The following is a 42,744-nucleotide window of genomic DNA, read 5'->3' as shown; positions in this document are numbered from 1 at the left end:
AAGCATGTGAGACGACCAAAACAACCAGGATGTTGGCTTAGAAGCAGCCATCATTTAAAGAAAGCGTAATAGCTCACTGGTCTAGACAAGTTGTCTTGCGGCGAAGATGTAACGGGGCTCAAGCCATGAGCCGAAGCTGAGGATATGCACGCATGTGCATGTGGTAGCGGAGCGTTCTGTATGCGGTGAAGGATGTGGGTGACCTAATCTGGAGCGTACAGAAGTGAGAATGTTGACATGAGTAGCGATAAACAGGGTGAGAGACCCTGTCGCCGAAAGTCCAAGGGTTCCTGCTTAAAGCTAATCTGAGCAGGGTAAGCCGACCCCTAAGGCGAGGCCGAAAGGCGTAGTCGATGGGAACCAGGTTAATATTCCTGGGCCAGGAGATGGTGACGGATCGAAAGCGTAGTTATCCCTTAACGGATTGGGGTGGCTGCCGGACGGTTCCTGGAAATAGCCCTCCGTAAGATCGTACCCTAAACCGACACAGGTGGACTGGTAGAGCATACCAAGGCGCTTGAGAGAACTGCGTTGAAGGAACTCGGCAAAATGCCTCCGTAACTTCGGGAGAAGGAGGCCCCGTCTTTGGGCAACCAGAGGCGGGGGGCACAGACTAGGGGGTAGCGACTGTTTACTAAAAACACAGGGCTCTGCGAAGTGGCAACACGACGTATAGGGTCCGACGCCTGCCCGGTGCTGGAAGGTTAAAAGGAGAGGTGCAAGCTTTGAATTGAAGCCCCAGTAAACGGCGGCCGTAACTATAACGGTCCTAAGGTAGCGAAATTCCTTGTCGGGTAAGTTCCGACCTGCACGAATGGCGTAACGATTTCCCCGCTGTCTCCAACGCAGACTCAGCGAAATTGAATTCCCCGTGAAGATGCGGGGTTCCCGCGGTCAGACGGAAAGACCCCGTGCACCTTTACTACAGCTTCACACTGGCATCAGGTCAGAGATGTGCAGGATAGGTGGTAGGCTTTGAAGCAGGAACGCCAGTTTCTGTGGAGCCACCCTTGAGATACCACCCTTCGCTTATCTGATGTCTAACCGCGGTCCGTTATCCGGATCCGGGACCCTGTGTGGCGGGTAGTTTGACTGGGGCGGTCGCCTCCTAAAGAGTAACGGAGGCGCGCGATGGTGGGCTCAGGTTGGTCGGAAATCAACCGTAGAGTGCAATGGCAGAAGCCCGCCTGACTGCAAGACTGACAAGTCGAGCAGAGTCGAAAGACGGCCATAGTGATCCGGTGGTCCCACGTGGGTGGGCCATCGCTCAACGGATAAAAGGTACGCCGGGGATAACAGGCTGATACTGCCCAAGAGTCCATATCGACGGCAGTGTTTGGCACCTCGATGTCGGCTCATCTCATCCTGGGGCTGGAGCAGGTCCCAAGGGTATGGCTGTTCGCCATTTAAAGAGGTACGTGAGCTGGGTTTAGAACGTCGTGAGACAGTTCGGTCCCTATCTGCCGTGGGTGTAGGAGATTTGAGGAGAGTTGCCCCTAGTACGAGAGGACCGGGGTGAACGTTCCACTGGTGGACCAGTTATCCTGCCAAGGGTAGTGCTGGGTAGCTATGAACGGACAGGATAACCGCTGAAGGCATCTAAGCGGGAAGCCCCCTCCAAAACAAGATCTCCCTGAGAGCCGAGGAAGACCACCTCGTCGATAGGCCGGAGATGTAAGTGCAGCAATGCATTCAGTTGACCGGTACTAATCGCTCGATAGGCTTGATTTGATCCAGTAAACGATGAATTCTACTTCAGAATTCTGCGCAGACCTGAATACAATGAAAGTCATTCGCACCTAACTACATAACGTGAAACGCGTTATCGGTATACTTAGACATGGCGCATTGCACTTTGGAAATGCGATAAGCAAAAGCATTTCCAGCAAAACTGGGAACCGGTTTTGCGGTTCGGAAATGCGATGAACATAAAGACAAATCTCGTGTTGCTGTTCTTTCCTGGTTTGGTGGTCACAGCGTGAGCGAAACACCCGATCCCATCCCGAACTCGGCCGTTAAGCGCCACCGCGCCAATGGTACTGCGACTTAAGTCGTGGGAGAGTAGGTCACCGCCAAACCTGACAAGAACAGCCCATAGCACCAGGCTTCGATTGCTCTCAATACGATCTCATAAACCCCCAATCCTAAACCCATTGGGGCCAAACCGGGCGCGGCCAAACCGGGCGCAACCCCGACGCCGCCACGGATGAAACGGCCAAACACGCGCCCAAATGCGCAACCATCGCGGGGTGGAGCAGCCCGGTAGCTCGTCAGGCTCATAACCTGAAGGTCGTAGGTTCAAATCCTACCCCCGCAACCAAACAAACATAACAATATCAGATACTTACACGCCACCCTCCGGGGCGGCGTTTGCGTTTGAGCCACCCGTGGAAGCACTGTGGAAGCAAGAGGGGCCGAAGTCCTTCGTGCTTCCGGATGAGCCGCTGAGCTGCTGAGCTCAGCGTTCCTCGATGAAAACACTGCACTCCTTCGAGTGGGACATGAGATTGTCGATCCCCGCGGTCACGTCCCATCTCAAGTTGACTCTGGCCCCGTCGTCGACGGTCTGGATGGTTACGACGCGATCATGGAAATGACGGTCGCGTCCGGAGCGGTGATGGAGTTCGGGCGTAACCGAGACTCCGGAAGATCGCAGCTCAGCGCGCACCGCGTTCGACTGGGCTTGCGGCGTGTCCGGCTCTCCATGATCGGGATTCCACACGACCGCGAGCCGCTCTATGCCGACGCCCGCTGCGCCGACCGCAGCGACGAAGCTTGCGAGACGACGACGGTTGTGCGGGCGAACGCCGCACCAGGGATCCTCGATTTCGAGCGCTACACGGCGTCCCGCCACACCTTGGAAAAGCGGCGTGAGTGCACGGGCTGTTCCCGGCCGGAAGCGGAAGACGCGCAAGCGCTCGGTGAGACCAGCCAACGGCCCCGGCAGCGTTCGGACGCTGTCTTGAACAGAGGCGAGCCAGCTCTCGCCTGCTGAACATGAATACAGATGGCTCACCCCCATGAGGGGGCCGTCAAGAGCAGCCGCCGCTTCCTGCTCTGCGTAGAAGGCATCCACGGAAGCCTCAGAACCGCGCCCCTTCAGAACGGACAGGCGAGGCGAATGCAACAAGGCGGACCTATCCAGCGTGCCGAAGCGAATCTGACCGGATCGCTCGTACTGTGCCAAAGCATAGGCAATCTCGCGATCAAGGCCTGTTGGTGTGCCCGCTTCGACTGCTCCCGGAGGAAGGAGGAAGAGCGCATGACGGTTCGCTGCTTCATCGAGCCAGTTTCTCAGTGCCCGGGCGCTTGTGATCGCTTCGGATCGATCTTCGGCGCCCCATAGGGTTGGCGAAGAGACGGCTACAAGCCCGGCTCCTTCCAGACGCACCCGCAGCGTAGCCGCCGCGGTCTGCGCTACCGGGACTGCCGCCTCGGGAGCATGAGAGGGGCGCCGTGTCGACTCCGCAAGCAGGCCGCGCAGCCAATTCAGCACCGGATGTCGATCAAACTGATCCCAATGAACCTGGTTGGAATAATCATTCAGGCACCGCGAACAGCTCGTCTCGCACGCTGAACCTCGGGGGCAATCCAGGACCGCGATTGCTCGACCGAGCAGCACGCGTGCCGAGAAGCGAGAATCGTCGAGCAGTCGGCGGCAATAGCCGGCACCGCCTGGGACCGAGTCCGAGAGGATCACCAGCGGGGCGGCACCGAGCAGCTCGACGGTCGCACGCAGGTCTCTCGGATCGGTTTCAAGGATGTCGGCTGCTGCGAGCCTCAATGCCTCTGCCAACGTTCTCAGAAAGCCATCACGAGCTGCCCGCCGTTCGGTGTCGGTCGGGCGATCGGAAAAGTTGGGGACCGGTTGATCGATGCGGATGCCGCGTAGATCCGTCTCGAAAACGTGCGCCAGGTCCACTGGCCAACGAAGGGACTCGACCCGACACCGGTCGCCGGTACGGGGGTTCTCATGCACTGCCCGGATCTCGGCCCCTCCAAGAGCCTCCTGGGGTGCCGGCCGCGCATGCTCGCAGGCCGGACACCAAAGATAGCCCGCACCCAGCGGTCCGCGGTTTAGGACGAGCATGCGTCCAGGCTGACTTCCCTCCGGAGCAATAGCCGGCGCGAAGAAATGAGTGACGCGTGCGAGGTCCGAAACCTGAAAGTTCTCAGGGCGGGCTCGCGTAAGGAGGCGAGCCTCGTCGACGGGTCGAACCCGCAAGCGAGTCGCGCCGGGATCTCTGCCCTGACGGTCGGTATATGATGTCAGGAACCCGACTGGTTCCACGAAGGCACGGCGCGGGCCACTGGCCCGGGCGCCGCATTGAGGGCAGTTCTCCCCGAAGTCATCCCGGTCGTGATGTGTTTCTGCGTGCTGGCACGTTGGACAAACGCGATGGAATCCACGTTCCATCCAGGCGTCGCCGGTGCCAACTGTGGCTCTCCGTGCAATGCCAGCGGACGTCCATATTCGGCCGCCGGCCACGACTTCGGCGCCCGGCGCATATTCAGCGATCGCCATTGCTGCGTCTCGATCGAGCTGCAGCGCTCGGTCATCTGAGGCAGTGCGAGCGCCGCGCTCAGTGACTATTTCGAGATGAATTGAATGCACGGGGAAGCTGTAGGTTGGGATCACAGCTGCACGCGACAGAGCCTCGACGAGGAAACGATCAAGATATCGACGCATGTCGCCCAAGCGGCCGTTCATTCGACCGGCAGCGCGGCTGCGCGCCTGCTCATTTGCCTCCGGATCATCGAGCGCGGCCCGTGCCGTTTCGTAGGCTTCATTCAACTCACGCCAGCGAGCGGACGTAGCCCTGATCCAGCGGGTGATCTCTGCGCGCGCGTGTTCAGTCAGTTCCCCCGCGGCGAGGCCCACATGATCGAGCCTTGCCGGGAGTGTGGATGCCATTCCTTCGGCGACTGCGCGTGCGGCGACTCCTGCGTCCGAGGCGAACCATGTCGCAAGGTCGGCCAACAGAGCGGCCTCCGCCGACACGTCCAAGCGTTCGCCTAGCACATCGCGCAGACGCGGGGCGCCCGTACGCTCATGGCCTGCAAGGCGACGATCCAGCCAGCCTGCAAGAAGGCATGAGACTTGATGCCGCCGGAAAAAACTGGGGTTGTCCAACGTCAGGTAGGGAGCTGGCGGCAATGCCTCGAGGTAGCCGCGCAGATCGTTGAACTGTGCCTGATCGTACCTGCCGGACCTCGCCATCATCAACGCAACGGGAGCGGCCTGCGCGCGGCGACCAGCGCGGCCCGCGCGCTGTTGATAATTCGCGATGCCGGGTGGAACATTCCGGCAGAAAACCGCTTCCAGCTCACCCAGATCGACGCCCATTTCCATCGTCGTTGTGCAACTGAGCAGATTTACTTCGCCCTGCCGGAATCGCTCTTCGATCTCGGAGCGCTCCGTGGTCGAAATTGCCGCAGTGTGCTCCCGCGCGATCCCGCTGAGTGGCTGTCCTTCATAACGAACAAGGTAGTGGTTGCGCCGACGCATCTCTGCCCGCTCCTCGGCAGATATGGGAACGGTGCGCCCAGTGCAGCGCCACGCCGTGCAGGCGCCGCCAAGATCGATCTGGCTGGACGCGCCGCAGCTTTCGCAGCGGCGCAGTTCTCCTTCCGCGGTCGCTGCGAATCTCATGGCGGCCAAGTTCAAGACATGACCATGCCCCCCGGCTAGCAAGAGGCGGTGCCTAGGGCGCGTCGCCTCCTCCCAGAAAGCAGAGAGAAGGTCTCTTGCTTGATCTTCCGGAATTCCGAGCTGATCGACGAGCACCCAAAGCGGTCGATTGGGACGTCCCGGTTCTGAGAGCAGCGTTCGCAGTCGGCGACTTTGGTGTGTTCGTGTCAGTGACCACGATATGTCGGCGCTTGCCAGCCCTTCTCCCCAAACCGACTCGTCCGTGAGGTCGATATTCTCTAACGTGTTGATTGCTCTCGTTTGCCGGATGAGATCGAGGAGAAAACGGACAAGAGTCGGCACCATACCTCGATACTCGGGCTGGACCCGTTCTGCCAGTCGCTGCGCGATCCTTGCGCTGCCCTCGTAATGGACAGTGATCAGGCCGAGCGATTCAAGCGATAGCCGGAGAGGGCCACCGCAGAGCTCGGCCGCGATCAGGGCCATCAGGCGGTCTTTCGCGGCGCTGCTGCTCAACGGTTCCGGATTGCGGCGGTCATAGAGCTTGAAGCCGGATCGCCGTAGCGACGTCCAAACACCATCCCGCAACCCCATGAGGTCCAGCGCTTCGTTGGACTCTCTGCGCAGCGCTTGGACCATAGCCGCGCGAAGCGCCTGATCCCGAGCGGTACGCTCGAAGAATGGGGCGAAAAACGCCGCGTCCTGCCGGTTGTCGGCAAAGACGAGAAGATTCCGACCCTGCATCGGTGCTTCGGATGACCGCGCCTGCGGCGGCGGCAGAGCCTCGAGCAGCGCCTGGGCCGTTACCGACGCGAGCGCATCGTCGCCAGGATGGATCGGAGTAACTGGCTCGGCGAAGCGTCCGCCGGTGGCTCCGCAGGAGAGGCATTTTCGGACATAGCTGCGACGCTCCTCGGCATCGTCTCGCATCGGCGCTTCGGCAAGGGAGAGGACGCCTTCCTCGGGGCCGTCGGCCAACTCGCCAGTGTCGGCGAAGAACTCGAAAGGGGGTTCGTCCTCGGATCCCTCGTCTTGTTCGTCAGAGTCAACTTCTGTCGCGGCCTCTCCCGCTCTGATCAACCTTAGAACCCGGCGCCTTGATCCAGGACTGATTTCGGGGCGCGGATGGAGCATAGTTCCATCATCCCATCCCTCGACATAGGGTTCGCCGCAGTTGCGGCAAACGAGAAGGGGATAGGCCGGGGCCTCAGCTATATGCATGCCATTGCGAGAAAGCCGGAAGTCCGACCAATTCTCGGCGTCGCTCGCAGACAGCCTCAGGGCCACGCCCTCGACGCCCGAGGCGGCGAGATGAAAACGTGCTGGAAGAAGTGGAAACGCGCCGGGTACAGAAGGGCGAGCCAGAACACCAAGCGAGATCAGAGCCGTCAGAGCTGTCTGCGCCGTCTCTCCAGATTCCGATGGAAATACTCGCGCTGCCAGATCGGCGAAGGGCAGAGCTCGCTCCTTGAGCGCACTGGCCACCGCACGAACCTCTGCAATGCCGGCGAGCCGTGCAATGAGCCCTTCGCCGAATGGTTGTATAGGGTTCAGGACCAGCGCATCGAGGTCGGCCTCCCGCATCGCCTCGTTCCAGTCCTCGGTCAGATAGTCGGCATTGTCAGCCGCGAGGCATCCTTGCTCTCGCAACTCCGAGAGTACCCGTCCTGCTTCGACCCAGGCGGACGCGGACAGAGCTTCTGGTTCGGCACCGTCGACCAATGCTGGATGGAGTCGTCTTTCGGCGGTGATTACCGAACCGTCACCGCTCGGGAAGGGCTCCCCGAACAGGTCCTCCGCGAATCGCGCGAGTTCTTCTCGCCTCGCTGGGTCAAGGCTCGCGGACGTCCCCACACACCGAATCTGCCCTTGGGGTATGCCAAGACGCGCTTTCAGCTTTCGCAGGAGGAAAGCGACTTCGATTGCTTGGGCGCCGGTATATGTATGGACTTCGTCGAGCACGAGCCAACGGACGTCCGCCCCGGCCAGCAATGCGCGGTTACGCGGCAAGAGCAGGATGTGCTCGAGCATGGCGTAGTTTGTGACGAGAATGTGCGGTGGGTTCGCCAACATTTCGCCCCTGGCTAGAAGCCAGTTCCGGGGAGCATGGCGCGCGTCGGGGAAATCGGCCTGAAAAGTGGGCGTGGCCGTCAGTCGTACTTCCTCGTCCGACCTTGTCGCATCTGAGCGCACCTGCCCGGTGAAGCGCCCGAGTGTGATGCCGGGATCACCGAGATTTCGAAACAAGAGCCGTGCGATACGGTGCATCTGGTCGTTTGCGAGGGCGTTGAGCGGATAGACAAGGATCGTCCGAACGCCGGGCCGCTCCAGTTCCCCTTGACGCAAAAGATCATCGATCAGGGGGAATAGAAAGGACTCCGTTTTGCCGGAGCCGGTGCCTGTGGCGACGAGATAGTTTTCGTCGCGCCCGATGGCTGCAGACTGGTGCAGGTGAAGCCGCCTGCGCCACAGGGATCGCCCTTCTTCGCTTTCGGAAAGCGCTGACCAAGCACCGTGCAATGCACCGGTAGCAACGAGTTCCTCGATGCTTCCGCCCTTCTCGAAGTCTGGCAAACTTTCGACGAACGGGCCGCGCACCAATGCCGAGCGCGCGCATGCGTCAGCGACGGCGCGTGAAAGTCGCGGCGCCCGTGCAGAAGAGACAGCGGCGGCTGTTGAGATGTAGCGCGCCAGCGTCGCGCCGAGGTCGTCCCTGAAACGGATTGGGTCGAGTTCGGTCATGGGCGTTCCTTGGCGATTTGCCAGAGCAATAGATGGAAGGCGAAAAGCTCTGGAGCGAGGCGCAACATAAAGGCGATGCTGGTCAGGGCTTGCCTTGGCGACATGTCCGCCCGCGTGGAAAGGCTTTCAACGTACTCGGACACCTCATTCAGGCGGCTTGCCCGGGCAAAGCCGGAAAGGAGCGCCGAGCCCCACAAATCGACCTGAGCCGGCTCCTCCGACTCCTGGTTGCGATGCGGAGCAGGTGGGCGAAGCTTCTCTGGCGCCAAGATCCAGGCTGCGTGCATCAAGCGCTGCAAGGATGCCTGACGCCGGCTGTTCGGCCCTTCTTCGGCCGTGTCCTCGACGAATAGACCGGCGGCGTCGAGCCGCTCGACAAGGCGCAGATGTGCTGCACGCCAATGGTCGGGCCCGAGCAATGGCGTACCACGCCAGAACCATCCCGCTGATGGATCGCCGTCGACCAGCGGCAGGTTTCTGAATAAGCGTGCTGGGTCGAACCCCTCCAACCGCGTTCCCTTGTCGCGCGCCGCCTGCAGGTTCCGGAACGCGAGGTAGACCGTGGGATGAAGATGAGACAGCTCGCGAAGGCGCGCCGTGTCGAGTGTGGCGAGCGCTGCCATTTCGGCAACGCCGGGATCAATGGACGCCGCCAGTGAGGCGAATGCCTGCGGCGCTGCAGCGTATAGATCCGGAGCGAATTGCAAAGGGTGAAGGATTGGTACCCAGCCGGGGGCCGCGTGGTCGGGAGGCGGCAAGCAGGCCGCTCGCATCACCGCTCCGTCGCCGCCGTGAAGTTCTCGCAGCCGATGACCGAGTTCCTGCCAGCGCGGCACCAATGTGCGATCCAGCGTTGGCCAGCACTCTGCTGCATAGCAATCCGACAGCCAGTGACTGAGGGCTTCGAACCGACGCTGAAGCTCTCCGTCCTGCACGAAGTCGTTCGCCGCCGGGTTGATAATAGCGATTGCGAAACAGTCGCCTCGCGAATTGCGCAGCGGTCGCCAGCCATCGCGACCTTCGGGGCGGATCAGGAGCCGGGCCAAGCGGGGGCCGTCATCGAGCCAATCGGCGTCAAGCGTCAGTTCGAGGCCGTGCGCGTCGTTGTCGCTCACCTCGGCATGAAACCATTCCGGCCGACGGGTGGCCACCGGTCGATGCCGCAGCGCAGCTTCGGCGAGAACCACTGCTCCGGTTTCATCCTCAACCTCGACGGCCACTGCGTCCACCGGCTCTCCGAATTTTAGCTGCAGCCGGATCGCGCTACGAGCGGGAAGAAAGTTTATCCCCTGGGGGGCAAGTGCTGCGACCAGTTCGAACAACAGGACTTCCGAACCGTTTCCACGCCGCAGTAGCACACGTTCATCGGACGCAGGTGTCAGAAGATCACGAACAGCTAAACTACGGGTCAACCCGCCAAGGAACGGACGCTCTTCCCGCCTTCCGCGGATGACCAGTTGCGCCTTCTGATCAGGGCACCGGATGCTGATCGTATCGAAGCGATCATCTTCACCAACCGAGAGCCGCGTGCCAATCGGGAGTGGGGCAAGGCTGCCTTCTGCACGGCGCCTGGTTACGGAAACATCGGGCCAAGGCAGATCGAATGGAACATGAACGCCTTCGATCTCGAATACGGCTCGCGCAACGCTGTATCCGCCGCCGGGATCAAGACAAAGACGCCCTTGGTCGTCACGGCCGACATGGAGGCATTCGTCCTGTACGAGGTTACGGACCGGGCGGTCGCTATGGAACACAATCCCGTCAGACTCCCGAAATCCGGGCCATACCCAGGCGGAAAGTCCGATCCCGGAGCCATGAACAGTGGCACCATCAGCACTAGGTGCCATCAGTTCCATCCGAAGACGCACCGGGTCTGCTGCCTCAGCCTCTGCGAAGCCCGCTAGGACCTCTTCCATCCCGACATCGCCAAAACCGTCATCTGAGATCAGTACCTCGATAAGCCGCGACTGCATGCCGAGCGCGACCCGTACCGCACGGGTTTCGGATCGTCCCAATCCAGTTTCGATCCGAAGGCGTGCAGACCTCCCGTGAAGCACGCCCCGTGGACCGCTCGCGATTTCGGCGCCCGCCAGGGAAAGGCGTCTTCGTGGACGGGCCCTGAGGCCTGTTTGAACGCCGTCGAGGTTGAGCGCCACGGGGCGGGGCCCAAGCATCGCAAAGCCGACATAACTCTCGGTTTCTGGTTCAAGAGCGGGTTCGCCTGCTACGGAGAACTGCGCACGTGCCAAGATCGCAATGTCCGTTGAGTCCAGTTCGATCTCTACAGCCCCTCGTGGGATCTCGCGCAGGTAGTGGCCGGTGATCCTGTCGAACGCGGCACATCCTCCGTGCGCGAGGAGTTCGAGCTGGCCGCTCTGGCCAGAAATTTCCCAACGTATCTCGCGCGGCCAGGGCTGCGGAAGTGTCCAGTCTTCGCCTCCACGCAAACGCAGCGGTCGTTGCGCTCCATCGAGCCACAGGCGAATACGTCCCTCGCTTCGAGGCAGTCGCAAGACAAGCCCCCCAGACTGCCAATGGAGCCGGGGCCGTGGTGCAAGTGCCTCGCTTCCTCCACGACTTGATGTCGGCCGCGTTTCCTTCAGCCTCTGGTCAAAGACTTCCTTGAAACACCTCTCGAACTCGATCGCAGGGACGAAGGCCTCTGGATCTTGGCGTATCCGTGCAAACAGGGCGGCATGCCAGGCAGTCTCGTCCCAGAGGATCGCACGGCGAGGCACGATGACCGCGGGTGGAAGGAAATACAGGGCATCGTCTTCCCAGCGGTTGAGTAGCACGGTCGTTTCGACAGGCGGCGGACCAAATGCTGCTTCCTGTCTCAGAAACGCGTCGATCAAATGGGGAAGCTGCGCTTGGCTTACTCCGGCATGAAGAAGGTAGATGTCGACATCGCGATCGAACCCTCGAGTAGGCAACCCGAACCGGTCGCAGACGCCACAGAATGAGCTGAACAGCACCTTGCGATGCTGCTGGTTATCAAGCGGAACGCTAAGAGTATCAGCAATATGCGGGTACACCGCATGGCCGGTGTCTCCATATCCTTCGCTAAGAGAGTGAGTGACGAGCCATGCTGCGAGGCTTGGAAACTGGCGGAACAACACTTTCAGCCTGTCCGGCCGGCCGTCCAAAAACTGTCGCGTGCGCTCAATGGCTCGCACTCGCGCGGCTTCGTCTAGCGGGATAAGGCCAATGAAGGGCGGCGCCCCCGCTTCTTGGCGGCGTCTGTTGATCAAGAAGTCTGCGGTCCTGCAACCCAAAGCACACCCTTCCGTCTACAGTGCCCGCTAGCCGCGAGTCCGCTTCGTTGTTGATACTCTTGGGGATAAGGCGTAACAGTTCGCATATCCGCGAACAAGCGGATTGACAGGGAGAGCAAGCGATGAACCGGCCATGTCCGCCGACGGTGTGACCTTCGGCCAGGCGATTTCGAAGGCCCGCAAGGCACTCGGTCTCAGCCAGAAGGAACTCGCAGCGCGCGTGATGAAGGAAGTGGGCGGCGGGTCGATATCCCCGCAGTATCTCAACGACATCGAGCACGATCGACGCAGCCCCAGCTCGGGGCACCTGATCCGCCAGTTCTCCGGCATCCTGAACATCCCGGAGGACTACCTGTACGCACTCGCTGGCCGGCTACCGGATGATCTTCGGCCGGATGCGTCCACCCCGGACAAGGTCGTCGAGGCCTTTGCCAATTTCAGGAAGACGTTGAAGGAGTAAGGAGGTTCGCATGGTGAAGATGATCCGTGACAACACGGGCCGCTTTGCCGAGCGGCCCTTCTACGCGGCGCGGGATCTCGACAATGAATGCGAGCGGCTGATCCGCGATCTTCTGATGAAGCGCAAGAAGAAGGTCGAGTATCCGGTCTCGACCGAGGATCTGACTGTGCTGATCGCGATGTACGACGCGGATCTCGACCCGTACGCCGACCTGTCCGCGTACGGCGCCGATGTGGAAGGGGTCACCGAGTTCTTCCCAAACCGGGGGCCCAAGGTCTCAATCTCCGAACGGATCGCGGTTGACGAACGGCGCGAGAACCGATTCCGCACCACGCTCACCCATGAGTTCGGGCACGTGAAGTTCCACGGGCCGCTCTGGGCGCGGAAGTTCGCCAACGGCGACCTGCTCGAGCGCGGAATGAATGCCAACAAGGAGATCTCCAAGCGCGACAACATCCTGGACGCCCCGCAGTCCGACTGGATGGAATGGCAGGCCGGTTACATCAGCGGCGCACCGCTGATGCCGGCCACGCCTGTCCGTCGCCTCGTTTCCGACTACTGCGGCCCGCGTGAGCTGCATGGCGATATCCACGTTTCGACGGAGCATGCCGCGCATCTGATCCAAGTGGTCATGGAGCAGTTCGCGGTCTCCGAAGAGGCCGCGCGCATCCGGCTGTTGAAGCTGAGCCTGATCACTTCGACGCACGGGCAGCCCTCGCTCTTCGGCCACTGATCGCGAATCCGCGGAAGTGCGTATTTTTTCGATTGACTCCCCTCTGGCACTAAATACGCTGATTAGTAGATCAGCCGATACATGGAATCACCAGAAAGGAGATCACGGTGACTGCACTGTCCGCCTTCCTTCGCAAGACGCCCGGCGAGGCGCTGCGCGAATACTTCGACCGGCCGGAAATCGGCCTGCCGACCGAGTTCGACTGGAGCGTGCCGGAGGCCGAGCTGTCGAGGCCGCTTCTCGGCGCCATCGAGAAGATGTCCCGCGTTCAGCGTGACCGCATCTCGAACGACGACGAGCGCGTCCATGCGCTGTCCGAGGAGCCGGGGCAGGCCGCGATCTACAGCGTCGCGGACGATCCCGCGTTCCTCGACGGCCTCGCGAACCCGCATGCGCGCTCGCTCTGGATGTTCCTGAATGCGCAGGACCGGTTCCGCCGTGCCGAGGAAGTTCGCTTCACCTAGGACCGCAGGCGCGGCCGGATGTGGGCGGGCTAAATGACCGACGCGGGCTGCGTTGTGCAGCGCGATGCATCGGCCCGTCACGCCTTCATCTCCGCGATCAAGGAGTTCTCGGGCGCCGCCCATGCCCATGTCGACATCTTCGACCGGGTGAGAACGACCCATGAGGGCGACGAATGCGACCTCGTGCAGGCGACGATCTACCGTGAGGGACGGCCCGACGATTTGCTGCGCTTCGACGACAAGGGGTCTCTCGTGCGGCAGGCCTATCGTCCCGTCTTCGAGGCCGCGGTGACCTACGAGCCCGCGACCGGCGGCATCGAAGTGATCGCCAACGACAAGGCGACGCGGGGCGAGATCGTGAAGGCGACGGTCACGCACCTCCTCGGCATTGCGTTCAAGGAGAACCGTCTGCCGCTTCGGTGCTACGACCTTTCCGTGCTGCTGACGCCGTACGACTTCCCGGTCGACCCGGAGGACGGGATCGAAGGTGTCGAGGTGCGCGAGCTGCGCCTCATGCCGATCGACGACAGCAGCCGAAGGGTCACACTGGAGAACATGGCCCGCGCGGACGGTACCATCTGGTCTATGGCGGACGAGATGTTCAAGGAGCGCACGCCTTTGCGCGACGGTTTCGTAATCACGCGAGCCAAACTGGCGGTAAAGCTTGCCAAGCGCCCAGGGGGCGACCGCCGGCGCACACTCACGCTGTCGATCACCTGGCCCCACGGCTGCGACCTGAAGGATCGCACCGCGACCGAGCAGATGATCGGCGAGAAGTACTTGCGGCGCTGGGGGATCCTGGTCGATGACCTGCAGCTCTTCGAGGATTGATCTCGCCGCCTGCCGGCTGCTCTCATCCATCGCCGGGACCCGCGATGCGCGGGTCTCGGCCATGGCGCTGGCGCATATGCGCGGCGCCGGAAAGACGCTGATGGATGCCGGACTGCTCGTGCAGCGCGGCAGCGCGATGTCCGTCGTTGCCGAGGACGATCTGGACGACACTCCGACGTCCGTCATCGCCCACCCGATCACGGGGCAACATGGTCATCTCGGCAACGCGGTCTGGCACGACGAAGAGGCGAGCGTCCGCCGCCTGGTCTATGCGCTGGGCATGGCGGCAACAGCTCGGCGGGTGGTCGCCCGGCTCGATTGCTCGCTAGGAAAAGACCCGGTGCCGTACCTCGACGGCGTGGTGCTGGATTTCGGGACGGCGCGGCTGCCGAAGCGAAGGGCGCGTGTCGGGATCTGGGTCGCTCGCGGTCTGACGACACCGGCCGTGTTCGAGGAGTTCCGCCAGCTCGTTGCGCGCCGCCCGGCCGATGGGCTTCGGGTGGTCCTCGTTCTCGACCCTCCGGATCGGCATCGCTTCCGCTTCGTCCGGGGCCACGAGTTCGTCGCGCTGGCGGATGTGGTCGATCATGAAGATGGGCTCGCCATCGCCCCGGAAATCCTGAGCGCACGTCTGCTGAAGGGACCGTCGCACAAGGGGCCCGTCTGGGTCTCCGGCGACGGCGGCGTGCTGATCGTGCACGGCAGGTGGCACGAGTTCACCGGTGGCAAGCAGAAGATCGCCGTCGCCATGCTCGCCGATGCCTGGCTGGACGGGGATCCGGTGCTGCCCGTCGCGCGCATCCTTGAGGAGGCCGAGTGCGGCCCCTCCGTGAAGCGATTGAAGAATCTCTTCGACGGTCACCCTACGTGGCAGGAGGTCATCGACGGTCACCCTACGTGGCAGGAGGTCATCCTGGAGAGCGGCTCCAGCGCCTGGCTCGAGGTGTGACGCCACCAAACCCACGACGATCAGGCCGTCCTTCGGGGCGGCCTTTTTCGTTTTCGGGGCCCCCGATTTGCATTCCTCCCGTCTCCCCTCCCTCCGCCCTCCCGATCTCCTCCCCTCGCACACCCCAGTCTCGTTCGCAGGCATTCGGCCAATCGCGAAGGAGACGACGATGTCAGTCACGCATCTCAACCAGGTCGAGCTGGCGGCTCGATGGAAAATCAGCCCGCGTACTTTGGAGCGCTGGCGTTGGACCGGTGAGGGCCCCGCCTTCATCAAGATCGGCGGCCGGGTCGTGTACCGGCTCGAGGATGTCGAGGCCTACGAGGCCAACCGGCACTGCTCGAGCACGGCCGACAAGCCCGCCGTGAAGCTGGCGTGAGGGGGCGGCCATGACGATCCCCAACCGCATCACCCTCGACAACCTTCCCACCCTGCCGGTCGGCGAGATCGCCGCGCTGCCGGGCGACCAGCTGGCGCTCCTGAAGCAGGACGCTGACGAGCGGCTGCGCGCTGCCAAGAACCTCAGCGACTGGCTCGATGGCGCTATCGCGCTCAAGTATGGCGACCAGGCGCAGGAGGCGCGCCGCGCGGAAGGCAAGGACACCGGCACTGTCCGGTTGCAGGACGGCCAGGTCACCGTGGTCGCGGAGCTGCCGAAGCGCGTCGATTGGGACCAGGCGATGCTCGCCGGTCTGGTCGAGCGAATCCGGGCGGATGGCGCCGATCCCACCGAGTACGTGGACATCGCACTCAGCGTCTCCGAGCGGAAGTACACCGCCTGGCCCAAGGACATCCGCCAGGAGTTTGAGCCCGCCCGCACGGTCCGGACGGCCAAGCCGAAGTTCCGGCTGCTGCTCGGCGAGGAGGTGCGCTAATGGCCATCTCGCTCGCATCCCTGCGCACCTCGACGGTGCTGCGCCCGCCGCGCGTGCTGATCCATGGCGTCGCCGGCATCGGCAAATCCACGTTCGCCGCGTCTGCCGACGCGCCCGTGTTCATCCTCACCGAGGACGGTCTCGGCAAGCTGCAGGTGCCGCATTTCCCGCTGGCGACGAGCTACGCCGAGGTCGCCGAAGCGCTCGACGCCTTGCTCGACGAGGACCACCCCTATTCGACGGTGGTGGTCGACAGCGTGGACTGGCTGGAGCCGCTGATCTGGGCCGAGGCCTGCCGTCGCAACGGCTGGCAGTCGATCGAAAGCCCTGGCTTCGGCAAGGGCTACGCCGAGGCGCTGAACATCTGGCGCGAATACATCGACAAGCTGAACGGGCTCCGCGACCGGAAGGGCATGGCGGTCATCCAGATCGCCCACACCGGCATCAAGCGCTTCGACAGCCCCGAGCACGAACCCTACGACCGGTACGTGATCAAGCTGCAGGCCCGCGCCTCCGCGCTGCTGCAGGAGCACTCGGACGTGGTGCTCTTCGCCAACTACCGGATCTCGGTCAGCAAGTCCGACGTGGGCTTCAACAAGAAGGTGACCCGGGCGCTCGGGTCCGGTGCGCGCGTCATGCACACCGAAGAGCGCCCCGCCTTCCTCGCAAAGAACCGCTACGGCCTGCCGGAAACGCTCCCTCTCGAGTGGTCGGAGTTCCTGGCCGCCATGCCCCAATCCGCCTGATTACGACTGAAAGGACAGCACGATGGCACGTTTCGACACCGCCTTTGACGCCGCCGGCATCGAGCCCACCACCGCCTACGAGATCCTGCCCGCGGGCAAGTATCGCGCCCAGATCGTCGAGAGCGAGATGCGCGTCACGAAGAACGGGATGGGGAAGTATCTCTGGCTGATGCTCGACATCCTCGAGGGGCCGCAGCAGGGCCGCAAGGTCTTCGACCAGCTGAACCTCGTGAACGCCAATCCGACCACGGTCGAGATCGCACAGCGCACGTTGTCGGCGATCTGCCACGCCACGGGCAAGCTGCAGGTGAACGACAGCGAGGAGCTGCACCTGATCCCGATGACGATCCAGGTCGGGGTGAAGCCCCCGAAGGACGGCTACGGCGAGCGTAACACGATCCGCTACATGGTGCCGGAGGCCCCGGCGCAGGCGACCCCGCCGAAGTCCGCCGCCACGCAGCCGACCAGCGCGCCCGCGCAGTCGGCGCCCGCCCGCCCGGCCACCGCGCCCTGGAACCGCAAGAGCTGAGGCCCTCGGCCGCCGCGGGCTGAGACCTGCGGAGGCCCGGACATCGCCAGACCCGAGAGACCGACCATGACCAACACCACCGACGCGGCCTGCGCGGCCGCGAACGCCCCTGGCTTGCCTGACGACACCCGGCGCCTGATCGAGATCGAGGACGCCATCGCGAAGATCCGCACGCAGATCGCGACCGCGGATCTCACGCGGCAGCGGACGGCGAAGCCGATCGACCCCGACTGGTTTCACCGTGCGCGCACGGCGCTGCGTCACCTCAATCGCGAGCGCGCCGAGATCGTCGCCCGTCAGGGCGGCCGCCGCCGGCGCGAGCGCCTGAAGGACACGATCATCGCCGTCCTGCGCGAACGCCATGACAGCGCCGCCTGGACCGCGGTGCTGGCTGAGGCGCGGGCGCGGCTCGAGCGGGAGGAGGCATGCTGATGGCCGAGCTCCCCACCCCCCCGACGCCGACCCTCTCCGCGATCTACGCCTCCTTCGAGGCGCGGCAGGGCGACGGCTTTCGCGACCACCTCGGCGCCTCGCTGATCGGCAAGTCCTGCGCCCGCGCGCTCTGGTATGACTTCCGCTGGGCGACGCCCGCGCGGCACACGGGCCGCATCCTGCGGCTGTTCGAGACCGGCCAGCTGGAAGAGGCCCGGCTCGTCCGCGACCTGCGCGCCACCGGCGCGACGGTGCTGGAGGTCGATCCCGAGACCGGGCGGCAGTTCCGCGTCGAGGCGCATGGCGGGCATTTCGGCGGCTCGCTCGACGCCGTCGCCCTCGGCCTGCTCGAGGCGCCGAAGACCTGGCACGTCGTCGAGTTCAAGACGCATTCCGCGAAGAGCTTCGCCGAGCTCGTCGCCAAGGGTGTCGTGCTCGCCAAGCCCCAGCACGCCGCGCAGATGCAAATCTACATGCACCTGACCGGCATCACGCGAGCGCTCTACGTCGCGGTCTGCAAGGACACGGACGCGCTGCACATCGAGCGCGTCCCGGCCGACCCCGCTAGGGCCACGCGCCTGCTCGAGAAGGCGGGGCGGATCATCTTCGCCCAGCACCCGCCCGAGCGGATCAGCGCTGATCCCGCCTGGTTCGAGTGCCGGTTCTGCGACCACCACGGGCTCTGCCACGGCGAGGACGCCGCGGCCGTCACCTGTCGCTCCTGCCTGCATTCGACGCCCATCGAAGGCGGCTGGCACTGCGCGCGCCACGACCGGCTGCTCGACCCTGCCGATCAGCGCCGCGCGTGCCCCCGGCACCTGTTCATCCCCGATCTCGTCCCCGGCGAGGTGAGCGACGCAGGCGAGGACTTCGTCTCCTACCGCATGCGCGACGGCTCGGCCTGGACCAACGACGCCCGCAAAAAGGAGGCCGCCGCATGCTGACCCTGCGCCCCTACCAGCAGGCCGCGATCGCCTCGATCTACGGCTATTTCGAGAAGGAGAGCGGCAACCCGCTCGTCGTGATCCCCACGGCCGGCGGCAAGAGCCTCGTCATGGCCGCCTTCATCGACGGCGTTCTCAAGGCCTGGCCCGACCAGCGCGTGCTGGTCGTCACCCATGTCCGCGAACTGATCGCGCAGAACCATGCCGAGATGCTGGGGCTCTGGCGCGAGGCGCCTGCGGGCATCTACTCGGCCGGGCTCGGCCGCCGCGACGCGCGGGCCCGGATCCTCTTCGCCGGCATCCAGTCCATCCACGACAAGGCGACGCGCATCGGCCATGCCGATCTGGTGCTGATCGACGAGGCCCATCTGATCCCCGGTCGGTCGAACACCATGTATCGCCGCTTCCTCAACGATCTGCAGGCGATCAACCCCGCGCTCAAGGTGATCGGTCTGACCGCGACGCCGTTCCGGCTCGACAGCGGCATGCTGCACGAGGGCGAGAATGCGCTCTTCACCGACATCGCCTACGAGGTGTCGGTCCGCGACCTGATCGATCAGGGCTATCTCTCCCCGCTCATCTCGAAACAGACGAAGACCCGCCTCGACGTGACGGGCGTGGGATCGCGGGGCGGCGAGTTCATCGCGCGCGACCTCGAGGACGCGGTCGATCAGGACGCCATCACACGCGCGGCCGTGGCCGAGGTGATCGCCCATGGCGAGACGCGCCGGTCCTGGCTCGCGTTCTGCTCGGGCGTCCGCCACGCCACCCATGTCGCCGAGGAGTTCCGCCGCCGCGGCGTCAGCTGCGCGACGATCTTCGGCAAGACGCCGAAGGACGAGCGTGACGCGATCATCGCCGCCTTCAAGCGCGGCGAGATCAGGGCGCTGGCCTCCATGGGGGTGCTGACGACGGGCTTCAACGCGCCGGCCGTCGACCTGATCGCCATGCTGCGGCCCACCAAGTCGGCCGGGCTCTATGTCCAGATGGCCGGTCGGGGCACGCGGCTCGCCGAGGGCAAGGAGAACTGCCTCGTTCTCGATTTCGCGGGCAATGTCCGCCGGCACGGCCCCATCGATCTCGTGCGGCCGAAACGGCCGGGCGGTCCGGGGGACGGGCCGCCGCCCACCAAGATCTGCCCGAAATGCGGGACCATCGTGGCCATCGCGGCGCTCGAATGCCCCGACTGCGGTTTCGAGTTCCCCGGCCGCGAGGTGAAGCTGGAGCCGACCGCCTCGACGCTGGAGGTGTTGTCTACCGGCAAGCCGCAATGGGTCGGCGTCACCGACGTCACCTACAGCCGCCGCGAGAAGCGCGGCGGGCGTGTCTCGTTGAAGGTCACCTACCGCTGCGGGCTCGCCTTCCACACGGAATGGGTCTGCTTAGAGCACGAGGGCTATCCGCGCCGGAAGGCCGCGAGCTGGTGGCGCGAACGGGCGCCAGAGATGGACGTGCCCGAGTCCGTCGACGAGGCGCTCCTGCTGGCGGACCGGCTGCGCCGTCCCACCGATATCGCCGTCCGCCCTGCGGGCCGCTTCACCGAAATCACCGCCTGCAGGTTCGCCCCATGCCTTACAGCCGTGCCGGGCTCTGCGCCGTCTGCCATCGAGAGCCCCGTGGCTGGGGCTGGTTCGACGCGCGCTTCCGCGTCTCCGACCCGCGGCGCGACACGAGCCGCCGAGACCTCTGCAGCCGGGTTTGCCAGGACATCTGCCACCGGAGGTCGGGCATGATCGATCCGACCCCCAATGAAACCGCGGCCATGGTCGAGGGCGGCAAGGCCGGCGGCGCCTATCTCGACAGCCTTGGCCGGACCGATCTCGCCCTGCTCACCGAGGAGGAGTGGGACACCTTCGTCGAGGTAATTGTCACCGGCTACTGCGACCACCTGCGCGATCTGGCGGCGAAGGACCGCGCGCGGCTCGACGGCATGATCCCGGAGGTGCCCTTCTGATGGCGGACACCTCGTGGATGGCGCGCGTGGGCGCGCGTCTCGTGACCAACGGCTACGCGATCCTGCCGATCGCGCCCGGCACCAAGAAACCAGGCCAGTTCGCCCGCGCGGCCTGGCACGACTACCCGCAGTGGAACCGGCATGCGAGCCGCGCCACGACCGAGTTCGAGGTCGCGACCTGGTCGACCTGGCCTAGCTGCGGCGTCGGGATCGTCGGCGGCGCGGTCGCCGCGCTCGACATCGACGTCGCCGAGGATGGCGAGCTTGCGCTGCGCATCGAACGACTGGCCCGCGAGCGGCTGGGCGACACGCCCGCGCTCAGGATCGGCAAGGCACCGAAGCGGCTGCTGGTCTATCGCACGCGAGAGCCCTTTGCCGGGATCCGGCGCGCGCCGCTCGAGGTTCTGTGCCACGGACAGCAGTTCGTGGCCTATGCCGAGCATCCCGACACCGGCCAGCCCTATGCCTGGCCGGACGAGGGGCTCGCGGATCTCGACATCGAGAGCCTGCCCGAAATCGACGCCGACAGGGCGGCAGCGTTCCTCGACGAGGCGCTGGCGCTGATCCCGACCGAGCTGCGCCCGAAGAGCCTCGGTGCGAAGGGCGCAATCGGGGCCGGGCAACCGTGTCTGCCGGCCCACGCACAGGCCGGCACGCTGGCCGCGATCCGGAGCGCGCTCGCCTGGTTGCCGAACGCCGAGCTCGACTACGACAGCTGGATGCGCATCGGCATGGCGCTGAAGGGCGGGCTGGGCGAGGAGGGCGCGACGCTCTTCGCCGACTGGTCGGCGCAGGCGGCCAAGAACGACCCGGCCGCGACGGCGAAGGCATGGACGAGCTTCAAGCCCGCGCGGATCGGCGCCGGCACGATCTATCACCTCGCCATGGAGAAGGGCTGGCGTCCCGATCCCGACCTGCTGCTCGACGGCAGTCAGAAGGCTTGTGCGGCCGACGCGCATCCCGCGGCGGGCCTCCTGGCGCGGCTCGCCCAGCCCGAAGCCCCGATGCCGATCCTCGCGCCTGTGCCGTCCTTCACGCTGACGATCCCAGGCGGGCTCGTGGGCGATCTCGCGCGCTACATGATCGACACGGCGCGCAGACCGCAGCCGCTTCTCGCGGTGGGCGCGAGCCTCTGCGCCCTCGGCGCGATGATGGGGCGTCGCTACCGCACGACGACCGACCTGCGCACGAACCTCTACATCGTCGGCATCGCGGACAGCGGGTCGGGCAAGAACCACGCCCGCGAGGTCGTCAACGAGCTGTTCTTCGCGGCGGGGCTGGCGCACCACCTGGGCGGCAACAAGATCGCCTCCGGCGCGGGGCTCCTGACCGCGCTCCACCGTCAGCCCGCGATCCTGTTCCAGATCGACGAGTTCGGGATGTTCCTCTCGGCAGCGGCCGACCGCAAGCGCAGCCCGCGCCACATCACCGAGATCCTCGACAACATGACCGAGCTCTACACTGCGGCCAGCGGCATCTTCCTCGGCGCGGAATACGCCAACCGGGACGGCTCGAACGAGCGGCGCGACATCGTGCAGCCCTGCCTCTGCGTCTACGGCACGACGACGCCACTGCATTTCTGGGGGGCGCTGCAGGGCGCCAACGTGGTGGACGGCTCGCTCGCTCGGCTCATCATCCTGCCGAGTGAGGAGGACTATCCGGACGAGAACCGTAGCGCCGGGCTCCGGAGATCGCCCCGGCCGCTGATCGAGGGGCTGCAGCGGCTCGCCGAAGGCGGCGGCCAGGCCAGCGGCAACCTCGCCGGCCGGACATCCGGACCAGAGACCGCGGTCGATCCGATGACCGTGCCGATGGACGACGAGGCGCAGCTTCGCTTCGACGCGCTCCGCGACGAGATCACCGCCGAGCTCAGGGCCGCGGCCGGCACATTTCAGACGCCGATCCTCGCCCGGATCGCGGAAAACGCGGCCAAGGTCGCGCTCGTCCTGGCCGTGGGGCGGGATGCGGTCCATCCCGTCATCCGGCTCGAGGATGCTGTCTGGGCGATCGATTTCGTGCGCCATTTCGCCAGGCGCACCATCGACGCCGTCGAGCGCCACGTCGCCGACACCGAGACAGAGGCGCATCTGAAGCGGGTGCGCGAGATCATCCGCAAGGCCGGGTCGGCAGGCGTCACCAAGTCCGAGCTGACCCGCGCCTCGCAATGGCTCCGGGCGCGCGACCGCGATGACATCCTGCTCACGCTGGTCGAGAGCGGTGACATCGTCACGGTGGAGCAGGAGACCGGGGGTCGGAAGGCCATGCGCTTCCGGGCGCTGCGGTGAGGGCCGGGACGATGCTTCCTTCAACGGCCCCCATCCTTCATTTGAAGGAAGTACCCGCCCAAGCCTCCGTCCTGGAACGGAAATCCGGCGCGGCGGACTTCTTTCAATATTTCACGCAGAGACCCTCGCGCGCGTGGATGGGGAGCGACGCCACACATATACCACATGAAATAACTGAAATATTGAAAGAAGAGATTTATCCTCATTCTGCCAATGGCTTGCGTCCCCACTTCCTTCAAGCGGACGGGGTGAAGCCATTGATGGAAGCGCCGGGCGCTCCCGGCAACGACAACGTGACCCTGACCAGACCTCGCGATCCCGGCCCGGGCGCGCGTGCTGCCCTCACCAGGCAGCCGTGCCGCCCCGGCCTCTCACTCGAAGAGGAGGTCGTCATGGACCGCTCCCCACACATCGCCCCGGCGCCTCTCACGGCTGCCGGCAGATTCAACCCCTGCATTCTCGCGCTGGATCTCGGCACCAGCACCGGCTGGGCGTTGCGCGCGCCGGACGGGCTGATCACCAGCGGAACTGCGAGCTTCAGGCCCGGTCGCTACGACGGTGGCGGCATGCGCTATCTGCGCTTCACCAACTGGCTGACCGAGATCGACCGGCTGTCCGGGCCCGTCGCCGCCATCTGGTTCGAGGAAGTCCGCCGCCACGCGGGCACCGACGCGAGCCACATCTACGGCGGGCTCATGGCCACGCTGACCGCATGGGCGGAACTGCGCGGCGTGCCCTACGAGGGCGTTCCGGTCGGCACGATCAAGCGTCATGCCGCAGGCAAGGGCAACGCAGACAAGGCCGCCATGGTCGCCGCCGTCCGTGCTCGCGGCTTCAGCCCGGCCGACGACAACGAGGCCGACGCCATCGCGATCCTGCTCTGGGCGATCGAGACGAAGGGAGGTGTCGCATGAGATGGCATCCCCATGGCTACGGCGGTCGGCGCCGGGATCCCGAGCAGGTCAAGCGCGAGGGTTGGCAGGAACAGGGCGTCCTCGCGGTCTCCGCCGATGACGACCGCCTTACCTGGCCCGAGCGTGAACTGGTCCGCCAGCTCGGCGAGAAGCTCTACGGCCCGCGCCCTTCCGACAGGGAGGCGCGTCATGGCTGATCGCGAATGGACCGCCGAGTGCGTCGCCGATCATTTCGAGGAGGCGTTCCGCACCCTGCGCAAGCTTCCGCCGGTGAAGGCGCAGGGCTACTTCAACACCTGGCCCGACATCGTGCGCACCAGCCGCGAGATCGCGGCGATGGAACCCCAGCCCATGCGCGTCTGGCCCTCGGCCGCCGCGATCACCCGGCTCGAGCAGACCTTCGACTGGGTGCTCTGGATCGAGGAGGCGGAGCGCAAGTTGGTCTGGTCCCGCGCCGCCCGCGTGCCGTGGAAGCAGATCAGCGGCGAGCTGGGGTGCGACCGCACGACCGCCTGGCGGCGTTGGCAGCTGGCGCTGACCAAGATCGCCGCGCGCCTGAATGCGCAGTGACTCCAATGTGTTGCAACACTTTTTCCTTCGACATCTGCAACATGATCGTGCTATTCCGAAGGCAAGATGGGGAGAGTGCGCTGGAAAGCTCGCTCTCCCCTTTGCGTTGACGGGGGCCTTCTGGACCCTGGTATCCAGCAAGGATCCGGCCGGGGTCCAGCCCACGGCAGTTTCCGGTTCCTTCCTGGGCGATATTCGTATGCTGGCGGGCGAAGCGCGGGACATCGCCAGCGACAGGGCCGGATTTTTGGGAGGCCACCCGGAAGCCGGACCCACGCGCGCCCCGCGCAAACACCAATGAACGCTGGCCTTCCGACCGGACACCGCTGGTGGCCGCTGGACCCCGTGTGGAGTCCAGCCTGGCATCCGGAGTCCGGAAGCCACCGGCATCCACTCGACCGAGGAACCTTGCCCACCATGACGCTGAGCTTCGCCCCGGACGCGATTGAGACCTGGCCGCTGTCGCGCCTCCAGCCCTACGCGAAGAACGCGAAGGCACACGACCCGGACCAGGTCGCGAAGATCGCCGCCAGCATGGCCGAGTTCGGCTGGACGGTGCCCTGCCTCGTCGCCGAGGACGGCGAACTGATCGCAGGCCATGGCCGGGTCCTTGCCGCCACGCAGCTTGGGCTGACCGAGGCGCCGGTGATCGTGCTGGGCCATCTGACCGAGGCGCAGCGACGGGCGTACCGCATCGCGGACAACAAGCTGACTGAACTCGGCACCTGGGACGAGGCGCTGCTGTCGGCGGAACTGAACGATCTGCTGGTCGAGGATTTCGACCTGTCGCTTGTCGGGTTTTCCGATGGCGAACTCGACAAGCTGCTGGCCTACGTCGCGGAAGACGACGGTGAAGAAGGTGGCGCCGGGGGCTCCGTGCCGCCGGTGACCATCCCCGAGCCGCCCCGCAATCCGGCGTCGCAGACGGGCGACCTGTGGATCCTCGGCGACCATCGTTTGCTCTGCGGAGACTCGACCAGCCACGAAGATGTGCGCCGCCTGATGAACGGCGAGCGCGCGGTGCTGTTCGCGACGGACCCGCCGTACCTCGTGGACTACGACGGCTCAAACCACCCGACGCGGAACAAGGATTGGTCGGCGTCCTACGGCACCACTTGGGATGACAGTTCGCAGGGGGCTGAGCTCTACGACGGTTTCATCGCCGCCGCTGTAGCCGAGGCCATCACCGAGGACGCCGCCTGGTACTGCTGGCACGCCTCGCGCCGCCAGGCGATGCTGGCGGCTTGCTGGGAAAAGGCCGGCGCCTTCGTCCATCAGCAGATCATCTGGGTGAAGGACCGCGGCGTCCTGACCCGGTCCCACTACCTCTGGAAACACGAGCCCTGCTTCATGGGCTGGCGTCGCCCGAACCGTCCGCCGAAGGTGGCGGAGGAAACGCTGCCATCGACATGGGCGCTTCCCAGCTTCGCCAAGGATGAGCGCCCCGACCACCCGACGCCGAAACCGCTCGACGCCTTCGGCATCCCGATGCGCCAGCATGTGGCGCGGGGCGGCCTCTGCTACGAGCCGTTCTCAGGCTCCGGCTCGCAGATCATGGCGGGCGCGGCCAATGGCCGTCGCGTCTTCGCGATGGAGATCAGCCCGGCCTACGTCGATGTCGCCGTGGAACGCTGGCAGGCCGACACCGGCCGCGACGCGATCCTCGATGGCGACGGTCGGACCTTCGCGCAGGTGAGGACCGAGCGGCTGGGCGACGATGCCGAGGCCCGGGCCGATACGCCGGACCCGGACGCCGCCCCAGAACCCGCGCGAAAGCGCAAGACCGCCGCGTGACATGCATGACCTGGCTTTACCTTCCTCCGGACGCGCTTCCGGAGACGCAGACGCATGCCTCTTCGGCCTCTCCCTCTGCTCCGGCGCAGGCGGGCTCGATCTCGGGCTTGTCCTCGCCATCCCCGGATATCGTGCTGTGGGCCATGTCGAACGGGAAACCTACGCCGCAGCCACTCTCGTGGCGCGGATGGAAGACGCGTCCCTGGATCGCGCGCCTCTCTGGGACGACGTTGCCACCTTCGACGGCCGCCCGTGGCGCGGCGCAGTGGACATCGTCACTGCGGGCTATCCGTGCCAGCCGTTCTCCGTCGCGGGCAAGCGCCGGGGCGCGGAGGACCCGCGCCACCTCTGGCCGCATGTCGCCCGCATCGTCGGCGAGGTCGAACCGCCCTTCGTGTTCCTCGAGAATGTCGCCCATCATCTCCGCCTCGGCTTCCCCGAAGTCGCCAGCGGACTGGTCGGCATGGGCTACAAGCTTGCGGCAGGCCTCTTCACGGCGGCGGAAGTCGGCGCGCCGCACAAGCGCGAGCGGCTCTTCATCCTCGCAATCCGAGAGGGGGACGAGCTGGCCGACCCCGCGCGCCTGCTCCGGCACCCGCTCGAGTGGCGGGAACCGGACGGAGCTGCTGCGGCTCTGGCCGACGCCGAGGGCCAGCGCCAACGAGAACCGGCAGACGAAGCCGACGCCATCGCAGGAAGCAGGCCAGCACGGCATGAACCTGGCGACGACGGCCGCGCTCTGGCCGACGCCGCAAATCGACAGCTTCCGCAGCCGGGGCGGGGAGCGGAAGGACGAGAAGGGGCTGGACCGCATGGCGCGGGATTGGCCGACGCCGATGGCGAACGACGGCTGCAAGCCGAGCGCGGGCAACCGCAGGAGTGCCGACCTGACCCACGCGGCCGGAATGTGGATGACGCCGACGGCGCGGGACCACAAGGATGGGGCGACGACACTGGCGAACACGCCGGTCAACGGCCTGCTTGGCCGCCAGGTCCTGGTGACGCCGATGGCTGGGACGAATACCTCCGATGCGCGCCGGACCTTGAACCCGCTGTTCGTCGAGGCGCTGATGGGCTGGCCCACCGGGTGGACCGGCTTCGCCTCTGTGGCAACGGCGTGGTCCCCTTGGTTGCGGCGCATGCGCTGCGAACTCTGGCGGCTGAACTGCTGGCCGATGGATGAGGCAGCGGCATGAAGCAGTCCCGCCTCATGTCGCTGGTCGAGTCCGTCGTCAACGTCATCGTGGGCTACGGCGTCGCCGTGGTCACGCAGATCCTGATCTTCCCGGTCTTCGGGCTACACACGACGCTGGCGCAGAACCTGAAGATGGGCGCCATCTTCACCGTGGTGAGCATCGCACGATCCTTCGCCCTGCGGCGGGTGTTTGAGGCGATCCGGATGCGGAGCGCCAAATGATCGACCGCCGCCCCGGAGGGACGGCGGCCATCAGCTTTTCGGGGTCCGGTGCGTCAGGCGGCGGGGAGTCTGTACACGCGCCCGCGCCCCTCGACCTTTTCGGAGGTGACCTCGAGCCCGAGCTTCTTCTTCAGCGCGCCGGACATCGCGCCGCGCACCGTGTGCGACTGCCAGCCCGTTTGGGCGACGATCTCGTCGATGGTCGCGCCGCCCTCTGCGCGGAGCATCTCGATCAGGGTCTCCTGCTTGGTGCCCTTCCGGTGCTTGACCGGGGCGGTCGGCGTTTCGGGCGGCGGCGTCTCGCCCGATTCGTCCGTGATCCCGAGGGTGCTGTAGGCCAGCGGGGTTGCGCGCAGCGTGATCGGGCCGCGCTCCTCGTCGTGCCGCCAGACCGTGTTGAGGTCCGTGGCGGCGATTTCCTCGATCATGCCCTGCTTCAGGAGGCTCTTGCAGACGTTGCCGACGGCGCCGCCCTTGAGGCTGGCGGTGACGGGAAAGACCGCTCCGTCCTCGCGCGCGCAGGCGGTGGACAGGATGACGGCTTGGGCGTCGGAAATCTGGATCTGGGTCATGGGGTCGTCTCCGTATTCGGGCCCGCGTCATGCGGCGCCTTCTACGACCCCGAGCCGCGCGGGGCGCGCGGCGGGAGTTCCGGCGTTGCCGGATATCAGCGGGCGTGTTCGCCCTCGCCGAAAGCGCTGTCGGTGATGCGCTTCAGGAGGCTGGCGTATTGTTCGAGGGTGCCGACCATGGCCCAGCCCACCTCGTCGGGATGGCAGTTGAAATGGTCGTCGCTGAGCGCCTGCAGGCGGGCGAGCATCTCGTCGATCTCGGCCTTCTTGCCGATGAAGGCGTTCAGGGCCGCTTCCTTGTTGCGCCGGGCCTTCTCGGCGCGGAGTTCGTGGCGCGGGGTGGTGATCGGGTTCAGGCGGGTGGTCATCGGAGTGGCTCCTTGGTGAGTTGCATCGTCCTTCTGAACGGACGTTCCCTCTGTCCGCGATGCTTATCAACTCAATAAGCACATGATTCTGAATGATAATCGGAGCTACCGATGCAGGGCATGAGCGAGCGCCAGTACGCCGCGCATGTCGGGCTGTCGCGCGGCGCGATCCAGAAGGCGAAGGCCGCCGAGCGGCTGGTCCTCTATCCCGACGGCAGCATCAACGCGGCCGCCAGCGACGCGCGGCGCGCCGAGACGACGGACCCGTCCAAGACCCGCAAGCCGCCCGCGCCGAAGCTGAAACCCGTCCCCGAGGCGGCGGTAGCGGCCGTCGGCGATACCCTGCGCGAACAGGGTCTGGCGGTCCCGGCCGTCGGCGGTGGCACGACCTTCCTGCAGGCCAAGACGGCGAACGAGGTGCTGAAGGCGCAGGAGCGACGCATCCGGCTGCAGAAGCTGAAGGGGGAGTTGATCGAGCGGGCCCGCGCGCTGGCGCTGGTGTTCCGGCTGGGGCGGGAGGAGCGGGACGCGTGGGTGAACTGGCCTGCACGCGCGGCGGCGCTGATGGCGGCCGAAATCTCGGCCTCGTGCAGCGACGCGATAGGCCAGCAAATCACCGTGGAGCCAGCCGCGATGCAGAAGGTCCTGGAGAGACATGTACGCGCCCACCTCGACGAACTCGCCGAGGTCCGGCCCGACTTCCGGTGATGATGACGCACTGACGGACTTCGACGGCGCGGGCGAGATCCTGCGCGCCTGGGGCAACGGGCTCCGGCCCGACCCGGACCTGACCGTCTCGGAATGGGCGGATCGGCACCGGATGCTCTCGGGACGCGCCTCGGCCGAGCCCGGGCGGTACCGGACGGTGCGCACGCCCTACATGCGCGAGATCATGGACCGGCTGAGCCCCGGCGATCCCACGCAGCGGGTAGTGTTCATGAAGGCCGCGCAGGTCGGCGCGACCGAGGCGGGTAACAACTGGATCGGCTTCGCCATCCATCAGGCGCCGGGCCCGATGCTGGCGGTCCAGCCGACCGTGGAACTGGCCAAGCGCAACTCGCGGCAGCGGATCGACCCGCTGATCGACGAGAGCCCCGAGTTGCGGGAGCGGGTGAAGCCCGCGCGCTCGCGCGACGCCGGCAACACGATGCTGTCGAAGGAATTCGCGGGCGGCATCCTGATCATGACCGGGGCCAACTCGGCGGTCGGGCTGCGCTCGACCCCGGCGCGGTACATCTTCCTCGACGAGGTCGACGCCTATCCGGCCTCGGCCGACGAGGAAGGCGACCCGGTCACGCTGGCCGAAGCGCGGTCGCTGACCTTCGCCCACCGGCGCAAGGTGTTTCTGGTCTCGACCCCGACCATCCGGGGGCTGTCGCGCATCGAGCGGGAGTTCGAGGTCAGCGACCAGCGGCGGTACTTCGTGCCGTGCCCGCATTGCGGCCACGCGCAATGGCTGAAGTTCGATCGGCTGCGCTGGCAGAAGGGCCGCCCGGAGACGGCGGAGTATCACTGCGAGGGCTGCGACGCGGCAATCGCGGAACACCACAAGACGGCGATGCTGGAGGGGGGCGAATGGCGGGCGACCGCCACGGCCGCCGACCCGACCACGGTCGGGTATCACCTCTCGGCGCTCTACTCGCCGATCGGCTGGCTCAGCTGGGAGCGGATCGTGCGGGCATGGGACGCGGCACAGGGTTCGGACGAGGCGATCAAGGCGTTCCGCAACACCATCCTCGGCGAGACCTGGGTCGAGACCGGGGAAGCGCCGGACTGGCAGCGGCTCTACGACCGCCGCGAGCGCTGGACATCCGGCACGGTGCCCGCGGGCGGGCTGTTCCTGACGGCCGGTGCCGACGTGCAGAAGGACCGGATCGAGGTCGACGTCTGGGCCTGGGGCCGCGGGCTTGAGTCGTGGCTCGTCGATCATGTCGTCATCGAGGGCGGGCCCGACCGGCACGATGCATGGTCGGAACTGACCGCGGTGCTGGACCGAAGCTGGCCGCATGAACGCGGCGCGCATCTCAGGATCGCGCGGCTCGCCATCGACACCGGCTACGAGGCACCGGCGGTCTATTCCTGGTCGCGGGCGCAAGGCTTCGCGCAGGTGTCGCCGGTGAAGGGCGTCGAGGGGTTCAACCGCTCGAGCCCGGTGTCGGGGCCGACCTTCGTGGACGCGACTGAGGGCGGCAAGCGCCTGCGGCGCGGGGCGCGGCTCTGGACCGTGGCGGTCTCGACCTTCAAGGCCGAGACCTACCGATTCCTGCGGCTGGCGCGGCCGACCGAGGAGGAGATGGCCGACGGGGCGGCGTTCCCGCCCGGCTCGGTGCACCTGCCGCACTGGGTCGAGAACGAGTGGCTGAAGCAGTTCGTGGCCGAGCAGTTGGTGACGGTGCGCACGAAGCGCGGCTTCGCCCGGCTGGAATGGCAGAAGCTGCGCGAGCGCAACGAGGCGCTGGACTGCCGGGTCTATGCCCGCGCCGCCGCCTGGATAGCAGGCGCGGACCGCTGGCCCGACGAGAAATGGCGCGACCTCGAGGATCAGCTCGGGGCGGCGCCAACGGAAATGGATGGCGCAGGGCGGGTCAACCGACCGCAATCCGCACCCCAAGGAAAGCGGCAGTCGGACTGGCTGGGCCGACGCGGAGGATGGTTCTGACATGACCGACTGGACGGAAACGGAGCTCTCGGCGCTTCGCCGGGCCTACGCCAGCGGCACGACCCGGGTCAGCTACGATGGCAAATCCGTCGACTATGGCTCGGCCGAGGATCTCCTCGCCCGCATCCGGACCATCGAGCGCGCCATCGCGGGGACCACGCGGCCGCTGCCGGTGGCCGGGCTTGCGGGCTTCTCGCGCGGGGATCGGTGATGTCGGCGAACTGGTTCGACCACGCCATCGCTACGGTGGCGCCGCGCATGGCGGCCCGCCGCGTGATGGCGCGGCAGGCCTTCGAGACCCTGACGCGCGGTTACGATGGCGCTGCGCGCGGGCGGCGGACGGAAGGTTGGCGCGCGCCGGGATCCTCGGCCGACACCGAGATCGGCGTCGCCGGGGCGCTCTTGCGCGACCGGATGCGCGATCTGGTCCGCAACAACCCGCATGCGGCCAAGGCCGTGGCGGTGCTCGTCAATAACATCATCGGCGCGGGCATCATGCCGCGCGCCGCCAGCGGTGACGACAAGCTGGACCGGAAGGTCGATGCGCTGTTCGAGCGCTGGACAGCGGATTGTGATGCCGACGGCCAGCTCGACTTCTACGGTCTGCAGACGCTGATCTGCCGTGAGATGGTCGAGGCGGGCGAGGTGCTGGTGCGCCGCCGCCTGCGGCGATCCTCGGACGGGCTGCCGGTGCCGCTGCAATTGCAGGTGCTGGAGGCAGACTTCCTCGACGCCACGAAGTCTGGCGCCCTCGGAGCAGGCCGCCTCGTCCAGGGGATCGAGTTCGACCCGGTCGGCAAGCGCCGGGCCTATTGGCTGCACGCCGAGCATCCGGGCGATGCCTATGGCGCCCTGCAGAACGGGTTGCAGAGCCGCCCGGTGCCCGCGACCGAGATCGCCCATGTCTATGAAAAACAGCGCACGCAGGCGCGCGGCGTTCCCTGGGGCGCGCCGGTGATCCGCAGCTTGCGCGATCTCGACGATTACGAGGTGGCCGAACTGGTCCGCAAGAAGACCGAGGCCTGCGTCACCGCCATCGTGTTCGGCGATGACGAGGCCCAGCAGGCCATCGCGCCCTCCGTGGTCGATGCCGATGGCAACCGGGTCGAGCAGTTCGAGCCGGGGCTGATCGCCTATGCTCGTGGCGGCAAGGACATCCGCTTCAACCAACCATCCGCTATCGGCGGCTACGGCGAATACAAGCGGGCCAGCCTGCACACGATCTCGGCAGGGTTCCGGGTGCCCTACGAGCTGCTCACCGGCGATCTCAGCCAGGTGAACTATTCCTCGATCCGGGCGGGGCTCGTGGAGTTCCGCCGCCAGATCGACGCGGTGCAATGGCAGCTGTTCATTCCGATGTTCTGCGCCCCGGTCTGGCGATGGTTCACGGAAGCGGCGTGGGCCGCGGGCCATATTCCGTCGCCGATCGTGCCGGTCGAATGGTCGCCGCCGAAGTTCGAGGCGGTCGATCCGCAGAAGGATGCGATGGCGAACCTGCTGTCGATCCGCTCCGGCACGATGACGCTGGCTGAGGTGATCGCGAAACAGGGCCGCAACCCCGACGCCGTGCTGGCGGAGATCGCCGCGACCAACGCCAAGCTCGACGCGCTGGGGCTGGTGCTGGACAGCGATCCGCGGCGGGTCACGAAGACCGGCAGCGCGCAGACCGGCGACGCGGCGACCGATCCGGCCGCCGACGAACCAGACACCGACGACCCGGCTGCTGACGCGGACAATGACCCGGCGCAGGCCGACCAACAGGACTGACCTTCATGGACACGATGATCGAACTGCCGGCCATGCGCCGGTCGGCGGAGCTTGCGCCGAACACGGCCGACGCCGACAGCCGCACCGTCGAGGTGGTCTGGTCGGCCGGGGCCCGCGTGCGTCGCGCCACCTTCTTCGGCGAGCCATACGACGAGGAACTGAGCCTCGACCCCGCCCATGTCCGGCTCGACCGGCTGAACGCGGGCGCGCCCTTCCTGAAGGTTCATGATCTCGACACGCTCGACGCCGTCATCGGCTCGGTCGTGCCGGGCTCGGCGCGGATCGAGAACGGCCGCGGCATCGCGCTGGTGCGGATCAGCGAGCGGACCGATGTCGAACCGATCTGGCGCGACATCCAGGCCGGCCACATTCGCGCGGTCTCCATCGGCTACCAGGTCCATCGCTTCGAGGTCTCGAAGCCCGAGGCCGCCCGCGAACTCTGGCGCGCGGTCGACTGGACGCCCTTCGAGGTCTCCGCCGTGGCGGTCGGCGCCGACCCCGCCGCCGGTTTCCGCGCCCAGCATCCCCTTCACGACTGCGTCCTCCACCGCCGGGACGCCCCTTCCAGCATGAAAGGACCGATCCCGATGACGGACAAGACCGAGACCCCGGCGCGCGACGCCGCAACCCCCGCCACCACCCAGCCGACCGAGCCGAATGATACCGAGGACACCACGATGACCGACCCGAATGCTGCTGTGACCGAGCCGAAAGCGGCTGCGCCCGACCCGAAGGTCGCCGCCAGCGAGACGCGCAGCCAGCCGAAGACGCAGGCGACGCCCGCGCCCGACACCGAGGCGGTCGCGACGCGCGCCCGCGAGGCGGAGCGCGACCGCGTCTCCACCATCTACGATCTGGCGGGCCGCCTGAACCTCGAGCGCGGCTTCGCCGAGGATCTGGTCAAGCGCGGCGTCAGCGTCGACGAATCCCGCCGCCTGATCCTCGATCAGGTCGCCGCGAAGTCGGACGAGACCCGGACTTTCCCCCATGTCTTCGTCCCCCTTGGCGGCCGGGACGAGCGGATCACCCGCCGTGATGCGGTCGCGAACGCGCTGCTGCACCGCTACAGCCCGACGCTGTTCCAGCTGGAGGACGCCGCCCGGCAGTATCGCGGCATGACGCTGCTGGAACTCGCCCGCGAAAGCCTCGGCAATGCTGGGGTGAACACCCGCGGCCTGTCGCGCGACGAGGTGGCGACGCGGGCCCTGCACTCGACCTCGGACTTCCCCGAGATCCTGTCGGCGGTCACCAACAAGACCCTGCGGCAGGCCTACGAGGCCTATCCCCGCACCTTCATGCTGTTCTGCCGCCAGGTGCTGGCGACCGACTTCAAGGCGATGCACCGGGTGCAGCTCGGCGAAGCGCCGCAGCTGCTGGAAGTCGGCGAGAGCGGCGAGTTCAAGCGCGGGACGCTCGGCGAGAGCAAGGAGAGCTACAAGGTCAAGACCTATGGTCGGGTGGTCGCGATCACCCGCCAGACGCTGATCAACGACGATCTCGACGCCTTCACCCGGATCCCGGCGATGTACGGCAACTCCATCGCGCAGCTGGAGTCGGACGTGGTCTGGGGCATCATCACCGCCAACCCGGCCATGGCCGACGGCAACGCGCTGTTCCACACCACCCACAAGAACCTCGCGGGCACCGGCGCGGCGCTCGATGTCGGCAGCGTCGGAGCGGCGCGGGCGGCGATGGCCAAGCAGACAGGGCTCGACAAGAAAACGGTGCTGAACGTCCGCCCCGCCTTCCTGATCGTGCCTGCCTCGCTGGAACTGAAGGCCGAGCAGCTGGTCGCGCAGAACCTGGTGCCCGCCGCGACGTCCAGCGTGGTGCCGCAGTCGATCCGCACGCTCGCCCCGATCAGCGAGCCCCGGCTCGATGCCGCCAGCGAGACCGCCTGGTATCTGGCGGCGAGCCCGAACCAGATCGACACCATCGAGTACGCCTATCTCGAGGGTCAGCAGGGCGCCTACATCGAGACGCGCAACGGCTTCGATGTCGACGGCGTCGAGATCAAGTGCCGCCTCGACTTCGGCGCCAAGGCCATCGACTGGCGCGGTCTTTACAAAAATCCGGGCGCGTAACCAGCGCGCCGACATGCTGAACCCTGACACACGGGCGGTCCTGACGGGCCGCCCTTCGTCTTTCCACGAGGATCTTCCCCATGAAAACCTACGTCCAGCCCGGCAACACCATCACCCTGACCGCGCCCTATGCCGTCGCCTCCGGCGATGGCCTGCTCGTCGGCTCCATATTCGGCATCGCGGCTGGCGACGCCGCTCTCGGCGAGCCCGTCGAGACCGCGCTCGTCGGCGTCTTCGACATCACCAAGATCGGCTCGCAGGCCTGGACCGCGGGTGCCAGGATCTACTGGGACGACACCAACAAGCGCACCACCAACGTGGCGACCTCGAACACGCTGATCGGTGTCGCCACCGAGGCGGTCGCGGGTGGCGCTGGTGATACCATCGGCCGGGTGCGGTTGAACGGCGCGTTCTGATGAGCGCCTTCGCCGCCGCCGTCAGCGCGCTCTTCGCCGATCCGAACATCGGCAGGGATGCGGTTTACACGCCCGAGGGCGGCGCGCCCGTCCTGGTGCGCGTGGTCGCCCGGCGCGCGGACGCGGTTACGGATTTCGGCGATGCAAGGATCTGGTCCGAGACCACGCGCGTGGATCTGCAGGTGGCCGAGGTGGCGAACCCGCGCCCCGGCGACAGGGTCGAAATCGACAGCGAAGCCTTCCTCATTCAAAGCGAGCCAGTTCGCGACCGCGAGCAGCTCGTCTGGACCGTCGATCTGAGGCCCGCGTGAAACTGAAGCTCAACATCGATCCCGACATCGTCGCGATGATGCAGGCCGAGGTGGCGGCGGGGGAGCGCGCGGTGACCGCTGCCATGCGCGAGGCCGGGACCGGGCTGAAGGCCGCGTGGCGCGGCCAGATCACCGGTGCGGGGCTCAGCGCTCGCCTTGCCCGCACCATCCGGTCGGAGCAGTTCCCGAGAGGCAAGCCAAGCCTTAACGCCGCGGCGCTGGTTTGGTCGAAAGCGCCGGTCATCGTTGGCGCGCACGACGCCGGCCCGCTGATCCGGTCGAAGAACGGGTTCTGGCTGGCGATCCCGCTGCCTGCCGCAGGCAAGTCCCTACGTGGTGGCAGGATCACGCCCGGCGAATGGGAACGGCGACGCGGGCTGCGGCTGCGGTTCGTCTATCGCCGCACGGGCCCGAGCCTGCTGGTGGCGGAAGGACGGCTGAACACGAAGGGTCAGGCGGTGGTGTCCCGCTCGAAGACCGGGCGCGGCAAGGTCACCGCGCCGATCTTCCTCCTGGTCCCGCAGGTGAAGCTGCCGAAGCGGCTGGACCTCGCGCGGGATGCTGCGCGGGCACATGAGACCGTGCCTGGGCTGATCATCGCTAACTGGGTGGAGGGCAGGATCTGATGTCTGCCGTGCCGACAAAGCCGCCGTTTGCTGCAACTGCAAGTGCAGCTTGAACGCCTTTCCGGAATGGAAACCGGGTGGCAGTGCGGAAACCAGTATTCGCTCGACACAGAAAGCTGCGTATAAGGGCGGCACTTCAAGGAATCTCTACAGGGAAGACAGTATGGGCGGCATTGCCTTCGAATTCGATCCCAAGGAAGGCTTGGGTGATGGCTTCCTCACACCGGTCTACTTCGACAACGAGGTGCTGGTGAAGCACCTTTACAGCCCAACAATCGCGGTAGAATTCGCCAGCGAAACCTATGGCACCGTTTACTGGCCTGAACGCTATATGTCTTTCGGCATCAACTCGAAGGGTGCAGTCATCGCATGGCTGGGAGACTTGAAGGAGCTACCTGTCGCGGAGCAACATCACTGGCGCTAGCACAACATTCCCGCTCAGAACGACATGAGGTCTGAGTTTTTTGACGCTCAAATCAACGCGCAATTCACTCAGCCTCCTGTGGGCATCCAAGTCATCAATGCCTTGGAGGAATGGACTACCGCCTTCGCCCGCAAGAACGGAATAGAGCTCTACAAGCCGAAGGCGTTTAAGGACCGCATCGAAGCCGTAAGACGCTACCGCCGCATCATTATCAAGTCCGAGGACGACTTCATTCGCTTTGTCAGCGAATTGAACGAGATCATCAACGAGAACGTCAACAATGATCAGATTCGAAAATTCCTGAGATCGAATAACGTTACGCCCAAAGACGGATTCAAGGGCAACAAGCTCCTAGAGATGACTTATCGGGACATACTCGGCGACACAAAGAACCTCATCGCGCCATTCTTCTGGCTCTATGATTTGCGTCTGTGGGCAGACTGACCTGAGCCCCAAGTTCCCTCCAACTTTACGTGGAGCCCTTGGGGGGAGATCGTGAATCAGAAAAATCGACCCTCACAACGCCGCTTTCGGTTCTGGCCAACTTCATCCTGCTTTGCAAAGCGAAGGGTAGCTCAGGTTGCAGGGTTGAACGTGATCTTCACGCGCAGTCCGGGCGCATTGTCGAGCAATTCCAGTTTTGCTTCGTGCAGGGCGCAGATTGCGGCGACGAGGCTCAGGCCCAATCCGTTGCCTTGCGTGGTCCGGCTCTTTTCCATGCGATACAGCCGGCGCAGAACCTTTTCGGTTTCACCCTTTGGAATGCCCGGCCCGTTATCGGCGACGCTTAGAATGACATGGCTGGCGGTGGTGGTCAGGGCAACGTCGATGCGGGATCCTTTTGGCGTATGGCGCAACGCATTCTGGATGAGATTGGCAACAACCTGCGACAATAGATGATGGTCACCGTTGATCGTGAATGGCCCGGCACCCACAAGCTGCTGGCGTATCGCGTAGCCCTGGTCGTCGGCCTCGGCGTCCAGAAATTCAACCATATCTGTTGTGATCTGCTTCAAGTCGGTCGTCGCGAAACGGTCACGGACGGCGCCGCCTTCAATCTGCGCCAGTTGCAATAGCGCCTGAAAGGTCTTGTCGATCCGGTCCACTTCGGCGCTGGCCTGGTGCAAAAGTCTTGCCTGTTCATCTGACAGGTTTGTTCGTTCGACGATCTGGTCGACAAGCACGGCAACACGCTGGATCGGGGTTTTCAGATCATGGGCGATATCGGTTGAGATCTGGCGCATTGAAACCATCAGCGCATCTTGCGACGCTGCCATCTTATTGACCGCATGGCCGATATCGGAAAGGTCGTTGCTCTCTTTCCCCGTTGGCACGCGCGCTGACATGTCGCCGCCGGTAAGTGCTGCAAGAGTCCTTTGAACATCCCCGATCTTGGCCTTGGCGCGACCAGCGACAAAGACACCGAAAACCGCCGCGGCCAAAAGTGCCGGCAGCAAGCCGATCATCACAACCGAAAGCATGATTTCGCCCATATTGACGATTTGTTCGCGCGTCTGGGCAATGGTCAACTGGCCCTGCCCGACGCGGGCGCTACGTGCCAGGTAACTGTCGGCAATGCTTTGGTCGGCGTGGTCGATGGCCGATTCAGGAATCACGCCAAACGCGTTGCGCGGCGGGATGCGCATTACATTTGCAATCGGGGCACCCTCATCGGGGCGGTATTGCAAGATCAGCAATTCGGGATTGGCGCTTCGGCTGTCCAAAAGCAGGCGTTCCAGCAGGTCGCCCTGGTTTTCAATGGCCTGATAGGTTGCAAACTTCAAATCTATTTCGTCGGCAAGCGCCGTATCAAAGCTCGATTTGATGACCAGATAGGCCGCCGTAAAACTGGCCGCAGATGACATGATGAATATGGCCATCAGCATGATCGTCAAGCGCAGCGGTGTTGAACGGATGTTGCGCAAAATCATGAATCGATCCGATAGCCCGCGCCCCTGACGGTTTCGATCAACTCGGTCTTGAAGGGTTTGTCGACCTTGCTGCGCAACCGGCTGATATGCGTGTCGACCACATTGGTCATCGGGTCATAATGAATGTCCCAGACGGCCTCCATCAACATCGTGCGGGTCTGAACGCGGCCCTTGCGGCGCAAAAGATGCTCCAGCAAGGAAAATTCGCGGGGCAACAGATCTATCGTTTGTCCGGCCCGTGTTACCTTGCGCGTAAGCAGGTTCATTTCCAGATCACCCGCCGTCAGAACGGTGGGCGCTTCCTGCATTTGCGGGCGGCGGCCGAGGGCCGCAATGCGGGCGCTCAGCTCGCCAAATGCGAAGGGTTTCACCAGATAGTCGTCGCCGCCAGCATTCAGCCCTTCTATGCGGTCATCCACGCCGCCCATCGAGGTGAGGAAAAGCACAGGCGTGCGATTTCTGGTGCCGCGCAGGGTTTTCACAAGGCTGACACCGTCAATGCCGGGCAACATGCGGTCGACGATCATCACATCATACTGGCCGACACTGGCCTGAATCAAACCTTCCGAGCCGCTGGTGAACAGATCAACAGAGTGGCCCTCTTCGCGAAGCCCGTCCGAAACATAGGCGCCGGTTGTCTTGTCGTCTTCTATGACCAGAATTTTCATCGCCCACCTATGCAAAGTCATCGGCAGGGCGAATGCCCTGCCGACTGCGCTTCCAAAGCCAGAAGGCTTTAGTTGCTTTCATTCTCGCCACCATGCTCATCAGAGTCGTTCTCGGCGCCATCCTCATCGGCGTTGTCCCCGGCGCCATCATGGTCCATGTCATCAGCGGGTGCAACTTTGACGGTGCCATCGGCCGGGTTGACCAGCAGTTCGCTGACAGAACCATCGGCCAGAGCGAGTTCAACTTTATACCAGCCGGCATCGGGGCCATCGGATTCAAATTCGGCGGTCATCGCCTTGCCGCCAGACTGGGCTTCGGCGGCGGCGATTGCATCGGCGATGGACCCGGACGCGGCAAGGAAGCTTTGGGCTTCAGCAGTGTCACCAGCTTTTGAATGGCTATTTGCCGAAGCCATCGTTGCGGCACCACCGACAAGGCCAAGGGCGAGCAGCGCGCTTGCGCCAATTTTGGTAATCGTGTTGCGTTTCATTTTTGTTCTCCAGTTTCGTGGGGCTGCACCTTGCCGCCCTCTGTTACCAAATTGGGGGCCGAATTTTTCTGGTGCATGTCGACTGGATTGCAACTTTGTCATGTTTGAATTTTTGCCCGGATGTGCAGACATAAAAAAAGCGCGAAGTTTCCCCCGCGCTTTTTTTCTTTGCAAACCGCTCTGTCAGCTGGTCGCCTTGTCCTCAAACCCAAGGTCTTCATCCTGGGGTGTTGCGCTGGGTTGGTCGGCGATGCTGCGGCTTGCCAGTTTGGCAGACAAGGCCAGCATACCGCCGATGACAACCCCGGTCGCGACGATAAGAACACCGGCACCGATTGCCGCCAGACTGGCCGTAACCGCGATTGTCGCAGCCCCAAAGTGATAGAGTTTCTTCATTTTAGCCTCCTGTAAATCGTATAGGCAGAAGATGTAGCTGCATTCTGTCAAATACTGCTCGTAAAGATTGTAATTTCGTAACCTTGGCCATGATCACCGCACGGGGTGCGTTTTCATATGTCATGGCGGGGCAATGGTTTCGCGGGCGGGGTTTTCCGCCGGGCCGTTGGCGCAAATGCCGGCTATGCGTTCAGGGCCAACACACCCAAACCTTACAAAACTGTATGGTTGCAGACAGGCTGCAGTCATCTGACCGGCGTAAATCCTCAAAATGGCATCGCATTTGCCAGGCAGACAGGATTGACAGCATGATCAGTATCAGCAGGCTTTCGCAAAACTACGGGCAGTTTCAGGCGCTCAAAGACCTGACGCTTGAGATACCGCGCGGTGAGGTGTTCGGCTTTCTTGGCCATAACGGCGCGGGCAAAACGACGACCATCCATATATTGACGACCCTGGCCAAACCAAGCGCCGGCAGTGCCAAAATTGGCGGGCAAGACTGTGTTGCCGCCCCGCTTCTGGTGCGCCGGCTTATTGGCTATGTGCCCGAGAATGTGCGCCTATACGATACGCTGACGGCACATGAAAACCTGTTGTTCTTTGCGCGGCTGTCCGGGGTTGAAAGCCCGGAACACCGCATTGCCGAGGTGCTGGATTTTCTTGATGCCAGTGCGCTCGCCCCCAGGCGGGTAGGGGGGTTTTCCAAAGGAATGCGGCAACGCATCGGCTTGGCGCAGGCAATTCTTCACCAACCGGATGTGCTTTTTCTGGATGAACCCTCTTCGGGCCTCGATCCGATGGGGATGAAAATGCTGCGCGATCTCATCGTGCGGCTGAACACCGAGGCGAAGATGACGATATTCATGAACACGCATCTGATCAGCGAAATCGCCAAAACCTGCACATCGATCGGCGTGCTGAGCCAGGGTGTCCTTGTCTATCACGACCGGATGGAAGCGGTTGTTCAGAAATATGGCGATGATAAATCTCTGGAAGAGCTATATCTTTCCGTCACGCCGGTCTCTGTCGAGGGGCGGGCGGCCTGATGGAAACGTCACCCCGAATTTCGGCGGCCCGTATCATTGCGCGCCACAGTGCGCTGCTGATTTTTCGCGAGCGCACGGTTGCGCTTTTGTCGGGCCTGTTCGTGCTGCTTGTCTTTGTCTCGGCCTATCTGGGCTGGTCGGCCACAAGCACGGTAAATTCAATCTATGCCGATGCGGTCGTATATCTTGGCGCGGCTGGCCAGCCCGTTCCGCCGAACCCTGTCAGCACGGTTTCACCCCTGTCATTGCTGCGCAATATGTCGATCTATGTCAGCCTGATCGGGGCGCTGGCGTCCATTGTCATTGGCTATCAGCTTATCGCGATGGACCGAAAAGCCGGTGTCCTGCCCTTGCTTGGCGCGCGCCCCTTTGGCACGGGCGCCTATGCCGGTGGCAAACTGATGGCGCTGTTTGCGGTCATTGGCATTCTGATGGCGGCAACCGCGATCATCAGCATCGGCACGTTCCTGGTTTTGCCCGAATTCACGCTTTCAGCCGCGGGCTGGGGCAGGCTTGCCTCGTTCTTTCTGCTCAGCCTGATGTTCATGCTGCTGTTTGGCCTTATGGGCCTGGCTTCGGCGGCATTGGCCCGCTCGGAATCGGTGGCCCTGCTGGTGCCGATGACGATCTGGCTGACCGTAACCTTCATCCTGCCCTCGCTGACCTCGAACATCCATCCAACCGCGGCGATCAACCCGATTTCCGCCTTGGCCCCGGCCCCGGCATCGACATTCTTTGACTGGTCGGCCTGGCTGATCGGGCCGCTCTCCATTGCCGAAAGTTTCAAATACCTGTCGGCCCAACTGTTGGAATTTCTGCCTGCATCGGCGGTTGCAACTTCGGCCCTTTCGCCGCTGGTCGACCTGGTTCTGGCCCTGGCGATTGCGATTGGCGCCGCCATCTGGGCGGTTGCGCATATGGAACACACAAAAGGTGATTATAATGTTTAAGCCCGTTCTGGTCATTGCCCGCAAGGATATTTCCGATGCATTGCGCGACCGATTTATCACGATTGTAACGCTGTTTCTTGCCATCGCGGCTTTGGTATCGCTGGTCACCGGGGCGATCTCGCTTTCGGCAGATGTTGCTGCCTATGAGGAAAGCAAAGCCTTGCTGATCGGTTTGGGAAAGGATGCCTCGGCGCTGAGCGCGCCAAATTTCCGCCCGCTCAGCCTGCTGCGCGGCGCGATTGAGCAGATCGAGATCATCGGGGCCGTTCTTGGCATTCTTGCGGGCTTCCGGTCGGCGGCAAGCGAGCGTGGCCGTCAAACCCTGGCATTGATCATGACGCGGCCCGTGGCGGCCTGGCAGTTTTTGGCCGGCAAACTTGGCGCGGCAATGGTTCTGCTCGGCTCATGTCTGGCCATTGTTCTTGCGCTTGGCATGGTTTTGCTGCCGCTCGTCTCCGGCCTTGGGCT

At 64.7% G+C, this 42,744-nt stretch carries 41 protein-coding genes, 1 tRNA gene, 2 rRNA genes and 1 pseudogene (2 of these 45 only partly in view); 37 read left to right on the top strand and 8 right to left on the bottom strand.

Annotation, left to right across the window (positions count from 1 at the left end):
• The 3 genes from LGT41_RS15890 to LGT41_RS15880 form a co-directional block, all read left to right on the top strand.
• Positions 1-1,731, top strand: a 23S ribosomal RNA gene (locus LGT41_RS15890) (it extends 1,118 nt beyond the left edge of the window).
• A gap of 232 nt (positions 1,732-1,963) precedes the next feature.
• A 5S ribosomal RNA gene (gene rrf, locus LGT41_RS15885) occupies positions 1,964-2,078 on the top strand.
• Positions 2,079-2,243: 165 nt separating this feature from the next.
• Positions 2,244-2,320: transfer RNA gene (locus LGT41_RS15880), tRNA-Met, on the top strand.
• Positions 2,321-2,458: 138 nt separating this feature from the next.
• On the opposite strand, the gene LGT41_RS15875 is transcribed toward LGT41_RS15880, so the two are convergent.
• Positions 2,459-8,395 (bottom strand): DEAD/DEAH box helicase, encoded by a 5,937-nt coding sequence (locus tag LGT41_RS15875; RefSeq protein ID WP_274127933.1) that lies wholly within the window; start codon positions 8,393-8,395, stop codon positions 2,459-2,461.
• A complete protein-coding gene (locus LGT41_RS15870) occupies positions 8,392-11,646 on the bottom strand; it encodes a hypothetical protein (protein ID WP_274127932.1) in 3,255 nt (1,084 codons plus the stop codon). Before LGT41_RS15870 ends, LGT41_RS15875 begins: the two co-directional genes overlap by 4 nt.
• Before the next feature lie 157 nt (positions 11,647-11,803).
• On the opposite strand from LGT41_RS15870, the gene LGT41_RS15865 reads away from it, so the two are divergent.
• The 21 genes and pseudogenes from LGT41_RS15865 to LGT41_RS15765 all read left to right on the top strand — a co-directional run bounded on the left by LGT41_RS15865 (position 11,804) and on the right by LGT41_RS15765 (position 27,567).
• Complete coding sequence (locus LGT41_RS15865; RefSeq protein ID WP_274127931.1) at positions 11,804-12,130, top strand: helix-turn-helix domain-containing protein; 327 nt, start codon at positions 11,804-11,806, stop codon at positions 12,128-12,130.
• 10 nt (positions 12,131-12,140) lie between these two features.
• The gene (locus LGT41_RS15860; protein ID WP_274127930.1) at positions 12,141-12,863 is read left to right on the top strand and encodes an ImmA/IrrE family metallo-endopeptidase; all 723 of its coding nucleotides are present in this window, start codon (positions 12,141-12,143) and stop codon (positions 12,861-12,863) included.
• A 107-nt stretch (positions 12,864-12,970) separates the two neighbouring features.
• Positions 12,971-13,327, top strand: a complete 357-nt coding sequence (locus LGT41_RS15855) for a hypothetical protein (RefSeq protein ID WP_274127929.1) — start codon at positions 12,971-12,973, stop codon at positions 13,325-13,327.
• 33 nt (positions 13,328-13,360) lie between these two features.
• The gene (locus LGT41_RS15850) at positions 13,361-14,158 is read left to right on the top strand and encodes a hypothetical protein (protein WP_274127928.1); all 798 of its coding nucleotides are present in this window, start codon (positions 13,361-13,363) and stop codon (positions 14,156-14,158) included.
• Positions 14,133-15,107, top strand: coding sequence for a hypothetical protein (locus LGT41_RS15845; RefSeq protein ID WP_274127927.1), 975 nt, complete (start codon positions 14,133-14,135; stop codon positions 15,105-15,107). Before LGT41_RS15850 ends, LGT41_RS15845 begins: the two co-directional genes overlap by 26 nt.
• 169 nt (positions 15,108-15,276) lie before the next feature.
• The gene (locus tag LGT41_RS15840; protein ID WP_021096360.1) at positions 15,277-15,486 is read left to right on the top strand and encodes a helix-turn-helix transcriptional regulator; all 210 of its coding nucleotides are present in this window, start codon (positions 15,277-15,279) and stop codon (positions 15,484-15,486) included.
• A 10-nt stretch (positions 15,487-15,496) separates the two neighbouring features.
• Positions 15,497-15,982 carry a hypothetical protein gene (locus LGT41_RS15835; RefSeq protein WP_201240172.1) on the top strand — a complete coding sequence of 162 codons (486 nt, stop codon included), beginning with the start codon at positions 15,497-15,499 and terminating at the stop codon, positions 15,980-15,982.
• Positions 15,982-16,728 carry an ATP-binding protein gene (locus tag LGT41_RS15830; protein ID WP_274127926.1) on the top strand — a complete coding sequence of 249 codons (747 nt, stop codon included), beginning with the start codon at positions 15,982-15,984 and terminating at the stop codon, positions 16,726-16,728. Before LGT41_RS15835 ends, LGT41_RS15830 begins: the two co-directional genes overlap by 1 nt.
• A gap of 22 nt (positions 16,729-16,750) precedes the next feature.
• The gene (locus LGT41_RS15825) at positions 16,751-17,257 is read left to right on the top strand and encodes a DUF669 domain-containing protein (RefSeq protein WP_274127924.1); all 507 of its coding nucleotides are present in this window, start codon (positions 16,751-16,753) and stop codon (positions 17,255-17,257) included.
• A gap of 66 nt (positions 17,258-17,323) precedes the next feature.
• Positions 17,324-17,689, top strand: a complete 366-nt coding sequence (locus LGT41_RS15820; RefSeq protein ID WP_101341887.1) for a hypothetical protein — start codon at positions 17,324-17,326, stop codon at positions 17,687-17,689.
• Complete coding sequence (locus LGT41_RS15815) at positions 17,683-18,633, top strand: PD-(D/E)XK nuclease family protein (protein WP_274127923.1); 951 nt, start codon at positions 17,683-17,685, stop codon at positions 18,631-18,633. The genes LGT41_RS15820 and LGT41_RS15815 overlap by 7 nt, the downstream gene beginning before the upstream one ends.
• Entirely contained in the window at positions 18,627-20,366 is a 1,740-nt protein-coding gene (locus LGT41_RS15810) for a DEAD/DEAH box helicase (protein ID WP_274127921.1), read from the top strand. Before LGT41_RS15815 ends, LGT41_RS15810 begins: the two co-directional genes overlap by 7 nt.
• Positions 20,363-20,587, top strand: coding sequence for a DUF6511 domain-containing protein (locus LGT41_RS15805; RefSeq protein ID WP_274127920.1), 225 nt, complete (start codon positions 20,363-20,365; stop codon positions 20,585-20,587). The genes LGT41_RS15810 and LGT41_RS15805 overlap by 4 nt, the downstream gene beginning before the upstream one ends.
• Positions 20,587-22,872, top strand: coding sequence for a PriCT-2 domain-containing protein (locus LGT41_RS15800; protein ID WP_274127919.1), 2,286 nt, complete (start codon positions 20,587-20,589; stop codon positions 22,870-22,872). Before LGT41_RS15805 ends, LGT41_RS15800 begins: the two co-directional genes overlap by 1 nt.
• A 392-nt stretch (positions 22,873-23,264) precedes the next feature.
• On the top strand, positions 23,265-23,786 hold the full coding sequence (locus tag LGT41_RS15795) for a hypothetical protein (RefSeq protein WP_274127918.1): 522 nt from the start codon (positions 23,265-23,267) through the stop codon (positions 23,784-23,786).
• Positions 23,783-23,983, top strand: a complete 201-nt coding sequence (locus LGT41_RS15790; RefSeq protein WP_028720215.1) for a hypothetical protein — start codon at positions 23,783-23,785, stop codon at positions 23,981-23,983. The genes LGT41_RS15795 and LGT41_RS15790 overlap by 4 nt, the downstream gene beginning before the upstream one ends.
• Complete coding sequence (locus LGT41_RS15785; protein ID WP_100929097.1) at positions 23,976-24,356, top strand: DUF6362 family protein; 381 nt, start codon at positions 23,976-23,978, stop codon at positions 24,354-24,356. The genes LGT41_RS15790 and LGT41_RS15785 overlap by 8 nt, the downstream gene beginning before the upstream one ends.
• Positions 24,357-24,773: 417 nt before the next feature.
• A complete protein-coding gene (locus LGT41_RS15780; protein WP_274127917.1) occupies positions 24,774-26,150 on the top strand; it encodes a site-specific DNA-methyltransferase in 1,377 nt (458 codons plus the stop codon).
• A pseudogene (locus LGT41_RS15775) lies at positions 26,074-26,658 on the top strand (DNA cytosine methyltransferase); the annotation flags it as partial. The gene LGT41_RS15780 and the pseudogene LGT41_RS15775, both read left to right, overlap by 77 nt.
• Positions 26,659-26,863: 205 nt before the next feature.
• Complete coding sequence (locus LGT41_RS15770; protein ID WP_055683749.1) at positions 26,864-27,346, top strand: hypothetical protein; 483 nt, start codon at positions 26,864-26,866, stop codon at positions 27,344-27,346.
• A complete protein-coding gene (locus LGT41_RS15765) occupies positions 27,343-27,567 on the top strand; it encodes a DUF7220 family protein (RefSeq protein WP_274127916.1) in 225 nt (74 codons plus the stop codon). Before LGT41_RS15770 ends, LGT41_RS15765 begins: the two co-directional genes overlap by 4 nt.
• Positions 27,568-27,620: 53 nt before the next feature.
• Here the strand turns inward: LGT41_RS15765 and LGT41_RS15760 are convergent, their stop codons facing one another.
• Together LGT41_RS15760 and LGT41_RS15755 are read right to left on the bottom strand one after the other, a co-directional pair.
• Positions 27,621-28,139, bottom strand: coding sequence for a DUF3489 domain-containing protein (locus tag LGT41_RS15760; RefSeq protein WP_274127915.1), 519 nt, complete (start codon positions 28,137-28,139; stop codon positions 27,621-27,623).
• A gap of 95 nt (positions 28,140-28,234) precedes the next feature.
• Positions 28,235-28,507 (bottom strand): hypothetical protein, encoded by a 273-nt coding sequence (locus tag LGT41_RS15755; RefSeq protein ID WP_274127914.1) that lies wholly within the window; start codon positions 28,505-28,507, stop codon positions 28,235-28,237.
• 111 nt (positions 28,508-28,618) lie between these two features.
• Between LGT41_RS15755 and LGT41_RS15750 the strand changes: the two genes are divergently transcribed.
• The 10 genes from LGT41_RS15750 to LGT41_RS15705 all read left to right on the top strand — a co-directional run bounded on the left by LGT41_RS15750 (position 28,619) and on the right by LGT41_RS15705 (position 37,238).
• Complete coding sequence (locus LGT41_RS15750; protein WP_274127913.1) at positions 28,619-29,215, top strand: hypothetical protein; 597 nt, start codon at positions 28,619-28,621, stop codon at positions 29,213-29,215.
• Positions 29,163-31,166 carry a phage terminase large subunit family protein gene (locus tag LGT41_RS15745; RefSeq protein WP_274127912.1) on the top strand — a complete coding sequence of 668 codons (2,004 nt, stop codon included), beginning with the start codon at positions 29,163-29,165 and terminating at the stop codon, positions 31,164-31,166. Before LGT41_RS15750 ends, LGT41_RS15745 begins: the two co-directional genes overlap by 53 nt.
• Before the next feature lies 1 nt (position 31,167).
• Positions 31,168-31,377 carry a phage head-tail joining protein gene (locus LGT41_RS15740; RefSeq protein ID WP_028030714.1) on the top strand — a complete coding sequence of 70 codons (210 nt, stop codon included), beginning with the start codon at positions 31,168-31,170 and terminating at the stop codon, positions 31,375-31,377.
• Complete coding sequence (locus LGT41_RS15735; protein ID WP_274127911.1) at positions 31,377-32,933, top strand: phage portal protein; 1,557 nt, start codon at positions 31,377-31,379, stop codon at positions 32,931-32,933. Before LGT41_RS15740 ends, LGT41_RS15735 begins: the two co-directional genes overlap by 1 nt.
• Before the next feature lie 5 nt (positions 32,934-32,938).
• Positions 32,939-35,017, top strand: coding sequence for a prohead protease/major capsid protein fusion protein (locus LGT41_RS15730; protein ID WP_274127910.1), 2,079 nt, complete (start codon positions 32,939-32,941; stop codon positions 35,015-35,017).
• 80 nt (positions 35,018-35,097) lie between these two features.
• On the top strand, positions 35,098-35,433 hold the full coding sequence (locus tag LGT41_RS15725) for a DUF2190 family protein (protein ID WP_274127909.1): 336 nt from the start codon (positions 35,098-35,100) through the stop codon (positions 35,431-35,433).
• Complete coding sequence (locus tag LGT41_RS15720) at positions 35,433-35,744, top strand: head-tail joining protein (RefSeq protein WP_274127908.1); 312 nt, start codon at positions 35,433-35,435, stop codon at positions 35,742-35,744. Before LGT41_RS15725 ends, LGT41_RS15720 begins: the two co-directional genes overlap by 1 nt.
• Positions 35,741-36,370 carry a DUF6441 family protein gene (locus tag LGT41_RS15715; protein ID WP_274127907.1) on the top strand — a complete coding sequence of 210 codons (630 nt, stop codon included), beginning with the start codon at positions 35,741-35,743 and terminating at the stop codon, positions 36,368-36,370. Before LGT41_RS15720 ends, LGT41_RS15715 begins: the two co-directional genes overlap by 4 nt.
• A gap of 163 nt (positions 36,371-36,533) precedes the next feature.
• Entirely contained in the window at positions 36,534-36,794 is a 261-nt protein-coding gene (locus tag LGT41_RS15710; RefSeq protein WP_274127906.1) for a hypothetical protein, read from the top strand.
• A gap of 24 nt (positions 36,795-36,818) precedes the next feature.
• Positions 36,819-37,238, top strand: a complete 420-nt coding sequence (locus LGT41_RS15705) for a hypothetical protein (RefSeq protein WP_274127905.1) — start codon at positions 36,819-36,821, stop codon at positions 37,236-37,238.
• Between the two features lie 131 nt (positions 37,239-37,369).
• Here the strand turns inward: LGT41_RS15705 and LGT41_RS15700 are convergent, their stop codons facing one another.
• From LGT41_RS15700 to LGT41_RS15685, 4 genes are all read right to left on the bottom strand, one after another.
• A complete protein-coding gene (locus LGT41_RS15700) occupies positions 37,370-38,725 on the bottom strand; it encodes a HAMP domain-containing sensor histidine kinase (protein WP_274127904.1) in 1,356 nt (451 codons plus the stop codon).
• Complete coding sequence (locus tag LGT41_RS15695; protein WP_274127903.1) at positions 38,722-39,393, bottom strand: winged helix-turn-helix domain-containing protein; 672 nt, start codon at positions 39,391-39,393, stop codon at positions 38,722-38,724. The genes LGT41_RS15700 and LGT41_RS15695 overlap by 4 nt, the downstream gene beginning before the upstream one ends.
• Before the next feature lie 68 nt (positions 39,394-39,461).
• Positions 39,462-39,884 (bottom strand): hypothetical protein, encoded by a 423-nt coding sequence (locus LGT41_RS15690; protein ID WP_274127902.1) that lies wholly within the window; start codon positions 39,882-39,884, stop codon positions 39,462-39,464.
• Positions 39,885-40,067: 183 nt separating this feature from the next.
• A complete protein-coding gene (locus LGT41_RS15685) occupies positions 40,068-40,280 on the bottom strand; it encodes a hypothetical protein (protein ID WP_274127901.1) in 213 nt (70 codons plus the stop codon).
• A gap of 308 nt (positions 40,281-40,588) precedes the next feature.
• On the opposite strand from LGT41_RS15685, the gene LGT41_RS15680 reads away from it, so the two are divergent.
• The 3 genes in view from LGT41_RS15680 to LGT41_RS15670 are tightly spaced (each overlapping or abutting the next) and all read left to right on the top strand, a layout consistent with a single transcriptional unit that may run on beyond the window.
• Complete coding sequence (locus tag LGT41_RS15680; RefSeq protein ID WP_274127900.1) at positions 40,589-41,326, top strand: ABC transporter ATP-binding protein; 738 nt, start codon at positions 40,589-40,591, stop codon at positions 41,324-41,326.
• Entirely contained in the window at positions 41,326-42,276 is a 951-nt protein-coding gene (locus LGT41_RS15675) for an ABC transporter permease (RefSeq protein ID WP_274127899.1), read from the top strand. The genes LGT41_RS15680 and LGT41_RS15675 overlap by 1 nt, the downstream gene beginning before the upstream one ends.
• On the top strand, positions 42,269-42,744 hold the start of the coding sequence (locus tag LGT41_RS15670) for an ABC transporter permease (RefSeq protein ID WP_274127898.1). Its footprint extends 499 nt past the window's final position; the window shows 476 of its 975 coding nt (coding positions 1-476); it begins with the start codon at positions 42,269-42,271; its stop codon lies off the right edge, out of view. Before LGT41_RS15675 ends, LGT41_RS15670 begins: the two co-directional genes overlap by 8 nt.

The sequence above is a fragment of the Abyssibius alkaniclasticus genome (assembly GCF_020447305.1).
Classification (GTDB): domain Bacteria; phylum Pseudomonadota; class Alphaproteobacteria; order Rhodobacterales; family Rhodobacteraceae; genus Abyssibius; species Abyssibius alkaniclasticus.
This window is presented reverse-complemented; position numbering and strand designations above follow the sequence as displayed.

Excerpts from the sequence above, each read along its gene's own strand:
- LGT41_RS15875 (WP_274127933.1), bottom strand. The coding sequence starts at position 8,395 with ATGACCGAACTCGACCCAATCCGTTTCAGGGACGACCTCGGCGCGACG.
- LGT41_RS15865 (WP_274127931.1), top strand. The coding sequence starts at position 11,804 with ATGTCCGCCGACGGTGTGACCTTCGGCCAGGCGATTTCGAAGGCCCGC.
- LGT41_RS15860 (WP_274127930.1), top strand. The coding sequence starts at position 12,141 with ATGGTGAAGATGATCCGTGACAACACGGGCCGCTTTGCCGAGCGGCCC.
- LGT41_RS15850 (WP_274127928.1), top strand. The coding sequence starts at position 13,361 with ATGACCGACGCGGGCTGCGTTGTGCAGCGCGATGCATCGGCCCGTCAC.
- LGT41_RS15845 (WP_274127927.1), top strand. The coding sequence starts at position 14,133 with ATGACCTGCAGCTCTTCGAGGATTGATCTCGCCGCCTGCCGGCTGCTC.
- LGT41_RS15840 (WP_021096360.1), top strand. The coding sequence starts at position 15,277 with ATGTCAGTCACGCATCTCAACCAGGTCGAGCTGGCGGCTCGATGGAAA.
- LGT41_RS15835 (WP_201240172.1), top strand. The coding sequence starts at position 15,497 with ATGACGATCCCCAACCGCATCACCCTCGACAACCTTCCCACCCTGCCG.
- LGT41_RS15830 (WP_274127926.1), top strand. The coding sequence starts at position 15,982 with ATGGCCATCTCGCTCGCATCCCTGCGCACCTCGACGGTGCTGCGCCCG.
- LGT41_RS15825 (WP_274127924.1), top strand. The coding sequence starts at position 16,751 with ATGGCACGTTTCGACACCGCCTTTGACGCCGCCGGCATCGAGCCCACC.
- LGT41_RS15820 (WP_101341887.1), top strand. The coding sequence starts at position 17,324 with ATGACCAACACCACCGACGCGGCCTGCGCGGCCGCGAACGCCCCTGGC.
- LGT41_RS15815 (WP_274127923.1), top strand. The coding sequence starts at position 17,683 with ATGCTGATGGCCGAGCTCCCCACCCCCCCGACGCCGACCCTCTCCGCG.
- LGT41_RS15810 (WP_274127921.1), top strand. The coding sequence starts at position 18,627 with ATGCTGACCCTGCGCCCCTACCAGCAGGCCGCGATCGCCTCGATCTAC.
- LGT41_RS15805 (WP_274127920.1), top strand. The coding sequence starts at position 20,363 with ATGATCGATCCGACCCCCAATGAAACCGCGGCCATGGTCGAGGGCGGC.
- LGT41_RS15800 (WP_274127919.1), top strand. The coding sequence starts at position 20,587 with ATGGCGGACACCTCGTGGATGGCGCGCGTGGGCGCGCGTCTCGTGACC.
- LGT41_RS15795 (WP_274127918.1), top strand. The coding sequence starts at position 23,265 with ATGGACCGCTCCCCACACATCGCCCCGGCGCCTCTCACGGCTGCCGGC.
- LGT41_RS15790 (WP_028720215.1), top strand. The coding sequence starts at position 23,783 with ATGAGATGGCATCCCCATGGCTACGGCGGTCGGCGCCGGGATCCCGAG.
- LGT41_RS15785 (WP_100929097.1), top strand. The coding sequence starts at position 23,976 with ATGGCTGATCGCGAATGGACCGCCGAGTGCGTCGCCGATCATTTCGAG.
- LGT41_RS15780 (WP_274127917.1), top strand. The coding sequence starts at position 24,774 with ATGACGCTGAGCTTCGCCCCGGACGCGATTGAGACCTGGCCGCTGTCG.
- LGT41_RS15770 (WP_055683749.1), top strand. The coding sequence starts at position 26,864 with ATGAACCTGGCGACGACGGCCGCGCTCTGGCCGACGCCGCAAATCGAC.
- LGT41_RS15765 (WP_274127916.1), top strand. The coding sequence starts at position 27,343 with ATGAAGCAGTCCCGCCTCATGTCGCTGGTCGAGTCCGTCGTCAACGTC.
- LGT41_RS15760 (WP_274127915.1), bottom strand. The coding sequence starts at position 28,139 with ATGACCCAGATCCAGATTTCCGACGCCCAAGCCGTCATCCTGTCCACC.
- LGT41_RS15755 (WP_274127914.1), bottom strand. The coding sequence starts at position 28,507 with ATGACCACCCGCCTGAACCCGATCACCACCCCGCGCCACGAACTCCGC.
- LGT41_RS15750 (WP_274127913.1), top strand. The coding sequence starts at position 28,619 with ATGCAGGGCATGAGCGAGCGCCAGTACGCCGCGCATGTCGGGCTGTCG.
- LGT41_RS15745 (WP_274127912.1), top strand. The coding sequence starts at position 29,163 with ATGTACGCGCCCACCTCGACGAACTCGCCGAGGTCCGGCCCGACTTCC.
- LGT41_RS15740 (WP_028030714.1), top strand. The coding sequence starts at position 31,168 with ATGACCGACTGGACGGAAACGGAGCTCTCGGCGCTTCGCCGGGCCTAC.
- LGT41_RS15735 (WP_274127911.1), top strand. The coding sequence starts at position 31,377 with ATGTCGGCGAACTGGTTCGACCACGCCATCGCTACGGTGGCGCCGCGC.
- LGT41_RS15730 (WP_274127910.1), top strand. The coding sequence starts at position 32,939 with ATGGACACGATGATCGAACTGCCGGCCATGCGCCGGTCGGCGGAGCTT.
- LGT41_RS15725 (WP_274127909.1), top strand. The coding sequence starts at position 35,098 with ATGAAAACCTACGTCCAGCCCGGCAACACCATCACCCTGACCGCGCCC.
- LGT41_RS15720 (WP_274127908.1), top strand. The coding sequence starts at position 35,433 with ATGAGCGCCTTCGCCGCCGCCGTCAGCGCGCTCTTCGCCGATCCGAAC.
- LGT41_RS15710 (WP_274127906.1), top strand. The coding sequence starts at position 36,534 with ATGGGCGGCATTGCCTTCGAATTCGATCCCAAGGAAGGCTTGGGTGAT.
- LGT41_RS15705 (WP_274127905.1), top strand. The coding sequence starts at position 36,819 with ATGAGGTCTGAGTTTTTTGACGCTCAAATCAACGCGCAATTCACTCAG.
- LGT41_RS15700 (WP_274127904.1), bottom strand. The coding sequence starts at position 38,725 with ATGATTTTGCGCAACATCCGTTCAACACCGCTGCGCTTGACGATCATG.
- LGT41_RS15695 (WP_274127903.1), bottom strand. The coding sequence starts at position 39,393 with ATGAAAATTCTGGTCATAGAAGACGACAAGACAACCGGCGCCTATGTT.
- LGT41_RS15690 (WP_274127902.1), bottom strand. The coding sequence starts at position 39,884 with ATGAAACGCAACACGATTACCAAAATTGGCGCAAGCGCGCTGCTCGCC.
- LGT41_RS15685 (WP_274127901.1), bottom strand. The coding sequence starts at position 40,280 with ATGAAGAAACTCTATCACTTTGGGGCTGCGACAATCGCGGTTACGGCC.
- LGT41_RS15680 (WP_274127900.1), top strand. The coding sequence starts at position 40,589 with ATGATCAGTATCAGCAGGCTTTCGCAAAACTACGGGCAGTTTCAGGCG.
- LGT41_RS15675 (WP_274127899.1), top strand. The coding sequence starts at position 41,326 with ATGGAAACGTCACCCCGAATTTCGGCGGCCCGTATCATTGCGCGCCAC.